Genomic DNA, 56,036 nt, shown 5'->3' with positions numbered 1-56,036 from the left:
GGCCCGGATTTTCCGACCGGCGGCATCTGCATCGATTCCAAGCAGGCGATCGCTGAGGCCTACACCACCGGCCGGGGCTCGTTCCGCGTCCGCTCCAGATGGGAGCAGGAAGAGGGCGCGCGAGGCGTCTGGGTCGTCGTCGTCACCGAGATCCCCTTTCTGGTGCAGAAGTCGCGCCTGATCGAGAAGATCGCCGAGCTGCTTGATCAGAAGAAACTGCCGCTGGTCGGTGACATCAGAGACGAGTCGGCCGAAGACGTCCGCATCGTGATCGAGCCGAAATCGAAGAACGTCGATCCGGCGCTGATGATGGAATCGCTGTTCCGGCTGACCGAGCTCGAAAACAAGATTCCGCTGAACCTGAACGTGCTGATCAAGGGGCGCGTGCCCAAGGTGGTGGGGCTCGCGGAGTGCCTGCGCGAATGGCTCGACCATCTGCGCGACGTCCTGATCCGCCGCAGCAATTATCGCAAGGCGCAGATCGAGAACCGCCTCGAGGTCCTCGGTGGCTATCTGATCGCGTTCCTGAATATCGACGAGGTGATCAGGATCATCCGTACCGAGGATGAGCCGAAGCCGGCGCTGATGAAGGCGTTCAAGCTCACGGAAGTCCAGGCCGAAGCCATCCTCGACATGCGCCTGCGCCGCTTGCGCAAGCTCGAGGAGATGGAAATCCGCACCGAGGACAAGAACCTCCGCGTCGAGCTCAAGGGCATCAACGCGGTGCTCGCGTCCGAGCCCGAGCAGTGGAAGAAGGTCAGCGAGCAGGTCGGCAAGGTCCGCGACATGTTCGGGCCGAAGACGCCGCTCGGCAAGCGCCGCACCACCTTTGCCGATGCGCCCGAGCACGATCTCGCCGCGATCGAGGAAGCCTTGGTCGAGCGCGAGCCGGTGACGGTGGTCGTTTCCGACAAGGGCTGGATCCGCACCCTGAAGGGCCATGTCGAGGATCTCTCGGGGCTCGCTTTCAAGCAGGACGACAAGCTCGGCTTCGCGTTCTTCGCGGAGACGACGTCGAAGCTGCTGCTGTTCGCGACTAACGGCAAGTTCTTCTCGATCGACGTGGCGAAGCTGCCGGGAGGTCGCGGCCACGGCGAGCCGATCCGCCAGTTCATCGATCTCGAGCCTGAGGCCGCGCCGGTCACGCTGTTCGTCAACAAGGGCGGACGCAAATTCCTGGTCGCGAGCCACGAGGGCCAGGGCTTTGTCGTCAACGAGGACGATTGCGTCGGCACCACCAAGAAGGGCAAGCAGGTCCTCAACGTCGACATGCCGAACGAGGCCCGCACGGTCACCGAGGTGATCGGCGACACCGTCGCTGTCATCGGCGAGAACCGCAAGATGCTGATCTTCCCGCTCGACCAGGTCTCCGAGATGGCGCGCGGCCGCGGTACGCGGCTGCAGAAGTACAAGGACGGCGGTCTTTCCGACGTCGCCGTCTTCGAGGCCAAGGCGGGCCTCACCTGGAAGGACTCCGCCGGCCGCGAATTCTCCGCGACCATGAAGGAGCTTGCCGAGTGGCAAGGCAACCGCGGCGATGCCGGCCGCCTGCCGCCAAAGGGTTTCCCGAAGTCGAACAAGTTCGGCAGGGCGATCGGGTAGGGGCGGCTGCGACGAGTGGAGGCGGTGCGCAGCCGCATCCACGACGTCATTGCGAGCGCAGCGAAGCAATCCAGAATCTTTCCGTGGCGGCAGCCTGGATTGCTTCGCTGCGCTCGCAATGACGAGATGCGGGAGTGTCGCTCTCCAACTCAAGGTGCGCATCGCCGCAAACGCGCGGCAGATAGTCGTGAACGCATACGTGTTTCGGCCTTATGGGCACGAACATTGCCTTTTGTCTGACGACTTCAACGTTTCAGTCAAAAGGCAAAAACACACCAATGTTCAAACTGAAGGCTTTCATTCCGGCGTTGCTTGGACTCGCGATTGTCGCGACGCCGGCGCATGCGGCGGGCAATCTCGTCGCGGTGCTCGAGGCGGAGATCGTCACGCTCGATCCGCATTTTTCCACGGCCTATATTTCGCGCACGTTCGGCTACATGGTGTTCGACACGCTGTTCGCGAAGGATTCCAAGGGCGACATCAAGCCGCAGATGGTGCAGGACTGGAAGGTCTCAGCCGACGGATTGACCTACAGCTTCACACTGCGCGACGGCTTGAAATGGCATGACGGCCAGCCGGTCACCGCGGCCGATTGCGTGGCCTCGCTGCGCCGCTGGGGCACCCGCAGCGCACTCGGCCGCCGCATTTTTGCAATCACGGCCTCGCTCGAGCCGACCGATGCGAAAACCTTCGTGCTGACGCTGAAGGAGCCGTCCGGCCTCGTCATCGACGCCCTCGGCAATCCCGTCAGCCCGGTCGCCTTCATGATGCCGGAGCGTATTGCCAAGACGCCCGGCGACCAGCGCATCACGGAGATCATCGGCTCCGGCCCGTTTGTTTACAGCAAGGCCGATCATCGCACCGGCGATCGCATGGTGCTGAAGAAGTTCGCCGATTATGTGCCGCGCCCCGAGCCCGCCGACTTCCTCGCCGGCGGCAAGCGCGTCAACGTCGACACGCTCGAGATCCGCGTCATCCCCGATGGCGCGACCGCGGCGTCCGCCCTCCAGGCCGGCGAGATCGACTTCATGCAATATGCGCCGTTCGATCTGCTGCCGGCGCTCGAGAAGAACTCGCGCGTAAAACTGGTCAACTTCACCGGGGGCAACATGTTCGCCGGCGCCTATCGTCTCAACGCGGCATCGAAGCCGTTCGACGATCCCGCGATCCGGCGCGTGCTGTGGAAGCTGATTGACCAGCGCGAAGTGCTGGATGCGCTCGGCCTCGATGCCAAATATGCCACGCCTTGCGCGACGTACTTCACATGCGGCACCACCTATGACAGCAAGGCCGGCACGGAAGTAGCCGCCAAGCCGTCGATCGAGGCGGCGAAGGCCGCGCTGAAGGCGACCAAATATGCAGGCGAGCCCGTCGTCGTCATGGAAGCCAACGATCTCGAAGCGCCGCGCGTCTCGGCGCAGGTTTTGGCCGAGCGGCTGAAGCAGGCCGGGTTCAATGTCGATTTGCAGGTGATGGACTGGGCAAGCGTGCTGGCGCGCCGCGCCAAGAAGGAGGGCTGGAGCGTGTATGGCGTTCACGCCGGCGGCTTTGATCTGGGCTCGCCGCTGACCAACGTCATGGTCGCCTTCAACTGCGTCGACTTCACGGGATGGCAGTGCGACGCGCGGATCACGCCGCTGATGGAGGCCTTCGCCAAGGCGCCTGCCGAGGAGGATCGCAAGAAGATCGCGGGCGAGATCCAGTCCGTCATGTACGATCAGGCGCCCGCAATCCCGTGGGGCCAGTTCGCCCAGCCGGCGCTTTATCGCGCGACGCTCCGCAATCTGATACCGTCCGCCATCCCGGTGTTCTGGAACGTTGAGAAATAACGCGATGTACGATGTCATTGTTGTCGGCGGCGGCTCCGCCGGCGCCGCTGTTGCGGCCCGGCTTTCCGAGGATCCCGCGCGGCGCGTCCTGCTGCTCGAAGCGGGGCTGGACTGGCGCGCTGATGAAGCGCCCTGGGAAGTGAGGACGCCGAACCCGATCCCGATCATCCACAAGCGCGAATATCAGGAGAAATGGCAGTGGCCTGATCTCATGACGCGCCGCGTGGCGGGCCAGGAGCCGCGCTTCTACTGGCGCGGCAAGGGGCTCGGCGGCTCGTCGATGATGAACGGCCAGATTGCGATCCGCGGCGTCGCCGATGCGTTCGACGAATGGGCCGCCAATGGCTGCACCGGCTGGTCGGCGAAAGAGGTCATGCCGCTGTTCTCGGTGATCGAGGACGATTTTGAGTTCGGCGACGCCGCAGGCCACGGCCGCGGCGGACCGCTGCCGGTCTATCGCGCACCGCCCGAAAAATGGGGGCCGATCGATCGTGGCTTGCGCGATGCCGCGCTGGCGAGCGGCTATCCCTGGTGCGCCGACGTCAACGGTCCTGATGGAGAGGGCGTCGCCTGCTATCCCATCAACAGCCGCGACAGCCGCCGCATCACCACCAATGAGGGCTATCTCGAGCCCGCCCGCGGCCGCGCCAATCTGGAAATCCGCGGGCATGCGCTGGTCGATCGCGTCCTGATCAGCGACGGCCGTGCGACCGGGCTTCTTGTCCACATCGAGGGACAGGGCACCCACGAGATCAGCGCACGCCAGATCGTGCTCTGCGCCGGTGCCATCCATAGCCCGGCGATCCTGCTGCGCTCGGGCATTGGGCCAGCCGAGGAATTGAAAGCGATGGGGATCGCGGTCGAGCGCGATTTGCCGGTCGGCCGGCATTTCTTCGACCACCCGCTGTTTCGCGCCACGATCCAGCTCCACGAAAACCTGCGGCCGACTGATCCCGACACCCGTCACACCAATTGCTGCGTGACATATTCGTCGGGCTTCGCCGATGGCGGCAAGCGCGACATGATCCTGATCGCCTTCAATCACCGCGGCGTCGGCGTGCCCGGCGCGATCGGCGCCGGCCTGTTTAACGCCTATTCTCGTGGAACGCTGAAATTGGCCTCGACCGACCCGGCGGTCGATCCAATCGTCGAGGAGAACATGCTGGCCGATCCCCGCGACATGCTGCGCATGATCGATGCGGTGAAGCGGCTGGCCGTGATCACCTCGCAGCCGGCGCTGGCCGGTATCGCCGACTGGATCAGGCTCATCGACACCGATCTGACACTGCCGCAGGCAGCTAGCCTGCCGGATCACGAGCTCGACGCGCTGCTGCGGCGTGAAACCGGTGACATCCAGCACGCCGCCGGCAGCTGCCGCATGACCGGAATTGGCGACCCCGATGGCGTGGTCAATCCCGATGGTACCGTGAAAGGCATTGCGGGTCTGCGCGTCGCCGACGCCTCGATCATGCCGTCCGACTGCCGCGCCAACACGCACTTCACGACGGTGGTGATTGGCGAAGCGATCGCGCGGATGATGATGCGGTAAGCGTCGGCTTCGCGGGTTGCCTCAGCTTCCGGCGGAGCCCACCAGGCGAGGGCGACGATTTGGGAGCGAAGTCTCAGCCGATACGGCGCGCAGCCATTCGCGGAAGCTGACGATTTCAGGACAATCCGCAGTGCCTTCTGGCGCAATCAGCCAATCGTCGAGACCCGCTCCCTCATTGACCCGGTCGCAGCGATAGCCCGGATGGTGACCGAGACCGCGCGCGATCAGCAAATCGACCTTGCCCTCGACCAGTTCGTGCAGGCCGGCGGGCTGCAGCACCCGCAAACCGATGTCCGCATGCGTGCTGCGAAATTCCGCCAAAGCGAGGCGGCGCAGGTCGAAGGCGCCATGGACCCCCAGCTGGAGCAGCACCGCACCGGCTGGCTTCAGTTGCGAGGTCGCGTCCGCAATAAGGCGGAAACCATCGGAAATCCCCGGTAGATAGGCCTGACCCGCCGCGGTGAGGACGAGCTGCTTATGCAGCCGCTCGAACAGGGGGACGCCGAGGCGCGCCTCCAGCGCTTTCACCTGCTGTCCCACCGCGGCGGGCGTCACGTGCAGCTCGTGTGCGGCGAGCTTGAAGCTGAGATGGCGCGCGGCGGCCTCAAAAGCGCGGAGCGCGTTGAGTGGGGGAAGAGTGTAGGTCATCGTACCGCAAGTTTGACACCGATGGGCCGTGGCCTTGCAATAGATTTTCTTGCGCTGAACCGCAGGAATGATGCTTTGCACCGCGGCGATGTTGCCGGATACGGTCGGTCCGCAATCCGGAGAACCCCCATGCCCCGTCGCCTCGATCATCTCGTCGTTTGCGTCCGCAATCTCGAACAGGCTGCGCTGGATTGGCAGAAGCTCGGCTTCAAGCTCACGCCAACAGGTGTGCACCCGTTTGGAACCAGCAATCGCCTTGCGCAGTTCGCCGACAATTTCGTGGAGCTGCTGGCCGTCACTGACGAGGCGCTGGTGCCCGCAGCAGCGCCCGGCCATTTTAGCTTCGCGGCCCACAATCGGGATTTTCTGAAGAGCGCCGAAGGCATGTCGATGCTGGTCTTGCACAGCACCGACGCCCATGCCGATGCCGCACGCTTCAGAGCCAATCGCATTGGGGCCTACGCGCCGTTCGATTTTGGCCGCGACGCGGCGCTGCCCGATGGAGGCACGGCACGCGTTGCATTTTCCCTGGCCTTTGCCACCGATCCCGCCATGCCCGGGATCGCGTTCTTTACCTGCCAGCAGCGTCACCCACCGGAACTGTTCTGGAAGCCGGAGTATCAGCGGCACGCCAACGGCACCTCACGCGTGATCGAGGTCGTGATGTCGGCCGAGGAGCCGGCGGCACACCGCGATTTCCTCGAGCGCCTCATGGAGTGCCCAGCCGAGCTTGCGCCGGGCCGGCTGACGGTCGGCGACGATCATAACCGGATCAATTTGCTCGGCCACTCCGAGCTGGCGCGCCGGTTGCCGGGCCTGGCAAGCAGCTCCTCGCCGCGCTTTTGCGCTGCGCGTCTCGCGGTCGCCGATCTCGATGCAACGCGGCAGGCATTGGAGAGCAACGGTGTCAGCTTCGCGATGACCGGCGGTGCGCTGCTGATCCCACCCGTCGCCACGCATGGTCTGGTGCTGGAGTTCGTCGAGCAGGGAGCAAACTGACATGGCGCACATCCTCACCCACAATCCCGCAACGGTCTGCCCGCCCGCTGGTGGCTACAGCATGGGCGTTGAGCTCACCCAGCATCGCCGCCTGCTGTTCGTCAGCGGCCAGGTGCCCGAGGAATCCGACGGCGTCGTGCCCGAGGGATTTGAAGCGCATGCGAGCAGGCCTGGCGCAACGTCATCGCAGTGCTTGCCGCTGCCGGCCTCGGCGTCGAGCATCTCGTCAAGGTCACGACGTTCCTGACCGGTCGGACTCAACTCGTGCCCAACCGCATCATTCGTCGCAAGGTGCTCGGCGAGCATTGCCCGACGTTGACGGTCGTGATCGTCGAGACCGTCGACAGTAAATGGTTGCTGGAGATCGAGGCGATTGCTGCGGAATGAGCCCAGGCTAATTGTGTCAGGTATCCAATGGCTGAGATGATCCACCGCTTTTACGAGGCGCATCGCGGCGCCATGGAGGCCGCCATGCGCCATCGGCTCGACCTTGCCGAGGCGATGTTGCGCGAGCGCGCATATCTATCGGCGCTTGACGGTATCCGGCATGAGGTGATGGCCGAATTCGAGATCGTGCTCACCCAGATGCCCTATGTCGGCGGCGCGGCAAGCCGCATGAGCGATTTTTTCATGCGTCTGATCGGCTTCATGGCGATCAGCCGCGTGCTCCGGCGGCACGGCGTGCCGCTGCCGGTGATCGGCGAGATCGAGCGGGAAACCTACAAGGCGCAATTACTCACGGAGCCCGAAGCGGAACGTCTTGCTTCAGGACGTCAGTTCATGTCGCCCGAGAACCAGACCTTGCTGCGCGAGCAGGCTGCGTTGAGCGCGACAAGCAGCCATCAGGACGCGTTTCCGGAAGATTTCGTCTACGATTTCGTCGAGCCCGGCCCGGGTGACGATTTTGAATTCGGCATCGACTACAAGGCTTGCGGCTTCTGTAAATTCGCGGCTCGCCGTGGAGACAAGGAAATCCTGCCGAACATTTGCGGGCTTGATTTCGATGCCTACGCAACGCGAGGCATCCGCCTGGAAAGGACGCAAACGTTGGCCGGTGGCGCGAGCCACTGCAATTTCCGCTTTTCGCGGCTGTCGTCGGGCTAGGGCGACGACAGCGAGGGGCTCCTGCCTCAGATTACCCCCGCCAGTCGCAGCATCACACCCGCCGCGCAGCTGCCCGCCAGCACCGTCAGCATGCCCAGCTTGAACCGGAAGATCGCGGTGGCCGCCGCGATCGCCAGCACCAGCGCCGGCACATCGACGCTGGTCAGCACCGGCATGTCGAAATTCAGCGGGAAGGCGTGCACCGGCACGGTCTCGCCGAACAGCGTGTGCAGCGCGAACCAGATCGAGAGGTTGAGGATTACGCCGACGACGGCGGCGGTGATCGCACTGAGCGCACCGGCGAGGCCCTTGTTGCCGCGCAGCCGCTCGATATAGGGGGCGCCGACGAAGATCCAGAGGAAGCAGGGCGTGAAGGTAACCCAGGTCGCGAGCAGCCCGCCGAGCGTGGCCGCGAGCATCGGCGACAGGCCGCTGGCGTCGCGGTAGGCGGCCATGAAGCCCACGAACTGGAGCACCATGATCAGCGGGCCCGGCGTGGTCTCGGCCATGCCGAGGCCGTCGAGCATCTCGTGCGGCTTCAGCCAGTGATAATGCTCGACCGCCTGCTGGGCGACATAGGCCAGCACGGCGTAAGCGCCGCCGAAGGTGACGAGCGCCATCTTCGAGAAGAACAGCGCGATCTGGCTGAACACGTTGGCTTGGCCAAGGGCGAGCAATATCGCGATCACCGGTACCAGCCACAGCGCTAGCCACAATGCGCCGACGCGGATCGTGCGGCCGGTGTCGGGGCGGACGTGATCGGGCACGGCCTCGCCGAGCATGCTGTCGACCAAGGCGCCGTTGCCGCCGTTGCCGTGACCGGCCGGCGCGAACTCGGGACGGCCCTGTTTGGCGCCGACATAGCCGATCAGGCCGGCTGCGATGATGATGATCGGGAAGGGGACCGCGAAGAAGAAGATCGCGACGAAGGCGATCGCGGCGAGCGCGATCATGATGCGGTTCTTCAGTGCGCGCTTGCCGACGCGAAACACCGCCTCGACGACGACGGCGAGCACGGCGGCCTTCAGCCCGAAGAACAGCGCCTCGACGAAACTGACATTGCCGAAAGCAGCGTAGATGTAGCTCAGGCCCATGATGGCGATGATGCCGGGCAGGATGAACAGCCCGCCCGCCATCAGGCCGCCGGCGGTGCGATGCATCAGCCAGCCGATATAGGTCGCAAGCTGCTGCGCTTCCGGCCCCGGCAGCAGCATGCAGTAGTTCAGCGCGTGCAGGAAGCGGCCCTCGGAAATCCAGTTCTTCTCCTCGACCAGGATGCGGTGCATCACCGCGATCTGGCCCGCGGGCCCGCCAAAGCTCAGACAGGCGACGCGGAGCCAGACACGGAAAGCCTCGTTGAAGCTGATGCCGTGACCGGCATCAGCTCCTTCCATTTGAGTGGCGCGGATATCCATTACGCCTTCACCTTGTTGGTCGGCCAGTTGTGCGTCTCGCCGGTGGCGTCCCGGCACCAGCGATAGAACGCGTCGTAGAGCAGCATGCCGGCCTCGAGTTGTTCGAGGTCGTCGTCATACATCCGCGACAGCCCGAGCGAGGCCGCGAGCAGGCCGGGCGCTTCCGGGGCGAGGTCGGGCCGCGCGGTGTCGGCGCCGCGCACCAGCGTTGCGAGCCTGAGCAAAGCTGGGCTCGCGATGCCGAACTCCTCGATCATCACGTCGAAGGTGCAGAGCTCGCCGCGGTGGCTCCAGAACACGTTCTCGATGTCGAAGGGCGCCGCGTTGAAGCGTTCGCCGACGGCGACCACCTCGGAGGGCGCCACGAACAGGAACACTGCATTTGGATCGACGAAGCGCCGGATCAGCCACGGGCAGGCGATGCGGTCGACCTTGGGCCGCGCCCGCGTCACCCAGACGGTGCGTCCCTTGGTGTCGCGTGGCGGCAGCTTGCGGGTGTCGAGCAGCGGCAGCTTTGCGTCCTTCCAGCCCTCGAAGCCGCCTTCCAGCGTCTCGGCCTGAACCCCGAGCTGCCTGAGCCAGGCCGCCGTGCCCTGCGCGAGCTTTGCGCCGCGCAGGCAGGAGACGATGGCGGAGCGGCCGGCGAATTCGCCGCCCCAGTCGGGAACATTGTCGTGGCTGAGCTTGATGGAGCCCGGGATCAGCCGCCGGTCGGCAGCAAAGTCCTCGTCCGTGCGCACATCGATCAGGACAGGGCTATTCGCCGTGCCGATCAACCGTACCAGTTTGTCAGACGATATTGTGGTGTAGGAAGACATGATGCGCCCTCGTGAAAAACAACGGGACGCGATACTTGGGCATGTCGCCTCGTGGGGAGATCGCTCAAATCCCCATGAGCTTCATTACCACGAAACCGCGCCGGGCTGTCAATCCGCTCGTTTCATTGATTTTGCCCAGAGGCCCCGCGGGCCTATATTGCGGGTCAACGGACCGGACCTTTCGGAGATTTTTCAATGCATTCCCACTCCATTGACCAATGGACCCATGACCACGCCTTCCTGGGCGACGAGCACGACGAGAACGAGCGGCGCACCTGGCTCGTGGTCGTCCTGACGCTGGTCATGATGGTCGGCGAGATCGTCGCGGGCTCGCTGTTCGGCTCGATGGCGCTGCTCGCCGATGGCTGGCACATGGGCACGCATGCGGCGGCGCTCGGCATTGCCGCCTTCGCCTATCGCTTCGCGCGCCGGCATCTGGGCAATTCGCATTTCAGCTTCGGTACCGGCAAGTTCGGCGATCTCGCCGCCTTCTCCAGCGCGATCATCCTGGGACTGATTGCGGTCGAGATTGCCTATGAGAGCGTGCTGCGGCTGTTTACGCCGATACCGATCGTCTATGGCGAGGCCATTGCGGTTGCCGGGTTGGGGCTGTGCGTCAATCTCGCCAGCGCGTGGCTGCTGCGGGACAACCATGATCATCACCACCACGGCCATGCGCATCATGATCACGACGATCATGACCACCACCATGATCACCACCATCATCACGACAACAACCTTCGCGCCGCCTATGTCCACGTCATGGCGGATGCCGCGACGTCGGTGCTGGCAATCGGTGCGCTCGTCGTCGCCATGTATTCGGGGTGGGTCTGGGCTGATCCGGCGGTCGGCCTGATCGGCAGTGCCGTGATCGCGAGCTGGGCGTTCGGCCTGATCAAGACCTCAGGCGCAGTGTTGCTCGACGTGCGCGCCGACGAGAAGCTGGAGCGGGTGATCCGGGCGCGGATGGAAGTCGGCGATGATCGTGTCACCGATCTGCATCTGTGGCAGGTCGGCCCCGGCCATTGCGCGGTGCTGGTGTCGGTGGTGTCGGACGAGCCGAAGCAGCCGGCGGTCTACAAGAGGCGGCTCGCCGGGCTGAAGGGGCTGAGCCACGTCACCGTCGAGGTCGAGACCTGTCCGCACTGATGTGATCCGCGAAGGCGGAATTCTGCGGCGCGGCCGGGGTTGATCCTCGGTCGCAGCCGACCCAAAAGCTCGCCAAGGAGGGACCAATGCCGAGGATCAAGTTCGCTCTCGCCATCGTTGCGCTCACGCTGTCCGGCCAGACGGCGCTCGCGCAATCGGAAAAGACCGGCGTCGAAAGGCTCTACGTCCTCAATTGCGGGGAGGGCACTGCCGGCGACATCTCGCGCTGGACGCCCGGCCTGAACGAGGGCAAGACGATGGACTTCGTCGACAGCTGCTATCTCATCAAGCACAGCAAGGGCTGGTTCCTGTGGGACACGGGCATCGCCGATTCCGTCGCTTCCATGCCCAACGGCCTCGCGCCCGCCGATCCCAAGGCCGTGACCTGGCGCAGGCCGAAGACGCTTGCCGCCCAGCTCGAGCAGCTCGGTGTCAAGCCCGACGACGTCAAGACGATGGCGGTCTCGCACACCCATCCCGACCACACTGGCAATGTCGAGCTGTTCCCGCAGGCCACGCTCTACGTGCAGAAGGCCGAATATGACTGGCCCGGCGCCAACAACGAGCCGCGCTTCAAGCCCTCGCATCCGGTCGAGCAACTCGCGGGCGACAAGGACGTGTTCGGCGACGGCAGCGTGACCATTCTGTCGACGCCCGGCCATACGCCGGGACACCAGTCGCTGCTGGTGAAGCTGCCGAAGACCGGCGCGGTGATCCTGTCCGGCGATGCCGTGCACTTCAAGGACAATTGGGATAATCGCCGCGTCCCCAGCATGAATGCCAACAAGGAGATGAGTGCGGCCTCGATGCAGAAGATCGCTGATACGCTCGCCAAGGAGAAGGCGCAGCTCTGGATCAATCACGACAAGGCCCAGCGCGACAGCCAGAAGATGGCGCCGGAGTTTTACGACTGACGCTCGCAATGGTGCTGCTGCCATGAGGCTGGCAGCAGCACCGTGCTAGGGCCCGCCAAACCGCCGCGACAGGAGATGATCGTGGGAGAGTGGGCCGGGGTCGCGATCGCGCTGGTGTCGAGCAGCCTCGGTGGCACCGCCGCGGCGATCACCCGCTATCTCGTCGGCGGCGCCGATCCGATTTTACTCGCGATCCTGCGCTGGGGGATCGGGTTTCTCTGCCTGCTGCCGTGTGCGTTGTTGCTCCGGGTACGCTGGCCGCAGCGATCGGACTGGCCGGCGGTGGCGCTGCTCGGCATCTGCTTCTTCGGCCTGTTCTTCATCCTCTACAACATTGCCGTATCCTACACGACCGCGGCGCGCGCCAGCCTGGCGCTGGCGACGCTGCCGCTCCACACCATGGTGGTCGGAGCGATCCTCGGCGTGGAACGGCTGACGGCGCGCAAGATCATGGGCGTCGGCATCGCCGTGCTCGGCGTGGCGGCAGCACTCGCGGCAGGCCTCGCGCAGAGCCCGCCGGGAGCCTGGCGCGGCGAGCTGATCATGACCGGTGCGGTGTTCTGCATGGCGTTCTACAACGTGCTGTCGCGTCCGCTGATGCAGCGCTCGAGCGCGCTCGGTTTTCTCACGGTCGGCATGGGGGCGGGCGCCGCCGTGCTGGTGCTGGCGGGGCTGGCGAAGGGCAGCTTTGCGGCGCTCGATCACTTCACGAGCGCGCAGTGGATCGCCGGGATTTATCTCGGCATCGGCGGCGGCGCGCTCGCCTTCATCCTCTGGGTCATGGCGCTGGCGCGCGCGACGCCGACCCGTGTCGCCAATACCATGACCGTCAATCCGATCGCCGCGACCTTGCTGGCGGCGCTGCTGATCGGGGAGCCGATCACGCCGAATCTTCTGATCGGGCTGATTGCCGTCTTCGCCGGCATCTGGATTGCGACCGGCGAGGCGAAGACGGCGTAATCAGCTCCGTATGACGGCTCAAAGTGTCGCCGGAGTTTTACGGATAGTCGCACGCGCCCGAGTACACCGTGCCGCCCAATGCAGGCGAAAGCAGAATGGGGCTATCGTCATGCTCATCGTTTCAGCAGCGGTATCGTCGACGCTCTAGCAGGCATGCCGTTCGCAGAGTCGGGCCATGCATTTCTGAAATCCCGATCAGGCTTCCACTTAAGCGTGCTTTAAAGATTCGGCCGATATGCATGCAAGCGTGCATCACTCAACAGGACGACAGGGACATGCGGAATTCGATCGGACGGCGTCAGTTCTTGTGCGGCTGTTGCGCGGTGCTCGGAGCGACCGCCCTGCCGGGACGAGCGAGCGCCGCGGGCGATCCCGACATCGTTCCGATCGAGTTTGCGAGCTTTCACGATCAGACGTTCAGCAACGAATATCTGCAGTTCATGAATGTCACGATCCCGCCCGGACAGATTGCCGCATATCACCGGCACATCAGGGACTTTGCCCAGGTGTACATGGCCGTCTCGGATGCGGAGGGGACGCCGCTCGGAGGCAAGCCTGTCATCACGCCGCGCAAGGTCGGTGAAGTGCTGTTCACCAACTACACGAACAAGCCGGCGGTGCATCAGGTCGCCAATGTCGGCTCCAGCGAATTCCGGATCATGGGGTTCGAAATATTCGACTCTCAGCCCGGCCGCTTTTCGCCGCTGGCTCGCCCCGAGCCCTACGTCTCGGTCATGGACAACCACCGTGTTCAGGCGTGGCGGTTGATCCTGCCGCCGGGCGCGGTTGCGCCGCCGATGCAGCAGGCTGCGCCTGGCGTGCGTATCGTGGTGCAGGGTGGCGTGCTGGTCGAGGGCGTGCAGGGGAAGCCGGACCACAAGCTCAACCTGAAGTACGGCGATTTCGCGTGGCAAAATGCGGGCCCCGTGCGGACGATGCGAAATGCAGGGACATCGACTGTCGAGCTCGTCGAGTTCGAGCTGAAATAGGGGCACGTGTGGGGCGCGAGGGCTGGCGGGGGCCGGCCCTGACGTCGCGGGCTTTGATGCGAATGAGGAGCGGGGCATGTCTATCAAGCGGTCGGGTATTGCGATTGCGGCACTGATGTCGGGCGTCGTCGTTCTGACGTCAGGCCTGCAACTGAGCGAGCGCTGGGGCGCCTACCAGAACGCCATCGCGGCGCACGCCCTGGAGACCCGTCTGACCGCCGGCTTCGATGCCGTTGGCAGCCTGACCATCGAGCGGGGTCCCGTCAATCGGGCGCTGCTCGGGAAATCCGCAGCGGATGATGCGGTGCTCAAGGAGTTTGCCGACAATCGCCGCACCAGCGACGAGGCGCTGGCAAAGCTGGAGGCGCTTGGCAGCGGCGATGCTGACCTGACGCAGCGGGTGAAGGCCGCCGCCGCGAAGATCGCTGCCGCGCGCGCGGAGGCCGCTTCCTACTGGCAGAAGCCGCTGGCTGAGCGTCCCGGCGGCATCGCTGGCAAGGCCATGCGCGATTATGCCGAGGCCATGGCGAGCCTGAATGAACTGCTGGAGTCCGGCATCAAGGCGACCATGCGGCTGAGCACTACGGCGGGAAACCTGCTCGATGTCGCGCAGAAGGGCTGGGTGATCAGGCAGACGGCAGGCCAGGTCTCGCTGTTGATTTCGGGGCTCGTGACGTCCGGCCGTCCGGCGACGCTGGCTGAGCGGGACGAATTGAACGCCGCGAACGGCCAGATGACGCGGCTCTGGGCCGAGATCCTCGATCGCGGCGATGACGTTCATGCGCCCAAGAACACGCGGGCCAGCGTCGGCGCCGCCAGGGATCGCTACTTCGGTTCGGACAAGCCGCTGCGCGACGGGCTGACGAAGGCCGCATTCAACGGCACCCCTTACGAGGTATCGGTGGATGACTGGCGCAAGTCCGCCACGAGCGCGAACGCCTCGCTGCTGGGCATCCGCGATGCCGCCTTGCGCGACGCGCAGGCCGTGGCCGAACAGGACGAGGCCAACGGGCTGGGAGGCATCTTGTTCGCTGGCGCAGCCATTCTGGTCGTTCTGGGATTATCAGCTGCTTCGTCGGTGCTGCTCGTGCGTCATTTGCTGACGCCGATCTCGAAGCTTTCGGAGGTGATGACCCGGCTTGCCCGCAACGAGGAGGCCGAGGTGCCCTTCGCCGCCCGCAAGGACGAGATCGGCGGCATGGCTCTCGCAGTGCAGGTCTTCAAAGAGGCCATGGCCACCACCAATCGACTGGCTGGAGAACAGGCCGCCGAGCGGATCGTCAAAGAGAAGCGCGCGGCGCGTCTCGAAGGCCTGGTGCGCGATTTCGAGGCCAAGGCCGGGGCAATGGTGGCGCTGCTGGCGTCGGGAGCTACCGAGCTCGAGACGACAGCGCGATCCATGTCCTCGACCGCGACGCAGACCAAGGGGCAGGCGACAACCGTCGCGGCGGCCGCCGAGGAAGCCAGCGTGGGTGCGAGCACGGTTGCCTCTGCGGCGGAGGAACTGACGGCATCGATCAGCGAGATCAGCCGCCAGGTCGCACAATCCTCGACGATCACCGGCCGGGCGGTGGCCGATGCGCAGCGGACCGACAAGATCGTGCAGACATTGGCTGAGGGTGCCGAGAAGATCGGCGCGGTGGTCACCTTGATCCAGGCCATCGCCGCTCAAACAAACCTGCTGGCCTTGAACGCGACGATCGAAGCGGCGCGGGCCGGTGATGCCGGGAGAGGCTTTGCCGTGGTCGCCTCCGAGGTGAAGATGCTGGCGACCCAGACGGGGACGGCGACGGCAGAGATCGGGGCCCAGATCGCGCAAATTCAGGCTGCCACCAAGGAGGCTGTCGACGCGATCCGCGGAATTACCGGGACGATCGAAGAGGTCAGCTCGATCTCGCATGCGATCGCGACGGCAGTGGAGGCGCAAGGCGTGGCGACGGCGGAAATCGCCCGCAACGTTCAGCAGACGTCGCAATCGGTGAAGGACGTGACCGCGACCATCGGTGGTGTGAGCAAGGCGGCAACGGAAACGGGCGTCGCGGCGACCGAGGTGCTGAGCGCGGCGGACGGTCTGTCGCGACAGGCCGTGCAGCTGACAAGCGAAGTCGGCAGCTTTGTTGAGGACGTTCGGGCCGCCTGAGAAAACCGCTGCTGACTTTGCGCTAACGCGGCCCTAGCGCGGTGCCGTGACCGCGGGCGGGCTAGCGTCCGGCGTCTTCTTCGGCTTCAGCATGCCGGCATAGAACGACAGCAGCCACACCAGGATGATGGCGAGGAGATAGACGCCCCAGGCCTGCGGCGGCGTCATTGCCCAGCGCAGGAGTCCTTTGAAGGTGCGGGGCGGGCTGTTGTTGTCGGTCATGGCCCGCTTGTGCGCGAAAGCCGCCGTGCGGTCAATCCGGCCGCTTCTCGGCGCGGATCAGGAACAGCGCAATCAGCGCCGAGAGGCTGAGCGCGGAGGAGACCATCAGCACCTTGGCGCCCATGACATCGATCAGCAGGCCGAAGGCCAGCGGTGCCACCGCCTGCGCCATCCGCGCCGGCGCGCCGATGACGCCGAGGCGGTAGCCAAAATCCTTCGGGCCGAAGATCGACAATGGCAGCGTGCCGCGGGCAATCGTCAGGATGCCGTTGCCGGAACCGTGGAGCAGCGCAAAGGCAGTCGCTGCAGCGCCGCCGAAGATGGCGACGACGGCCGCTCCAATCGGATGGGTCAGGCAGGCAAGGCGTGTCGACCACAGCGGATGAAAGCGGCTGAGCACGCTCGCTTCGAGGATGCGCGCGGCGACTTGTGCCGGGCCGATCAGCGCGCCGGCCGCGATCGCCTCGACATGCGTCGCGCCCGTTGCCTCCACGATGCGCGGGAAATGCACGGCCATTGCACCGGTCACCGTCCACGCCGCGGCGAAGACGAAGGCGAGCAGGATCATGGTGCGGTCGAGCGGCACATGAGGCTTCTCGGCCGTCGCCGCCGCCTGTTTGGCGCCCTTGATCGTCGGCAGCATGAAGAAGTTGAGGGGCAGGCCGATCAGGATATTGGCGGCGGCCCAGGCAAAGCAGGTCTCGCGCCAGCCGATATGGGCGAGCCCCCAGGCGGTGAGCGGCCAGCCGACGGTCGAGGCAAAGCCCGCCATCAGCGTGATGCCGGTGATGGGCCGGCGCGCCTCGGTGCCGTAGATGCGGCCGAGCGCGGCGAAGGCGGCGTCGTAGAGTCCCATCGCCATGCCGATGCCGAGCACGAGCCAGGCGATGGCCATGACCGCCACGGCTTGCGAGAAGCCGAGCAGGACGAGGCCGGCGGCCATGATCAAATTGGAGGCGGACAGCACCTGCCGTCCGCCGACGAGGTCGATCTGCCGCCCGATCCGCGGGCCGAGCATCGCCGAGATCACCAGCGAGGCCGAGAACGCGCCAAAGATCCAGTTGGAGGAGATGCCGAGGTCGTGTGCCATGGGATCGGCAAGCAGCGCCGGCAGATAATAGCTGGACGCCCAGGCCAGGGTCTGCGTGGTGCCGAGCGCCAGGATAATCGGAAGCTGGCGCTGGCTCATGGTCCAGGGTTTCTGGTCGGCGGTGTCATCGGTTCCATTTGCAGCCACGGCTCACGCGCGTCAACAGCGCCTGCGGCATGTTCGACCTGCTGCAGGCGGGAGCCTTGCTTGCGCAGTGTTTGCGCGCGGCCTTCCGCTCGTCACGAATGCACGCCATAATGGCGCATGCAATTGACCTCCCGCCTTGCGTTGATGAACTGGTTGGCCGGCCAGGGGCTCACCGGCCTGCCCGAACCCGAGCTGCTGCGCGGCTTCTGCGAGCGCTGCCGCGCCGAGGGGCTGGAACTCTCGCGCGGACTCGTCGTCATCGACACGCTGCATCCGATCTACGAGGGCCGCGCCTTCCGCTGGAGCGATACGCCGACCAACGAGAGCGACGTTGTCGAATACGGCTCGACGGCGGAGGGCGATGCGGCCAAGAACTGGCGGCGCTCGGTGTTCTATCGTCTCCTCGAGCATGGCGAGGACGAAATGGTGATCGATCTCGCCGACGCGCCCTCGCTCGATTTCTCGCAGATCGGCGAGCTCGCCGAAAACGGCCACCGGCACTATCTCGCCTTCGTGCACCGCTTCGGCGAGACCGGCGCGCTCGGGCAGATGGATTGCCTCTATTCCTGCTGGACCACGCGCCGCGACAGCGGCTTCTCCGAGCCGGAGCTCGTGGCACTACGCGATCTCGTGCCGGTGCTGGGGCTCGCGATCAAGTCGGCGCAGCAGGTCGACATCGCGCGCACGCTGGGGCGGGTCTATCTCGGCCGCGGCGCCTCCGAGCAGGTGCTGGGCGGCCGCATCTCGCGCGGCGTCACCGAGCGCATCAACGCCGTGCTCTGGTACTCGGATTTGCGCGGCTCGACCGGAATCAGCGAAAGCATCGGCCCCGACGAGATCATCCCGTTCCTCAACGACTATGCCCAAGCCGTGATCGACGCGATCCACGATGCCGGCGGCGACGTGCTGAAGCTGATCGGTGACGGCGTGCTCGCGATGTTCACCGGTGAGGACATGGCGCATGCGCGACGTGCGGCGTTGCGTGCCGAGCATCTGTTGCGCCAGAACGTCGCAGCGCTGAACAAGCGGCGGGAAGCTAACGGCCGTCCCACCACGTCGGCTTATATCGGCCTGCATGTCGGCGAGGTCTTTTACGGCAATATCGGCAGCGAGGACCGGCTCGATTTCACCGTGGTGGGACCGACCGTCAACGAGGTCAGCCGCATCGCCTCGATGAGCCGTTCGGTCGATCGCGAGCTGCTGGCGTCAGCCGAGTTCTACAAGGGCCTGGACGCCGCCGGCCGCCGCTATCTCGTCTCCACCGGCCGCTATGCGCTGCGCGGCATCGGCCGCGCGCAGGATCTCTACACGCTCGATCCCGAGGTCGATGCGAGCGAGCCGGTGACGGGGAGTTACGAGCGGTACCTGGCGAATTAGGCCCGGCTGCCCCAACACAGTCCGTCACTGCGATCGCAATGGCGACGCGGCTAGCACCGCGCCGCCGCTTCATCCCCCACCATGGCTGGCTGCCGGTCCAGCGCCACCGCGGGCGACAGCCAGATCACCAGCGCCTGCACGCCGAACACTGCAGCGGCGAGATAGAGGCACGCTTCCGCGCTCCAGAGGCCGCCGACGATCGCGCCCAGCGCCGACCCGAGCGGACGCGCGCCATAGCTCATGATGTTGATGGCGGAGACGCGCCCCAACAGGCGCGGCGGCGTCACGGACTGGCGCAGGGTCGTGGTCGAGATCACCCACAGGATCGGCCCGACGCCGAGCAGGAAGAAGCTGAGGCCCGCGAGCCAGGGCGAGGGGACCATCACCGTCAGCGCCATCACGACCGCGGCAACGAAGCCGGTGACCGGGCCTAGGCCGACCACGGTGCCGAAGGCGATGCGCTGCATCACACGCGTGGCGAACAGCGCGCCGATCACCATGCCGATTCCGTACATCGTCAGCACGGTGCCGACGCCGGCCGCGGTCAGGCCGAGATGGCGCACGGCGTAGGGCACGAACACCGCGATCTGGAGGAACCAGCCGGTGTTGAAGATGAACTGGGTGACGAACACCGGCCGCAGCAGCGGATGACGCAACACGAAGGCTGCGCCTTCGCGGATGTCCTGGAACGGATGGCGTCGCGGGACGGGTGCACGCGAAGGCTCGTAGATGCCGGAGAGCAATACCACGGCGATGGCCGAGAGCGCCGCGGCAAAGCCGAAGGCGAGACTCGCACCCCACCATCCCACCAGCGCGCCGCCGAGCGCAGGGCCGCTCGCAAAGGCGATGGTGCGCGCAAGTTCGATCCGGGCATTGGCCGCCGGCAATTGCTCCGCGCTCACCAGCGAGGGCACCAGCGCCGGCGCGGCCACGCCGTAGACGACGGTGCCGCACACGGCAGTGAAGCCGAGCAGCGCGAGCAGCGACAGATTGAGCGCGCCGAGTGCGAGTAGCAGCACGATGGCCGCGAGCGCTACGGCCCGCAGCGCCTCTGCGCCCGCCATCAGCGAGCGGCGCGAGATGCGGTCGGCGAGCAAGCCTGCCGGGATCGCGAATAGGACGAAGGGCAAAGTGAGGGCGGTCTGCAACATTCCGGTCTGGCCTTCAGCGACCCCGAGCGTCAGCACGGCGACGATGGGGGCGGCGGCCAGCGCGATCTGTTCGGCCGATTGTGCGGCAAGGTTGGACCAGGCGAGGCGGCTGAAGGTGTCGGGGAGGCGCGGGGGATTTGACATGGCTCATTTCCTGCAAAGTCGGATTGGCGCCAGTATTCACCCCTGGGGACGGCCAAACCCACCCGGTTCCCGATTGGACGGGCAAAAACGCAGCCGCACCGGGAACCGATGCGGCTACATGCAGTTGCAAATGAGTTGCAATAAGGTTCGACTTCGGTATTCTCGCCTCATGGATGCTCGCTCGCCCGACTTGACCCAGAACCGGACCCGAGACGCCGCCGGCTGGCGCACTGACGTGCCGACCACCAAAAGCCTCGCCGAGGTGAATGCCACGGTTGCCATCCCCATGGCGGGGGTATGGTGGCGGCGGCTGCTCGCCTTCGTCGGTCCAGGCTATCTGGTCTCGGTCGGCTATATGGACCCCGGCAACTGGGCGACCGACCTCGCTGGCGGCTCGAAGTTCGGCTACACGCTGCTCTCGGTCATCCTGCTCTCGAATTTGATGGCGATCCTGCTCCAGTCGCTGGCGGCACGGCTCGGCATCGTCACCGACCGCGACCTCGCGCAGGCCTGCCGCGCGACCTATTCGCCGGCGGTGAATTTCCTGCTGTGGCTCGCCTGCGAGGCGGCAATCATCGCCTGCGATCTCGCCGAGGTCATCGGCACCGCGATCGCGCTCAAACTGCTGTTCGGCATCCCCCTGATCGGCGGCGCGCTGATCGCCGCGCTCGACGCCTTCCTGCTGCTGGTTTTGATGAATCGCGGCTTCCGCTTCCTGGAGGCTTTCGTCATCGCGCTGCTCGTCGTGATCGCAGTTTGCTTCACGGTCCAGCTTGCCGCGGCAGCGCCGCCGGTTGCCGAAATGCTCAGGGGTTTTGTGCCGACGACCGAGATCTTCACCAACCCCGAGATGCTCTACATCGCGATCGGCATCATCGGCGCGACCGTGATGCCGCATAATCTCTATCTGCACTCTTCGATCGTGCAGACGCGCGCCTATGAGCGCAACGACGAAGGCCGGCGCGAGGCGATCAAATGGGCAACGACGGACTCGACCATTGCCCTGATGCTGGCGCTGTTCATCAACGCCGCGATCCTCGTGGTCGCTGCGGCAACGTTCCACAAGAGCGGCCATTCGGACGTCGCCGAGATCGGCCAGGCGTTCGAGCTGCTCTCGCCCTTGCTGGGGCTGGGCATCGCCTCGACATTGTTCGCAGTGGCGCTGCTCGCCTCCGGCCTCAACTCGACGGTGACGGCGACGCTCGCCGGCCAGATCGTCATGGAGGGCTTTCTCGACCTGCGGCTGCCGAGCTGGGCGCGGCGCCTGCTCACGCGCGGCATCGCGATCATTCCGGTGATCGTTGTTACCGCGATCTATGGCGAGCGCGGCACAGCGGATTTGCTGGTGTTTAGCCAGGTCGTGCTATCGATGCAGCTGCCCTTTGCGGTCATCCCGCTGGTCCGCTTCGTCTCCGACCGTCGCAAGATGGGCCAGTTCGCGATTTCCCCATACGTCGCTGCGATCGCGTGGATCGTCGCGGGCGTGATCGTGGTTTTGAATCTGAAGCTGCTGGCGGATACGCTGTTCGGGTGAAGATCTTTACCGAGCGTTCGCCTCGTCTCGATCAAACTTGAAATCGGAAGGGAGCCGGCCGCGGAGAGCCCGCAGGCGCTCTAGTCTAATAGCTCACCTCGATCGCGCGTGTCGGTCTTCGGTGGAACGCTCTTTTCCGATTCTTCATTCATCGGCGTACCTTTGAGGAGCTCGATGTTAATCCTGCGGCTCGGACGCCGCATCCCCCTGCGCGTCGATGCGCAGCCAGCCCGACGGTGCCAGCCGCTGCTGCGGCAGGAAGCGCGCCTTGTAGTCCATCTTCTTGGAGCCCTCGATCCAGTAGCCGAGATAGACGTAGGGCAGCCCCTGGCGGCGGGCGCGGGCGATGTGGTCGAGGATCATGAAGGTGCCCATCGAGCGGCTTTCCTGGCCCGGCTCGAAGAATGAATAGACCATCGACAGGCCGTCGCTGAGCACGTCGGTGAGCGCGACCGCGATCAGCTCCTCGCCGCGGCCGGTGATGCCGCTGTCGGGGCCGCGCTTGCGATACTCGATGATGCGGGTCTCGACATGGCTGTCCTCGACCATCATGGCGTAGTCGAGCACGGTCATGTCGGCCATGCCGCCATGGCGGTGGCGGGAGTCGAGATAGGCCCGAAACACCGAATATTGCTCGGAGGTCGGTACCGCGCTGCGCTGCTCGCCGATGATGTCGGCGTTGCGGGCGATCACCTTGCGGAAGTTGCGGGAGGGGCGGAACTCGTTGGCGACCACCCGGACCGAGACGCAGGCGCGGCACTGGTCGCAGGCCGGCCGGTAGGCGATTGACTGGCTGCGGCGGAACCCGCCATGGGTCAGGAGATCGTTGAGGTCGCCCGCGCGCTCCCCCACGAGGTGCGTAAACACCTTGCGCTCATGCCGGCCCGGTAAATACGGGCAGGGGGAGGGCGCCGTGAGGTAAAATTGGGGGGTGTCGCGCGAGTGCTGGGTCAAGGGACGTCGTGGGCCTCCGAAGTGGGTGTCAGCATCGCGCTACGAAAGCTCCTGGTCAATTGGCCTGCGTGGCAGAGCAGATCAGTCAGCTTAGGTGATCCTGGTTGACAGGTCCTTGATCAGTACGTCCTTGCTGCCTGGGGCACGGGCGCGCGGACGGAATTGTTGATGACGATCGTGCCCAGCACGAAATCGTGCAGCAGGCGCCGGCGCCCGTTGAACAGGCCGACCAGCACCACGAAGGGCGTCAGGAACGAGACGGTCACCCAGAACAGCACGGCATGGGTGGCTCCGAGCACGAAGTAGCCGGGCGCGCCGTACCAGGTGCGCAGCTCCAGATCCATCAGGCGCATGCCGATCGTCGCGGACGAGGGACCGCCGATGCAGGCACCGTAATAGACGATGGCCCAGACCACGGAGGCCGGCCAGGCGATCCCGAACAGCAGAAAGCCGACGCCGAGCGTGACCACGCCGAATACGAAAATGAAGACATAGCCGAGGATGACAGGGACCGAGATGATGACAAGGTCGATCAGGAAGGCGAACGCTCGCCGTGTCGCGACACCGCGGAACAGTTCCGGATGCAGGTCAGGGTCGTAGGCGTGCGGCTGCACCGCGCCGCTATTGCGCCAGGCGCCTGAACTACCCGAGTCATACGACATGGTCCGTCCTCCCAAGAGGGAAACCCTCAAGGCACGACATGGGAGCAGGCCATCCCCGTGCCAAGAGCGCAGGGACGGTAGCAAGCCGAAATATTCCGGCGATTCGGGGGCGGTTCTATTGCGCCCGTAACTTCTCGGCGACCTTCGGGGCGAAATAGCTGAGCACGCCATCGGCGCCGGCGCGCTTGAACGCCAACAGGCTTTCCATCATCGCGCGCTCGCCGTCGAGCCAGCCGTTGTTCGCGGCGGCTGCGATCATCGCGTACTCGCCGGAGACCTGGTAGGCGAAGGTCGGCATCGCAAAGGTGTCCTTCACGCGGCGAACCACGTCGAGATAGGGCATGCCGGGCTTCACCATCACCATGTCGGCGCCTTCGGAGATGTCGAGCTCGACCTCGCGCAGCGCTTCATCCGTGTTGGCGCTGTCCATCTGGTAGGTGCGCTTGTCGCCGGTGAGCGTCTTGGCCGAGCCGATGGCGTCGCGGAACGGGCCGTAGAAGGCGGAGGCATATTTCGCGGCATAGGCCATGATCTGCACGTCGAGCAGGCCGGTGCGGTCCAGCCCTTCGCGGATCGCGGCGACGCGGCCGTCCATCATGTCGGAGGGCGCGATGATGTCGCAGCCGGCTTCGGCCTGCACCAGCGCCTGGCGCACCAGCACGGCGACCGTCTCGTCGTTCAAAATCTTACCGTCGGAGATCAGCCCGTCATGGCCGTGGCTGGTGAAGGGATCGAGCGCGACGTCACAGAGAATGCCGATCTCCGGAAACTCCTTCTTGATCGCGCGCACCGCCTGGCAGACCAGATTGTTCGGGTTGGTGGCTTCCGAGCCCTCTTCGTCGCGCAAGGAGGGGTCGGTGTAGGGAAACAGCGCGAGGCAGGGGATCGTGAGCTTCATGGCGCGCTCGGCGTCGCGGACGGCCTGGTCGACACTGAGCCGTTCGACGCCGGGCATCGAGGCGATCTGCTCGCGCTTGTTGTTGCCGTCGATCAGGAACAACGGCCAGATCAGATCGTCGGTGGTGAGCACGTTCTCGCGCACCATGCGGCGGGCCCATTCGGCCTTGCGGTTGCGGCGCGGGCGGATGGTCAGATCGAGAGCAGGGGAGGCGGCAGTGCCATCCCGGCGCGAAACCTCGCGCAATTCGATCGGACGTCCGTATTTGATCGCCATCACTCTTCCTCCGGCTGGAATTATTCTTATACCAGCTCGCATGGTTCCCGTCACCGCGGCTTGACCTGCCGCAAAAGATGGCAGCCGATTGATTTTGCGGGGCGAACCAGCCAGAAGGGGCCATGTCCGAGATTTCCACCCGCGATGCGGCCCGCGACGGCGGCAATGCCAGGGACGCCGCCCGCGACAATGCCAGAGACAATGCCATGTCGGTGGCGGCGATCTCGTCGGAGCGGCCGGAGTCCGACGACAACGTCTGGACGCGCCGCCTGGTGCTGTTCCTCCGGGTGATGGCGCTGCTCTCGATCCTGAAGGGTCTCTATCACTGGGCGCAGGTCACGGGTTTTGTCGGCGGCGAGGACGAGGCGTTCGAGAACCAGTCGATGGCCTGGCAGGCCTCGACCATCTACTTCGCCGTCATCGAGCTCGTCGCTGCGGTTGGTCTGTGGCTGGCTACGCCCTGGGGCGCGGTGGTGTGGCTGACGACCGTGGTGTCGATGGCGGTGATCGAATTGATGTTCCCGGGAATCTACGGCGGCAGCCTGGTCGTGGTCGGCGTCGAGGTGTTCATGCTCGCCGCCTATCTCGCGCTCGCCTGGATGGCCGCACGCGAACGGCCGCCATAGCGGAAATCTCTCGTGCCCCGGACGCAATGCAGCGCGCCGCACTTGCGGCGCGATGCGTTGCAGAGCCGGGGCCCATCTCTCCGCGATCTCATTTGCGGCCCCTGGGTCCCGGATCTTCGCTGCGCTCGTCCGGGACACGAGAGCGGTTGTGGCCACTTGGTTGACCACTCGTTGCGTAAAATTCGACGTAACTTTTCGCTAACCAGCGCGCTCCGCCACAGCTCTTACGCGTGCGTTTCGAAACGGGGCGGGGCTGTTCTGGAATGCGACATCAGGTGCGGACGGAGGGTGAACAGGACCTTGCCAGGGTCAACAGAGGGTTGCGAAAAGCCCTTGTGGGACAGGCTTAATCCGCAATTCACTGTCTTAAATTCATGATCTCTTTATTCTCTTATTTAAGCCGATCTTCAAACGCCTCCCCTTAAGTTGCACCTATCAGACGGAGCACAAGTTTCGTCGAATGAGTGTCGATAAAAACGACAACAGGGGAAGTGTCATGATGAAAGCCGTCGCAACTGCGGCAGATACCGCAGAGCGCGTCTCCGGCCAGCAGGGTTCGGTGCAGTCGCTCTATCTGGAAGCTTTGACTCTGGTGGAGCGGCTGCATCGCCGGCTCCTCGACGTGATCAAGGACGAGTTCGATCGTCGTGGCCGCGCCGACATCAATTCCGTGCAGGCACTCCTGCTCTACAACATCGGCGACAAGGAGCTGACCGCGGGCGAACTGCGCACGCGCGGTTACTATCTCGGCTCCAACGTCTCGTACAATCTGAAGAAGCTCGTCGAGCTCGGCTTCCTCGACCATCAGCGTTCGCGCGTTGATCGCCGCTCAGTGCGCATCCGCCTGACGCCGCAGGGCCAGGAAATCCGCCGCATCGTCGATTCGCTCTACCAGAAGCACGTCAAGACGGTGGAGCAGGTCGGTGGCATCTCGGGCGAGGAGTTCTCCACGCTCAACAAGTCCCTGCACCGCCTCGAGCGGTTCTGGACCGACCAGATCCTGTATCGCCTCTGAGTTTTTTAGAGGGATAAGGCCAAGCCGGCCCGCAACAAGACCGGCAAGCCTCCCGAACGTGCCTCACTTCCCCAAGCGCGCCGGCCCGGAGTTGCCCCCGGACCGGTGCGTTTTGTCGTCTTCGCACCTGCGAAATAATTACCCAGGAGGGCGGAACCAGTTCCCCGCAGCGCAGTTGTCTCTCCGGATCGGAGGATGCGATGCTGGTCGAGCGCGGGCTTCAGGCAGGGAACGTCGAACTCGTGAGCGATGCGTATGCGATCGCCGCGAATTACCTCCGCCGCTCCGGCGCGATCCCCGACACGCTCGTCACCAACGAACGCCTGCTCGAGATCATCATAAAACTGCTCCAGCACGGCGAATTCAACAAGATCAGGCTCGCCAACAAGGCCATCGCCCGCTTCGAGGCGCAGTCCGAGGCTCGCGCGGTTGCCTGATCAGAACTCCGCAAATCCGGAAAAACCAGAGGGTGCCATGGAAGCCGCCATCGACCGCATCATGCAGACCTATGACCTGCTCGCCAACCGCACATCCGCGGCGAGCGCAGAGGCGCGGGCCAAGGTGACGAACTACCTTAATACCTTGATGGAAGCTGGCGAAAAGGACACCCACAGGTTGACGGTGTGCGGCCTGACCTATCTGCGTCAACTGGACGGCAGCGTCGATCCCGTGAAGGCGGGGTATACCGGGCTGTAAGGGATATCGGCTGCCTCGGGGCGGCCGTTTAGGGTCCAAAGCGGACCCTTTAGCGACAATCTGATCGGGGCGGTTCCTGAGAACCGTCCTCAAGCCAATTCCGCCAATCCCCCACCATATCTTGCATAAATATCAGGCCCGACCCGCAAACCCTTGGCCGGGGACGGGTGATGTGGTAGATCGCGCGTGCTTCCGATCGCCACACCAGACCCGCCCGTAGCCCGCCACAAGGCTGCGGCGGTGGAGATATTCGCAAGATGACATCAGCCAAAACCGCCTCCGCGCCCGATTCGTTTTTCAGCGCTTCGCTCGAGCAGGCCGACCCGGAAATCGCCGCCGCCATCAAGGGCGAGCTCGGCCGGCAGCGCCATGAGGTCGAGCTGATCGCCTCCGAGAACATCGTCAGCCGGGCCGTGCTGGAAGCGCAGGGTTCGGTGATGACGAATAAGTACGCAGAGGGTTATCCGGGCGCGCGCTATTACGGCGGTTGTGAGTGGGTCGACGTCGCCGAGAACCTCGCGATCGATCGCGCCAAGAAGCTGTTCGGCGCCAAATTCGCCAACGTGCAGCCGAACTCCGGCAGCCAGATGAACCAGGCGGTGTTTCTGGCGCTGCTCCAGCCCGGCGACACCTTCATGGGCCTCGACCTTGCGGCCGGCGGCCATCTCACCCACGGCTCGCCCGTCAACATGAGCGGCAAGTGGTTCAAGGCCGCGCACTACACCGTGCGCCGCGAGGACCAGATCATCGACATGGACGCGGTCGCCAAGCAGGCCGAGGAGGTCAAGCCGAAGCTGATCGTCGCCGGCGGCTCGGCCTATTCGCGCGCCTGGGATTTCAAGCGTTTTCGCGAGATTGCGGACAGCGTTGGTGCGTATCTTCTGGTCGACATGGCGCACTTTGCGGGCCTCGTTGCCGGCGGCGTGCATGCTTCGCCCGTACCGCATGCCCACATCACCACGACCACGACCCACAAGTCGCTGCGCGGTCCGCGCGGTGGCCTGATGCTGTGGAATGACGAGGCGCTGACCAAGAAGTTCAACTCGGCGATCTTCCCGGGCCTGCAGGGTGGCCCCCTGATGCATGTGATCGCGGCGAAGGCGGTCGCCTTCGGCGAGGCGCTGCGGCCGGACTTCAAGGTCTATGCCAGGAACGTGGTCGAGAACGCCAAGGCGCTGGCTGAGGCGATGAAGAGCCACGGGTTCGACATTGTCTCCAGCGGCACCGATAACCATCTGATGCTGGTTGACCTCCGGCCGAAGGGCCTGAAGGGGAACGCCTCGGAGAAGGCGCTGGTCCGCGCCGCCATCACCTGTAACAAGAACGGCATTCCCTTCGACCCCGAGTCGCCGTTCGTCACCTCCGGTATTCGTCTGGGCACGCCGGCGGCGACCACCCGCGGCTTCGGCGTGGCTGAATTCCAGCAGGTCGGCGGCATGATCGCCGAGGTCCTGAACGCGATCGCGCAATCCGACGACGGCAAGGCGCCGCTGGTGGAAGCCGCGATCAAGGAACGGGTCAAGGCGCTCACCGATCGGTTCCCGATCTATCAGTAAGGCCCAGCAAAACTGGTCAAGGTAAACGGATGCGCTGCCCGAACTGCAACAGTCTCGATACGCAGGTAAAGGACTCGCGTCCGACCGAGGATTCTGCCGTCATCCGCAGGCGGCGCGTGTGCGTCGCCTGCAATTTCCGCTTCACCACTTTCGAGCGCGTGCAGCTGCGCGAGCTCACCGTGATTAAGCGCAACGGCCGCCGCGTGCCGTTCGACCGCGACAAGCTGATGCGCTCGGTGTCGATCTCCTTGCGCAAGCGCCAGGTCGAGCCGGAGCGGGTGGAGAAGATGGTCTCCACCATCGTGCGTGAGCTCGAGACCGGCGGCGAAGCCGAGATCTCCTCCGAGGTGATCGGCGAGACCGTGATGGAGCATCTGCGCACGCTCGACGACGTCGCCTATGTGCGCTTCGCCTCGGTCTACCGCAATTTCCGCGAGGCCAAGGATTTCGCCGACGTGCTCGGCGAGCTCTCCGGTGAGGAGGAAGCGCGGCTTACAACGGTACGCAAATGATCTTCCGCATCCTGGAAGATCAGTTCGCCCAGAAAATCCGCGAGACCAAGGATTCCGATCGCCGCTTCATGCAGCTGGCGCTTGCGCTTGGCCGGCGCGGACAGGGGCGGACCTGGCCCAATCCGTCGGTGGGCGCAGTCATCGTCAAGGATGGCGTGATCGTCGGCCGCGGCTGGACGCAGCCCGGCGGGCGCCCGCATGGTGAGCCTGAAGCGCTGCGGCGGGCAGGCGAGGCGGCGCGCGGCGCGACGCTCTACGTCACGCTCGAGCCTTGCTCGCATTTCGGCAAGTCGCCGCCTTGCGCCGACGCGGTGATCGCTGCCGGCATCACGCGCGTGGTCGCCGCGATAGAGGATCCCAATCCGGACGTCGCAGGCCAGGGCCTTGCGCGTCTGCGCGCCGCCGGCATCACGGTGGATGTGGGTCTGTGCGCAGCAGAAGCCGCCTTCGACCATGCCGGGCATTTTCGCCGCATCAGGGACAAGCGTCCGCATGTGATCCTGAAACTCGCGGTCTCGCCCGACGGCAAGATCGGCGCTGCCGGAGGCAAGCCACTCGCGATCACCGGCGAGGCCGTGCGCAATCGCGTGCATCTCCTGCGCGCCTCGATCGATGCCATCATGGTCGGGATCGGCACGGTGCTGGCGGACGATCCGCAACTGAACTGCCGCCTGCCGGGCATGGAAGCGCGTTCTCCCGTGCGCGTCGTGCTCGACCAGAGCCTGCGCATCCCCGCATCGAGCCAACTCGTCCGCACCGCGCGCGAGACTCCGCTTTGGGTGGTGAGTTCTGAGCTCGCCGAGGCCGCGACCGCCACGCGGCTTGGTGCCGCCGGTGCGCAAATGTTGCGCATGCCGCCGGGAAGTGCATCCGGGCTCGATCTTCCAGCCGTGCTGCATGCACTGGCTGGGAAGGGCATCTCACGGCTGATGGTCGAGGGCGGCAGCCGCGTTGCGGCTTCGTTCGTGGCGGCCGACCTCGCCGACGAGATCTGGCTGTTCCGCGGCGCGGAAGAGGTGGGCGCCGGTGGCGTCGATGCGCTCGATGCAATACCCCTGTCGAAAATCACGCAGTCGCAGGCCTATAAGGTTCATGCTAGCGAGACATTCGACAGGGATACTCTCACCATATACGAGCGCGCTTAACATGTTCACCGGCATTGTCACCGATATCGGCGAGATCGTCGGCTTCACGCCGACGGCGCAGGGCCAGTTGCACCGGCTGCGCATCGCCTGCCGCTATGACCAGACCACCATCGCCGATGGCGCCTCGATCGCCTGCAACGGCGTCTGCCTGACAGTGGTCGCGTCCGGCGTCGCGGGCAGCAAAACCTGGTTCGATGTCGATGCCGCGGCCGAAACGCTCGCGCTGACGACGGCAAAGCACTGGAAGCTTGGCACGAAGCTCAACCTCGAGCGTGCGCTGAAGATCGGCGATGAGCTCGGCGGCCATATCGTCGCCGGCCATGCCGACGGTATCGCCACTATCGTCAGCCGCGAGGACCTGCCTGACATGGCGCGGTTCGAACTCTCGACCACGCGGGAGCTGGCGCGTTTCATCGCCACCAAGGGCTCGATCACGCTCGACGGCGTCTCATTGACGGTTAATACGGTGACGGACGTGATCTTTTCGGTCCTGATCATCCCGCATACGCTTGATGTCACGACGATCGGCGGCTGGAAGACGGGCGCCGAGGTTAATATCGAGGTCGATCTGATGGCCCGCTACGCGGCGCGGCTGACGGAAATGAAGTGACGGCCTCTTTGAACTTGGCTTGCCGGCTCGCGGCGACTACATAACGGCCGACCCAGAATAGACGGATTTAGACGATGGCAGACGCGCGGCGCGCACCCCTGAAGGACCAGACCGACATTTCCGGCGCGCGGGCGCTGATTGTCGAGGCGCGGTTCTATGACGACCTCCAGGACGCGCTTCTGGACGGCGCGGTGACTGAGCTGAAGGCGGCCGGCCTGGCGCATGACGTCATCACGGTTCCCGGCGCGCTGGAAATCCCGGCGGCGGTCGCCATCGCGATCGATGCCGCGGCGGCCAACGGCAAGCCCTATGACGCGGCGATTGCGCTCGGTTGCGTGATCCGCGGCGACACCATCCATTTCGAGATCGTCTCGCAGGAATCCTCGCGCGCGCTGATGGACCTCGCGGTGGCGCGAAAGCTGCCGCTCGGCAACGGCATCCTCACCGTCAACAACGAAGATCAGGCCTGGGCGCGGGCGCGCGCCAGCGAGCTGAACAAGGGCGGCGACGCCGCGCGTGCCGCGATCGCTATGCTGCGCATCAAACGCCGCCTGGCGCGGGCCTGAGCCATGGCTGACACCAAGAAACCGGCGGGACCTGCGGAGAAGAAAGCGAACCGGCGCGGTGCGGCGCGGCTCGCAGCTGTGCAGGCGCTGTACCAGATGGACATCGCCGGTGCCGGCATCAACGACATCTTTGCTGAGTTCGAGAGCCATTGGCTCGGCAACGAGGTCGAGGGCGACACGTATCTGCCGGCGGAAGCGGCGTTCTTCCGCGACGTCGTCTCCGGCGTCGTGCGCGACCAGAAGAAGCTCGATCCGCTGATCGACGAGGCGCTGTCGAAGGGCTGGCCGTTGAAGCGGATCGAGGCGATCCTGCGCGCCGTGCTGCGGGCAGGGGCCTACGAGTTGGAGCATCGCAAGGACGTGCCGGGCCGCGTGGTGGTCTCCGAATATGTCGACGTCGCCAATGCCTTCGTCGATCGCGAGGAGACCGGCATGGTCAACGCCGTGCTCGACCAGATCGGCCGCCAGTTTCGCGGTGACGAGTTCGGGCGGGGGTAGATGTCCGCGAGGGCGGTGAAGTGATGCGATGCGGCTGCCTCATATTCCGCCGTCATCACCCGCGAAGGCGGGTGATCCAGTACGCCGCGGCGGTTGTGCTTGAGCAGGGGCGGCGCGGCGTACTGGATCGCCCGGTCAAGCCGGGCGATGACAGCGGTGGGTGTGGCTGAATGGCAAACCCGCACAGTCCCTCCGCCGAAGACTCCCTCATCGCGCGCTATTTCAAGCCGCTGGCGACCGATCCCGGTGCGTTCGGGCTGGTCGATGACGCCGCGGTGCTGTCCTCGTCCGGCGACGACATTGTCGTCACCACCGACGCCGTCGTCGAGGGCGTGCATTATCTTGCCACCGACCCGCCCGACACCATCGCGCGAAAAGCGCTGCGGGTGAACCTGTCCGATCTCGCCGCCAAGGGCGCCGTGCCGGCCGGCTTCGTGCTGACGCTGGCACTGCGCAGCAAGGAGGATGCCTGGCTCAGGCCGTTCGCCGATGCGCTGGGCGAGGACGCAAAAACCTTCGGATGCCCGCTGCTCGGCGGCGACACGGTGTCGACGCCGGGACCGCAGATGATCTCGATCACCGCCTTCGGCCGCGTGCCGAAGGGGCGGATGGTTGGCCGCACCGGCGCGCGGCCGGGCGACCTTATCCTGGTGACGGGGACGATCGGCGATGCCGCGCTCGGCCTCGATGTGCTCACCGGCGGGACGGCCGCCGCGGCGCTCGCGTCCGATCCCGCTGCCAGGGACACTCTGGTCTCGCGTTATCGCATCCCGCAGCCGCGCAATGTGCTGGCGCAGGCCGTGCGCGAGCAAGCGACGGCCGCGATGGACGTCTCCGACGGGCTCGCCGGCGACCTGACGAAACTCTGTGCGGCGTCCGGCGTCTCGGCCACCGTCAATGCGGCGGGCATACCCCTCTCGGCCGTAGCGGTAGGCCTGATTGCGCGCAACGCCGTTTGCGTTGAGACGCTGCTTGCCGGCGGCGACGATTACGAGGTGCTGTGCACGGTGCCGCCCGCGCAAAGCGATGCGCTGATTGCTGCGGGGCAGGCGGCAGGTGTGGCCGTCACGGTCATCGGCACGATCGTCGCGGGCCATGAGCGGCCGCGCTTCCTGGATGGGCAGGGCCAGGAACTGGTCTTGAAGCGGCTGTCCTACAGCCATTTCTAGGAATTGCTCCAAACCGGCGGCCGAGCTCGCCGGATTGGCCTAAATACCTGCCGAGATCGGCTTTTTCGGCCTTATCCGGCGTTGCACCCTCAATTTGATTTTGGCAAGCTTGTGACCGACTAGGGCCGCCCCTTCGGGCAAGGGGCGGCCCTGTTCAACATAAAGGCGCCGCACCGCACGACGGAAAAACAAAAGGCGCCGGGGATACGTTCATCAAGGATCTGAGGCAAAAAATCACATGACAGCATTATGGTTGATTGTGCTCTGCGGAGTGCTTTCTATTGTCTACGCGATCTGGGCGACGTCTTCGGTATTGAGCGCGGATGCAGGGTCGCCGCGCATGCAGGAGATTGCAGCCGCGGTCGCTGAAGGCGCACAGGCTTATCTGCGGCGCCAGTACACCACGATCGGTATCGTCGGCATCGTCATCTTCGTCCTGCTCGTCTACTTCCTTGGTCTCTACGTCGCCATCGGCTTCTTGATCGGCGCCATCCTGTCGGGGGCGGCCGGCTTCATCGGCATGAACGTCTCGGTTCGCGCCAATGTGCGGACCGCCCAGGCTGCGACGACGTCGCTCGCCGGCGGCCTTGAGCTCGCCTTCAAGGCGGGCGCCATCACCGGCATGCTGGTGGCGGGTCTCGCGCTGTTAGGTGTGACCCTCTATTTCGGCTTCCTGGTCCACTCGCTGAAGCTCGCACCCGACAGCCGCACCGTCATCGACGCCATGGTGGCGCTCGGCTTCGGCGCCTCGCTGATCTCGATCTTCGCCCGTCTTGGCGGCGGCATCTTCACCAAGGGTGCGGATGTCGGCGGCGATCTCGTCGGCAAGGTCGAGGCGGGTATCCCGGAAGACGATCCGCGCAACCCCGCGACCATCGCAGACAACGTCGGTGACAACGTCGGCGACTGCGCCGGCATGGCCGCCGATCTGTTCGAGACCTACGCGGTGACCGCGGTCGCCACCATGGTGCTCGCGGCGATCTTCTTCGCCAAGACGCCGATCCTCTCCAACATGATGACGCTGCCGCTCGCGATCGGCGGCATCTGCATCATCACCTCGATCATCGGCACCTTCTTCGTCAAGCTCGGGCCGAGCCAGTCGATCATGGGCGCGCTCTACAAGGGACTGATCGCAACCGGCATCCTGTCGCTGGTCGGCATTGCCGGCGTGATCTACTCCCTGATCGGCTTCGGCAAGCTTGAGGGCGTCGAGTACACCGGCATGGCGCTGTTCGAATGCGGCGTGGTTGGTCTCGTCGTCACGGCGCTGATCATCTGGATCACCGAATACTACACCGGCACCGACTATCGCCCGGTGAAATCGATTGCGGCAGCGTCGGTGACCGGCCACGGCACCAACGTGATCCAGGGTCTGGCGATCTCGATGGAATCGACCGCGCTGCCTGCGATCGTGATCATCGCCGGCATCCTGGTCACCTACAGCCTGGCCGGCCTGTTCGGCATCGCGATCGCGACCGCCACCATGCTGGCGCTGGCCGGCATGGTCGTCGCGCTCGATGCCTTCGGTCCGGTGACGGACAACGCCGGCGGCATCGCCGAGATGGCGGGCCTGCCGAAGGAGGTGCGCAAATCGACCGACGCGCTCGACGCGGTCGGCAACACCACCAAGGCGGTGACCAAAGGCTACGCGATCGGCTCCGCCGGTCTCGGTGCCCTGGTGCTGTTCGCGGCCTACAACCAGGACCTCAAGTTCTTCGTTGCGGACGCCGCACACCATCCATACTTCGCCGGTGTCAATCCGGACTTCTCGCTCAACAACCCCTATGTGGTTGTTGGCCTGCTGTTCGGCGGTCTCTTGCCCTATCTGTTCGGTGCGATGGGCATGACGGCGGTGGGGCGTGCTGCCAGTGCGATCGTCGAAGAGGTGCGTCGTCAGTTCCGCGAGAAGCCGGGCATCATGCAGGGCACCGACAAGCCGGACTACGGCAAGGCGGTTGACCTGCTGACCAAGGCGGCGATCAAGGAGATGATCATCCCGTCGCTGCTTCCGGTGCTGTCGCCGATCGTCGTTTACTTCCTGATCTACGCGATCGCGGGCGGCGGCGTGGCCGGCAAGTCGGCGGCGTTCTCCGCCGTGGGGGCGATGTTGCTCGGCGTGATCGTGACGGGCTTGTTCGTCGCGATCTCCATGACCTCAGGCGGCGGCGCCTGGGACAACGCCAAGAAGTACATCGAGGATGGCCATTACGGCGGCAAGGGCAGTGATGCCCACAAGGCGGCGGTGACCGGCGACACCGTCGGTGATCCCTACAAGGACACGGCGGGCCCCGCGGTGAATCCGATGATCAAGATCACGAACATCGTGGCTCTGCTGCTGCTGGCGGTCCTCGCGCACTGAGTTGCGAGCAGAGGCTCAAGATAACCCCGCGGCGAAAGCCGCGGGCTTTTTTTGTCAGGGGCAGCGCCCGCCACCTTAGGTACCGCAGCAATCGGCGGATTACGCTGCGCTAATCCGCCGTACGAATCGTGGCCGTGCCGCTACTGCACATCCATCTGCAGCCCTTCCTTCTGGATGATGCCGGCGAACTTCTTCGTCTCGGCGTCCACGAAGTCGGCAAACTGCTGCGGGGTACCGTAGTCGGCGCGGGCGCCCATGGCGACGATCTGTTTTTTCATGTCGTCGCGCTCCAGCATCGCCTTGACCTGGAGATTGAGCGCCTCGAGCACGCCGTCGGGGGCGCCCTTGGGAAGGAACACGGAGAACCATGACGAGACGTCGAAGTTCGCCAGCTCCGGCGCGCTCTCGCGCATGGTCGGCAGGTCCTTCGCGAGGTCGCTGCGTTCGGTCGTGGTGACGCAGAGGCCGGTGAGGGTACCGTTCTGAACCTGCGGCAGGCTCGGATAGAGATTGTCGAACAGGATCTGGATGTCGCCGGCGAGCGCGGCCTGGAGCGCAGGCCCGGCGCCGCGGAACGGGATGTGCGTCATCTTCAGACCGGTGAGCTGCAGGAACCAGGCGCCGGTGAGGTGAGGGCTCTGGCCGACGCCGGACGAGGCATAGCTGAGCTTGTCCGGATTGGCCTTCAGATAGGCGATCAGCTCGGCGATCGATTTGATGCCGGTCTTCGGATGCGCCGACACGATGTTCGGGATCCGGATCATGTTGGTGACAGGCTGGAGCTGGTCCGGCTTGTAGGTGAGGTTCTTGAAGATGCTGTAGGCGATCGCGTTCGGCCCGGGATTGCCGATCAGGATGGTGTGTCCGTCAGGCTTTGAGCGGACGACCTCCGCCGTGCCGATCGTGCCGCCGCCGCCGGAGCGGTTTTCCACGACGGCCGACTGGCCCCAGGCGGTTTGCAGGTGAGCGGCGAGCAGCCGGCCCATGACGTCGGTCGAGCCGCCGGCGGCTGCCGGCACGATGACGCGGACGTTTTCGGTGGGCTTCCAGTCGGCGAGGCTCGATCGCGGCAGGATCGCTGCGGCGGAGAGGCCGGCAGCACCGGTGAGCACGCGGCGGCGGGACAACAAAGTTTTGGGCACGAATCCACTCCCTGCTTCTTGTTTTGCAGAGAGCGTATGGAACCCGGCGCGCAACGGCAAGTCGTACGCGACGGGAAGTGCAGCGCGGAGAGCGGCACGACGCCGCAGGCTGAAGGCTTAGTTAAAGCTGAGCAGCTTGAACAACGGCGCGAGGTAGCTCATCTCCTGACCCGACGTCGCCGTGGTCCGGCTGATGAAGTCGAAGATCTTGCCGTCCTGGAGGCCGTAATTCGCAAGCCGGCGCACGCGCCGGTTCTTGTCGAAGTAGACCGCGATGACGCGCTGATCGACCACCTTTTGATTCATGAAGGCGACCACGCGCTCCGAGCGCTGCGAGATGTAGTAAAACACTTCACCGTCGAGGGTCGCGACCGTGGAGGGCGTGCCCATCACGATCAGCACCTGGTCCTGGCTCGCGCCGATCGGAATCTGCTCCAGCGCGCCGGGCGGCAGGATGTAGCCCTTCTGGAATTGCTCGCCGGTGCAGCCCGCAAGGGCGCCGCCGACCAGAGCCACGGCCGCGAGCATGCGCAGGCCGCGCCAGCGTGCAGAAAGGCCGCGCTGCTTGTTGGCGCGCAGGCTGGTCCTAATCGTTATCGTCATAGCGGAACTGATTCCGTCCCCTTGCGTCGCGCGAGGCGCTGAAGTACCGGGCGGAGGCTCTGAATGCAAATCGCGCGCGCCCGCTTGCGGAAACCACAATGCTTTGGCCGTTCAATCACTTCAGGAAACCCCGGCTCGCCCCGGGCGGCACCATTGAAGCCATCTATGGCATGATCGTGACGCAGGCGCGAGAACCCATATTTTACCGCGACTTGGGCGTCCCGGATACGGTTAACGGGCGTTTCGACCTGTTGCTGCTGCATCTCTGGCTGCTGCTGCGCCGCCTGCGCACGGTTCAGGGCGCCACGGAGCTGTCGCAGGCGCTGTTCGACCGCTTCTGCGAGGACATGGACGACAATCTGCGCGAGATGGGGATCGGCGACCAGACAGTGCCGAAGCGGATGCGGGCCTTCGGCGAAGCCTTTTACGGCCGGGTCCAAGCCTACGACCAAGCCTACGACCAGGCCACGGAAGCCGGCGGCGAGGCGCTGGCGTCGGCGATCTGCAAGAATATCTTGAATGGGGCCGGGATGGACCAGGCACACCGGCTCGCGGCTTACGCCCGAGCCACGCAGGCCGATCTCGACCGGACCGATGAGGTTGCGCTGCTGTGCGCATCCTTCAAATTTCCCCCGGCGCTTCCCGAGGATGTCACGCCATGAGCCGACCAAACGCCGAAACCAAGCCCGATCCCTGGCGGGTCCCTGTGATCGTTGCGCAAATTCCCGACACCGGCCTGCATCGCAAGCTCGAGGCATCGGCCGCTGAGCGGCAGGCGATGGCCGAGCTCGCCGGCTTGCGCGAGGTCCTTTCCGCCCAGGCCGACTTCGAAATCGTGCCGAAAAGGGGCAACCGGCTCCAGGTCACGGGGCGGGTCCGTGCCCGGATCGGCCAGACCTGCGTGGTCACGCTCGATCCGATCGAGAATGAGATCGAGGAGGAGGTGGACCTGATATTCGCCCCCGAGGCCGAGGTGCGGCGCCTGGCCGACCTGATCGAGCAAGGCCGGGACGGCGAGGAGCCGCCGGAGGTCGCCGACCCGCCGGAGGCCATTATCAATGGCATCATCGACCTCGGCCGGCTCGCAACCGATGCCCTGTTCCTGGCGATCGATCCCTACCCGCGGAAGCCGGGGACTGTGTTCGAGGCGGAGGTTATAGCCCCCGACCCGGAGGACCATCCTTTCGCGGTGCTGAAGGCGCTTCAGGACAAGAAGAAAGGCGAGTAGCCGCCGATTCCCCGTGGCACCGCTTTGCTACGGGGCGCGAGGCGTCTGCGGGAGTGGTTTGAGAGCCCGATTTATCTATTTGATTTCTATGTATTTCCTGCTAGGTCCGCGCGTCCGTCGCCGGATCGCCCCGAATGCAAAAGGCTGGGGGCAAGAGGTTGTTTCGGGGTAGCAAAACGCTATTGTCGCGCCGGTCAGGGCGCGGCGTGGCGCCAGGCCGGTCGCCATGTGTCCATGGCGAAGCCATTCTGCGGCCCCGCTCGTTCAAGACCGCACCAGACCAGGTTTTCCAGGACTTTTATGCCAAGCAAGGTTCGCATTGCGCTTGACGCCATGGGGGGCGACGCCGGCGCCGCCGTGGTCATTCCGGGCGCCGCCATTTCGCTTGGCAGGCATCGCGACACCGAATTCCTGCTGGTCGGGGACCGCGCCAAGATCGAGCCCGAGCTCGATCGGTACCCCCAGCTCAAGGCAGCTTCGACGATCATCCATACGGACGTTGCCGTCAGCGGCTCGGACAAGCCGAGCCAAGCGCTGCGGCGTGGCCGCAAGACCTCCTCGATGTGGCTCGCCATTGATGCGGTGAAGCAGGGCGAGGCGCATGTTGCGGTCTCCGCCGGCAATACCGGTGCGCTGATGGCGATGTCGCGTTTCCACCTGCGCACGCTGCCGGGGATCGACCGCCCGGCGATCACAGGGATGTGGCCGACCAAGCGGGGCGAGTCCGTCGTGCTGGACCTTGGCGCCACCATCGGCGGCGATGCGCACCATCTGGTGTCGCTCGCGCTCATGGGCGCAGCGATGGCGAGCGTGCTGCTCGACAAGAAGCGACCCACGGTCGGCCTGCTCAATATCGGGACCGAGGAGATCAAGGGCCACGAGGAGATCCGCGACGCCGGTGAGATCCTGCGCGCGAGAAACCTGCCGGAGCTCGACTATATCGGCTTCGTAGAGGGCGACGGCATCGGCAAGGGTCTCGCCGACGTCATCGTCACCGAAGGTTATGCCGGCAACATCGCGCTCAAGGCTGCCGAGGGAACCGCGCGCCAGATGGCGGAGTTGCTCCGCGAGGGGATGCAGCGGAGCTGGCTCTCCAGGCTCGGCTATTTGTTCGCGCGCGGTGCCTTCCAGGCCCTGCGCAACAAGATGGACCCGAACAAGTCCAATGGCGGCGTATTCCTTGGATTGAACGGGATCGTGGTCAAGAGCCATGGCGGAACCGGCGCCGAAGGCTTTGCCTATGCGATCGATGTTGGTTATGAGATGGCTCACTACGATCTCCTGAACAAGATCAATCAGATGCTCAAGCGCGAGGGTGGTGCGCTCAATTCAGTGCAGCCCGCGCCGGAGGATGTTTCGTGACTCAAATTCGTTCGGTCGTGCTCGGCTGCGGCTCTTATCTGCCGGAGCAGGTGGTGACCAACGCCCAGTTGGCGGCACGTATCGATACGTCCGACGAGTGGATCGTGCAGCGCACCGGGATTCGCGAGCGGCATATCGCCGCCGAGGGCGAGTTCACCTCGCATTTGGCGATCAAGGCGGCGCAGGCAGCGCTCACCGATGCCGGCCTAGACGCGCAGTCGATCGAGCTGATCGTGCTGGCGACCTCGACACCTGACAACACCTTCCCCGCGACGGCTGTTGCCGTCCAGCACGCGCTTGGCATCAACCACGGCGCGGCCTTCGACCTGCAGGCGGTGTGCTCGGGCTTCGTGTTCGCGCTTGCCACGGCGGACAATTTCCTGCGCACCGGCGCCTACAAGCGCGCACTGGTGATCGGTGCGGAGACCTTCTCGCGCATCCTCGACTGGAACGACCGTGGCACCTGTGTGCTGTTCGGCGACGGTGCCGGCGCGGTGGTGCTGGAGGCGCAGGAGCAGCTGGGCAATGCCGCGACCGACCGCGGCATCGTCACCACGCACTTGCGTTCCGACGGCCGCCACAAGGCAAAACTGTTCGTCGACGGCGGGCCGTCCTCGACCCAAACCGTTGGCCATCTGCGCATGGAGGGTCGCGAGGTCTTCAAGCACGCGGTCGGCATGATCACCGACGTGATCGTCGATGCCTTCGAGGCCACCGGGCTCAATGCCGACAGCATCAACTGGTTCGTGCCGCACCAGGCCAACAAGCGAATCATCGACGCCTCCGCCCACAAGCTCCACATCGCGCCGGAGAAGGTCGTGCTGACGGTCGACCGTCACGGCAACACCTCGGCGGCCTCGATCCCGCTGGCGCTGTCGGTGGCGCGCAGGGACGGCCGCATCAAGCGCGGCGACATGGTTTTGCTGGAGGCGATGGGCGGCGGCTTCACCTGGGGCTCCGCGCTCGTGCGCTGGTAAGGCCACAGTCGATAAAATTTTGCCCGAATCAGCGCGGATTATCGATGCGTCTGCATTGATGAGCGCTGTTGACCATCGTATCGTAACCTCATAATTTCAGACAACAATTGTTCGCCGTGATGTGGGGCAGGGCGATGACCGATCAAAGTAAAACCGTAACGCGTGTTGATCTCTGCGAAGCCGTCTACCAGAAGGTGGGGCTGTCGCGGACGGAATCGTCTGCGTTCGTGGAACTCGTGCTGAAGGAGATCACCGACTGCCTTGAAAAGGGCGAGACGGTGAAATTGTCCTCGTTCGGCTCCTTCATGGTGCGCAAGAAGGGTCAGCGAATCGGCCGTAATCCGAAGACCGGCACCGAGGTGCCGATCTCGCCGCGCCGGGTGATGGTGTTCAAGCCGTCGGCGATCCTGAAGCAGCGGATCAACACCCAGCATCGCGGCAATGGCGACGCCAGCAAGGCGCAACCCGAGGCGTAACCGCCTTTCGGAAAGGACTGGCATTTGGACAAGGCGCCGGATGCGTTCCGAACCATCAGCGAAGTAGCGCAGGAACTCGATATCCCGCAGCACGTGCTGCGGTTCTGGGAGACGCGATTCTCCCAGATCAAGCCGATGAAGCGCAGCGGCGGCCGCCGCTATTACCGCCCCGACGACGTCGACCTGCTCAAGGGCATCCGCCGTCTCCTCTACGGGGAGGGCTACACCATCCGCGGGGTGCAGCGGATCCTGAAAGAGCACGGCGTCAAATCGGTGCAGGGCCTCGCCGACGGCGCAGCCGCGGTCTCCTTCGGCGCCATCGAGGACGCCATCGGCGCGAGCCTGATGGAGCCCGGCGACGAGGCGCCCATCAAGGGCATCACGGATGCCGACGAGGACGACTACCAGGGCGACGAAGAGGAAGGCATCGACTTCCGCTTCACGGAGGTCGACGACGAGGACATCCTCACCACCTTCCGCAAGGGCGGCACCCAAGCCGCGCCCGCCGGCCCCAGCGCGCTCGACCGGGAACGGTTAGGGCGGGCACTAGCCGACCTCGTGGCCTGCCGGGAGATGCTCGACCAGGCGCTGAACGAGGGGTAGGGGCGACCGTCGCACATGGGTCAGCGCCTTCAGGAGGCTCTATCCCGTCCGTCCATCCACCCGACCGATGCTTTGAGAAAAATGGTCGGAGCGAGAGGATTTGAACCTCCGACCCCTAGTCTCCCAGACTAGTGCGCTAACCGGGCTGCGCCACGCTCCGAACGTCGTTCCATTAGCTAGGATCGGCGCGATGCGCAAGGCGAGGTCGCAGCATTTTGGTGTCCCCGCCCACAGCCCCGGAACTGCCACGAAGGTAGCGAAAAGCGTGGCGTATGGCTGCTGTGGTGGCCAGCAGACCAAAATGCGGAAAACAACCCCATGCACAGTAGCGATGCCTTTGCTGGATAATGCTTTTCCGATGTTGAATGATGTTTTTCCGAAATTGGCTTGACCCGTCGGGCAAAACAGGCGCATGATGTCATCATGCAGCGTGGGTCAGGACGCCACCGCCTCGACCGCGCTGACGCACATGAAGGCTGCCGGTCCCGAAGGTCTACGCATCCACTTGTGGCAACCGTCGCCCCCGGCCACGACCGGCGGCGCTCTCCGTCAGCCCAACTCCGACCCCAGCGCCTGCTCCAGCAACTTCCGGCTCGGCTCGTAGCGATTGACGAACTGACCGATCAGCAGCGGCGTCAGGCCGGTGCGGCAGGCTTCGATGGTGTCGGTGATGTCGGCGAGCTTCATCTGGATTGCGGCACGGTTGCCGGAGGCGCAGAGTTTTCTGACATAGTCGAGATAGATCGCGCATTCGGCAGGACCCACATCCTGGAAACGACGATAGTAGTCCGCATTCGGCGGCGGGGTCGTGACGTCGATGATCTCGCACGCTTCCTGGCTGATGCCGAGAGAATTGAGCATCTCGCGTCCGCCGCCACGCTCCATCATCGCGTCGTGCAGAAGCGCCGATTCGATATGAGCGCGGGTCGCGTCCGGTTTGCGGAAGATCAGGCGCAGCGCCACGCGCTCGAAGTGCTGCGCCCAGGGACGACCGAGATGATCCTTGATGCCGGCCTGTTGCTGGTCCACGGCCGTGATGATGTCAGTGTACCAGGATGCACTTGGAACGAGCGTCATGCGTTGGTCCCTTCTTGTCCGGCGTGTTTGCGATCCGAATCCTCGGACGAGAGCTCGACGAGCCGCTGCTCGGACGGGCGAACGGCGCGACTGAGGCTGCGTTGGCTGGCGACGTCTTCGACCCGGCGCTGCCACCCTTCGACCATCGGGCGCATCGCGACTTCCCAGTCGCCAAGCGCGGCATCGATGTCGTCAGCGTGGGCAACGGCCTCCGCGAGCGCGACGGCGTTGACGATGCTGACGCCGGCACCTTGCCCCAAGCTCGAGGGCATCGCATGGGCCGCATCGCCGACGATCGCCGCGCGTCCGCTCGACCAAGTCGAGAGCGTCGTCGTTGCGTAGCGGTCGTGGCGGCCTGCGCTGCCAACCCGCCGCAATGCCGGCGCGAGATCAGGAAATCGCGCGGTCCAAAGCGTGCTGGCGATCGGAACGGACGTTGCTTTGAGATCGGTGATGGGCGCCATCAGGCAGAAATAAAATGCGTCCGGGCCGCACGGCGTGTAGAGCACCCGCAACGGACGCCCCCGATAGTCATAGTAGTCGTGAATGCTATTCCATGTGTCGTCGCGCAGTCCGTCGCGATCGAGAAGGATTCGCGTGATGCCGTCCTGGTGCGCGACGCGCGTGATCGGAATGTCCAGCGCTTGCGCGATGGTCGACCTCACGCCGTCGGCGGCGATGACCAGATCGGCCGCGAGCCGGGCGCCGTCTGCGAGGATCAACGCGCCACGCGGATCCGCCGCAACGGACCGCGATCCGCCAACGATACTGACGCCGGCGCGCCTTGCCGCATCGATCAGCGCGACATGAAGAGCCGCCCGGGTCGTGGTGGTGATGTTTCCGTCGGTGGATGCATTCGATTGCCGTACGCCGTCGATGTAGACGCAGTGCGCGGCAGGTTTGAATGCTCCACGCATGAACTCATCGTAGGCACCGGTCTTGCGAAGGGCATCATGGACGAAACCGTGGACATAGAGGCCGGCGCCGACGCTTCTTGGCTCGGGATCGGCCTCGTGCACGGAGACGCGCCATCCCGCACGTGCGAGCACCGCCGCCGCGGCGAGGCCGGCATAGCCGGCCCCGGCAATCATCGCTGTCCGCGTCATTCGGCCGGCGCCTCGACGGCGTTTGCCGGCGCTGGAACGTCGCGCGCCGCTGACGTCGCCTCAAGCGTTTTGCCCTTGGTGTTGGGTCCGACCAGCGCCACCACGATGATGCTCGCGATCAGCAGGCCGTCACTCACGAGGAAGAGCGCGAGCCGCCCGTGCAGCACGGCGAAGATGCCGAACGCCAACAGCAGGAGAATGCCGCCGACGCGGCCCCAGGCCGATGCCATCCCCATCGCCGTCGTCCGAATCTCGGTCGGATAGAGTTCAGGCGTGTAGGTGTAGATGCAGGTCGAACCGTTGCCGAGGAAGAACGCGGTGAACCACGCACAGGCCATGATCGTCATGGGCGTATTCGCGAGGCCAAACAGCGTGCTGGAGATCCCGATCCCGGCAAAGCAGATCATCAGCCAATATTTCCGGCCGACCAGATCGAGAAAGTAGCCCGCACCGATGTAGCCGGGGATGAAGCCCGAAAAGATCACGACCGTGAATTGGGTCGATCGCACGATGGAGAAACCGTCCATCGCGAGCAATGTCGGAAGCACGGATTGGAAGGTGTAAAGGACTCCGTACTCGGTGAACCACACGAGCCAAAGCATGATGGTCACGGGCAGGATGGCGGGTGCGATAATTTCGCGCCGGCTGACCGGGCGGGTGGCGATGGGCGCTGCGATCGGAACGATAGGTGGAAGAACTCCGCCGTTTGATCTGGTCACGTGCGCTTCGATTGACGCGACAATCCGCTCGGCTTCCTCGGTGCGGCCCTGGCTCACCAGCCACCGCGGGCTCTCCGGAAGGAAGGTCCGCATCAGGCCGATCAGAAGTGCAAACGGGAAGGTGAGCGCGAGCGTCCAGCGCCAGCCGACTGTCGGAATCAGCAGCAGCGCCCAAACGGGCGACAGGGCGATGCCGATCGCGAAGAAGGACATCATCCAGCCGTTGAAGCGGCCGCGAAGCCGCGAGGGCCACAGCTCCGCCAGATAGGGCGGCACCACGCAGCTCTCCATCCCGACGAAGATCCATGTGAAGAAGTTGAGCAGGCAGAAGACCTCGATGCCGCCGGAAAGCGCGCGGGACGCCGAGAACAGTGAGTAGAGGCCGAGGCTCCAGGTCATGACGGCTTTGCGCCCGAACCGGTCGGCGACGAAGCCGACAAGAACGGATCCGAGCAGATAGCCGCTGAGCCCGATCGCCGATGTCACGCCGAGAGCGAGCGGGCCGAGGTTCCACTCGGTCCGAAAAGCTGCGAAGGCAAAGCCGGTGACGGCCGTGTCCAGCGTATCGAAGAACAGTGAAAGCCCAGCAACGATAAGAACTTGAAAGTGGAAACGGGAGGGAGGTAGCCGGTCGATTCGGGCAACGAGCCCTTGGGCAGTGATGCTCATGGACGATATCCTTTGCTTGCGCGAAAACGGCCCGGCAGTCGCCCTCGCATTGCGCGGCCCCCGTGATAGGATTGGCAGTGCATGCACAGTTTATGCACGATGAATAAAGCAAGGCAAGATATTTCATGATGGCCAGCAGACCACCTCCGCCGCCGGGCAAAGGGAAGGGCGTCGAGTTCGCCTATACGGCGCTCCGGCGCGAGATCGTGTCGCTCACCCTGCGACCCGGGACCCCGCTTGATGAGGCTGTCCTTGCCGCAAGGTTGGGGCTCTCGCGAACACCCGTGCACGAAGCGCTCGTCAGGCTCGCCTCGGAATCGCTGGTGGTGCTGCTGCCGAACCGCGGCGCCAGCGTCGCAAGTCTCAACTGGGATGATGTCCGCGAGATGCTCGAGGCGCTCGATATCACCCAGCGGCTCGTCACCAGGTGGGCGGCGCTACGCCGAACCGATGCGCAGCTCGCCGAGATCGATGCCGAGCGGGTCGCATTCGAGCAGCATGAAGCCGCAGGCCGCACGGAGGAGATGAACGACAGCAATTGGCGGTTTCACGCGCTGATCGCCGCCGCCTGCGGCAACAAGCTGATCGAACGCAACTATCTCCACCTGCTCACGCTCGCGCTGCGGATTGCTTATCTGGCCTACAATGTGGAGCATTTTGCTTCGAGGGCTGCGTATCAGAAGCACATGAATACGATCCTGACCGAGCACATCGCGATGGTCGCTGCGATCAGGGACAGGGATGCGGACAAGGCGGATGCCCTGGGGCGCTCGCACGCCGATCTTGGGCGGCAACGGATACAGGATGTGATGACGAGAGGGGTTAGCAGTGAGCTGGATATTGCGCTCGATTATCCGATTGGGGTGTTGAAGGAATGATGGTGGGCCGCACAGGAAGGGAGGAGCGGAGCTTCCCGCCCTGTTTCCACGACCTTGCGGGCCTTTCAGCGGCCCGCGGGCCTGCGGAAAGGGTATCTGACGGCGGTTCTTGACGGCTCAGATGAATGCGGAGGAAGCTACCTCAAATACCCCACCACCATCCGCGTCGTCTCGTCCACCAGTGTCCGCACCATCCTCTCCGACAGCACCTCCGTCTCGTTCAGCACCGTGTTGTGCGCGACGGCCTCGATCGCGCTGACGCAGATGAACGTCGCGACGTCGACGTCCACCTTGCGCATCTCCTTGCGGCGGCTTTCGAGATAGGCGCGCACCAGGGTGTGGATTTCGCGGTTGAAGGCTTCGACGTCGGCGAGTTGTCCGGTGCGCGGGATCTGCTCGGCGAGGACGCGATGCAGTTTCGGGTTGATGCGATGGGCTTCGATCGCGACGGTGACGAGTTTTCGCACGGCCTTGTCGATCGGGAGGTCGGCGACCTCGGTGAGCGCCGTGCGGACGAGGCCCATGATCTCCTCGTTGTGACGGTCGATCACGGCGGCGACGAGGGCCTCCTTGCTGGGAAAATACTGGTAGAGCGAGCCGACGCTGACGCCGGCGATGTCGGCGATGCGGTTGGTGCTGGTTTTCTCAAAGCCTTCGCGCACCAGAATGCGAGCAGTTGCCTCGACCAGCGCGTCGACGGTGGCGCGGGATCGCGCTTGCAGTGCATTTTTCCGGGGCTTTGTCGGCGGCGTGCGCGCCATGGGTTTGCGATCCCGAATGCGAGTAGAAAAAGCGAGTGATCGCTCGCATTATAGTCGCAAATCGGGTCCTGTCGGCAAGCCTCTTTGTCGCCATATGAAGTGCCGGGCCAGGCGGAGAACTGACCATGAGCGTTGCAAGACTTGTATCGGCTTTGCAGTTTTGCCCCGGCGGCTGCGTGTTCGGTGCACGGGCGCCGCGCGACCCCGCGCCGAGCTTGCAAAGCCGTGCCCTCAACCTGCTGCTCGGGCTGCTCCCCTACAAGCAGCAGCTCGCCTCGGCAGAGGCCGTGCAGGCGCATGTGCAGAAGCTGGCGCTGGAGCCTGTTACGTTCGAGCCGACGGGGCTCGGGCGCGGCGTCGAGGCGATCCTGACCAAGATGGGGGGATGGCCGGTCTACTACACCGCGCCGTCGTCGGGCCATGAGGGCTGCAATCACGTCATGTTCCTGCATGGCGGCGGCTACATCAACGAGATCGCGCCGGCGCATTGGCGTTTTGTCGGACAGATGACGCGGAAGGCGGGCGTCGTGTGCGTGGTGCCGATCTATCCGCTCGCGCCGCGCGCCACCGCGAAGGACGTCGTGCCGGCGACGGCCGAGCTGTTGCGCATGCTGCTCGAAGATGCGGGGCCCGCAAAGGTCACGGTGGTCGGCAATTCCGCCGGCGCGGGCCTCGCGCTCGCCGCATGCCAGTGGCTGCGCGATCGCGGGCATCGGCAGCCGAACCGGCTGGTATTGATCTCGCCTGCGGCCGATGCGTCGGTGAGCCGTCCGGAGCAAATGGAGATCGCAGGCCGCGATCCGATCCAGGACATTCCGGGGATCATCGAGGCGGGGCGGTTGTATGCCGGCGAGCTCGATGTCGGCCATCCCTTCGTCAGCCCGCTCAACGGTGCCTTCCGCGCACTGCCGCCGATGACGATTTTCTCGGGCACGCGCGATCTGCTCTATCCCGACAGCGTCGATCTCGCGGAGCGGGCGAGGGCGGTGGGCGTCCCGGTCGATCTGCATCTGCTTCGCGACCAGCCGCACAATTATGCGCTGATGCCGACGCCGGAGGGGCGGCAGGCGCGTGCGCTGATTCTGCGTGCGATAGCTTGAAGAGGGGAGGTGTGACTGATGTCACAGGGCGCGCAGCCTCGGTGGGCCCGCCTGGCGTTGCAAACTCGCGCGGGGAAAAGGCTGCCCCGGGCGTTTCCTCGATAGACGTAATTTTACGGGCCTTAGGCGTGGCCCTTGATCTCGTAGTGACCCGGCACGCATTTGTAGCGGTCGAGGCGCCAGTTGGTGTGATAGATCGGATGCTCGCCCATCCATTTCGCCAAGGGCGCCTGTGCGCCGACCGCACACGCCATCATCGACATTTCGGGCGTCATGTTGCTGTCGGTCACGATTTCCTCCACGCAACTGCCTGAGCTAGCTGCGGTAAGCCGGCAGAGCACGGCTACGACGGTCACGAACATTCCAGTCACCTCATCGGTAGTTTCAGACCACGAAGAGGATGCAAGCGGAGTGCCAGAGCCTGTGACACAAACAACACGCCGACTCGACGCAAGCATCCACCCCCATTTGACGATTCGGATTGTAAAAAAAATGCCCCAAAACCGAAGCCGGACAAATACGGAGATCGGGAGAAGGGGCGGAATGCGCGAAGTGCGGAGTAATGAGTGATTGTAGGGGCAGCGCCGCGCCAGCCACCCTTCACAAGGCCAACTTGGCCGATAGGCTCGGAAGTGTGCGGATGACCGTCAAAAAGAGCGGGACCGCCAGAGGACCCAAGGAAACGCGAGGGCAGACCATGAAGGCACGACCGACCGGCGTGATCCCGCCGATGACGACGCCGTTCCGGAAAGACGGCGAGATCGACTACACTCTCGTGGCGCCCCAGGTCGACTGGATGATCGGTGCCGGCGCCCACGGCGTTGCGGCCGGCGGCTCCACCGGCGAGGGCCACACGCTCGATCACGCGGAATATCGCGACCTGATCGCCGCGACCGTTGAAGCGGTGAGGGGGCGCATCCCTGTCATCGCCGGCATCATCGTCGACTCCACGCGCGATGCGATCCGGCGCGGCAAGCTGGTGCGCGACATGAATGTCGCAGCGCTCCAGGTCACGCCGGTGCACTATCTGTTCAAGCCTGACGACGAGGCGATGGTGGCGCATTTCCGCGCCATGGCTGATGAGACCGGCATGCCCATCATCATCTACAACGTGGTGCCGTGGTCGTACCTGTCGCCGGCGCTGCTGACGCGGATCATGACCGAGGTGCCGCTGGTGGTCGGCGTCAAGCAGAGCGCGGGCGATCTGAAACTGTTCGCGGACCTCATGATGATGGCGCCGGACAAGCTGATCTACAGCGCAGTCGATGCCCTGATGTACCCGTCCTACACGCTCGGGGCCCATGGCTCGATCGCCGCGATCCTGACCGCGGCGCCGCACGCCTCCGTCGCGCTGTGGGATGCGGTGAAGGCGGGCGACCATCCGCGCGCGCTGGACCTGCACAAGAAGCTGCTGACGCTGTGGAACGCGATCATTGCCGACAATCTGCCGGCCTGCACGCGCTACGCCCAGACGCTCCAGGGCCTGCCGAAGACCTATCCGCGGGCGCCGATGCCGGAGGCATCGCCTGCGCAGCAAGCGGCGATCCGCAAGGCGCTGGAGGGTCTTGCCGCGTTGGGCGGGCAGCGTGTCGAGGCGGCCGAATAGTCCGCGCGTCGAAATAATGGATGTCGAACGGCAGCGCCGATCCGCTTTTACCTGCGGATGCGGCGCTGCTACATTTTGCGCGCGCCCCGACGAACGGGCAGCGATGAAGAAACAAACCGGTAAGGGGAGGGGCCGAAAGTCCCATGAAGGATTTTGCAGGAAAGATCGCCGTGATCACCGGCGGCGGAACGGGAATGGGGCGCGAGCTCGCACGGCAGCTCGTTGCCGAGGGCTGCAACGTCGCGATGTGCGACGTCTCGGAGGCCGCGATGGCCGAGACCAGGCGGCTGTGCGAGGTCGAGAAGCTGCCGCAGGGGCTGCGCGTCACGACGCACGTCGCCGACGTCTCGATCGAGGATCACCTCAAGCGTTTTCGCGACGAGCTCGCCGAGCAGCAGAAGACCGACAAAATCCATCTGTTGTTCAACAACGCCGGCATCGGCGGCGGCGGCAGCCTGTTCACCAACACGCGCGAGCAGTGGGAGCGCACCTTCAACATCTGCTGGGGTGGGGTCTATCTCGGCGTGCGCACCTTCCTGCCGATGCTGGTCGCGGCCGACGAAGCCCACATCGTCAACACCGCGAGCGTCAACGGCTTTTGGGCCTCGATCGGCATGGGACAGGCGCACACTGCCTACAGCTCGGCGAAGTTCGCGGTGAAGGGATTTACCGAAGCGCTGATCAACGACCTCCGCCTGCACGCGCCGCATGTCAAATGCTCGGTGGTGATGCCCGGCCATATCGGCACCTCGATCGTCTCCAACTCGCGCAAGGTGCAGAGCGCCGATGGCTCGGAGCGCCTCAACGCCGACGAGGTGGTACTGACCCGCAAGCGCATGGTCGCGGCCGGCGTGCCGGATGCCGACAAGATGTCGGACGACGACATCCAGGCGGTGTTCGCCGAGCGCGCCCGCAGCTTCCTCGAGGATGCGCCGACGACGGCTGCGCAGGCCGCGAAGATCATCCTCGACGGGGTCAAGGCGGAGCGCTGGCGCATTCTTGTGGGTGAGGACGCAAAGCGTCTTGACGAGCGCGTTCGTGCTGCGCCGGAGCAGGCCTATGAAAGATCCTTCTACGAAAGTTTTACGCAGGAGGTCGGCTGGAAACTCGGCTGAATCTGTTTGGCTGAGATCGTCAACGATCGTGCGCGCATAGGTATGATGATCATCATAACAAGAGAGGGCAGGTCATATTACGCCGGTAATTTTACGTGCCACCTCTTGCCAATTTTTGGCGCTATGACGAAACGGAATGTTACGCATGCAACATATTCCCGCGTTCAACCGATGTTCAAGCGATGGTGATGTCAAACGGCTCTCATTCGGCGCACGGCGGCTTGGTCAGGGAACCAAAATAGTTTAGTGAATCAGGGGTAACGCGATGACAGAGCGTAGCTCCCGATGATGCCCGCATGCCTCTCCGACGACTTGACCCTTTGCCCGGAGAGAGAGGACATCTCCGCTGAATTCGCGCGGCTCCTCACCGCAGCCCAGGAGGGCGGCGCCACCATCGCGGAATGTCTGATGATCGCGCGGCAGCTCAAGCGCGGCGACGAACAATCCTGGCATCGCGAGTGGAAGAAGCTTGCACGGGCCAACCGCCACCGTGCCGAGGCGGCGTTCGCGGAGGGCCACATGGCGACCGCGCAGCGCAACTGGCTGCGGGCTCTGAACTACTACGGTGCTGCGGCGATGCCGCTCGACCAGGCCGACGAGCGCCGCTGGGTCGCGGTGCTGGCGATGCAGGAATGCGCCCGCCGCTATCTCACGGCGCGCGCGCCGGCCGGCGAAGTCGTGACCATACCCTGGGTCGAGGACCATTCGTTGCAAGGCTACTTCCTGCCCGCGTCGTCGGCGGGCGGGCGGGCTCCGGCCGTGATCTGTATCGGCGAGCCCGGCCACCGCAAGGAGGAGTTCCTGTTCAAGCTGGCGCCGCATGCGCGCGAGCGCGGATTGTCGATGCTGGCGCTGGATCTGCTCGGCGACCAGCGCGACGATTATACCGACACGCTTCTGCAGCGCCGCGATCTCGAGACCTCGATTGCCAGCGTCATGGACTATCTGGAAACGCGCGGCGACGTCGATTTCGATCGCGTCGCCATCGTTGCGGACGGGTGGGGCTCTTCCTTTGTCGCGCGGGCGGTGACGCAGGAGCCGCGGCTGGCCGCGGCCGTCTGCGACGGCGGGCTGTGGGATCTGCACGAACGTTCCTTCTTCGCCAGCCGCTTTGCGATGAGCGATCTCACCATCGTCCCGGTGCCGTCTGCACCGCTGATGGCCTCCAGCGCTGACTGCCCTGTGCTGATCACGCTTGGCGAAGACGGCTGGCTCAAGGCCGACCGGGCGCGCCAGATCGTGCAGAAATCGCGGCTCGGCAGCTCCGATATCGTGCTGAAGGTGTTCACCGCGGCGGAGACCGGCGCGGCGCAGGCTCACGCGGACAATCCGAGCCTTGCCAACGAATACATCTTCGACTGGCTGGAATCGCAGCTCGGCGCCGTCGGCCGGCGGATCTGAACGCGGGCTCTCAGAGGTCGAGGGAGATTCTGACGCAGGCCTTTTCGAGCCGGGTCTTCAGCGTCGCGAGCTTGGTGGTGAATTCGGTGAGTTCGTTCTCGTCGAACTCCTGGAAGACGAATTCGCGGATCGTCTTGTACTGATCGTTGAGGCTCGCGATGTGCTTCTGCGTCTTGTCGACCAGCGAGAGCCTGACAACGCGGGCGTCGGTCGGCGAGGGCCGCCGGCGCAGCAGGCCCTTCTTCTCCAGCAGCTTGGACTGGGTGGTGACGAAGGACGGGTCGACGTGAAGCAGCTTGGAGACCACGTTGACGGGAACGCCGTCGTCCTTGTCGAGGTCGGAGATCGCCATCAGGATGAGCCATTGCGGGCCGCTGATGCCGAGCGTTCTCGCCCAGAACTGACGCAACTCCTCCAGATGCATGTTGATCGACGATATCTCCCAGGTGAAACGCCTGATGATATCCAGATTGCCGATCGGGCGGAGGCGCGCTCCTTCTTTCCTCGTCGCGGACACAGCGTGACTCCCGTGAACTGATTCTTCAGGCCGGTGTTCGTGGAGGGCCATAGTCCACGCAAGCCTGCTCTGACGCAAGTGCAGAGCAGGGTAATTTTGTCACTAAAATTACAAACATGAGCAGATCAGTATTTTTTTCCCGGCCGCGGTGTTGCCCGGGGGGCACAGGTTTAGTGAAACCACAAAGCTGAGCTAATAAACTATTTTGATTAGCGGAACGGCGCAGGCATATTGGCCCGTGACGGTGGGGGGTACTCGATCGTCCCGTTGCAGTTGGTTCGCTCACGTCCCTCGCGTCGAATGCGGGTGTGTCCGAAAGCGCGAAGCGGCCGAGCGGATTTGTAGAGCCGGGGATCTGGGGGGCCGTGACGGTCCGGTCTCCGTAAAATGAGCAACTTGGAGGTTTTATAATGAAAATGGTGAAGAGCCTTTTGCTCGGCACTGCGGCGGGTCTGATCGCCGTGGGTGGTGCCCAGGCGGCCGATCTTCCGGTCAAGGCCAAGGCCGTCGAGTACGTGAAGATCTGCACGCTCTATGGTGCGGGTTTCTACTACATCCCGGGCAGCGACACCTGCATCAAGCTGGGTGGCTACCTGCGTGCTGAAGTCGCGCTCAATGCCGGCGGCAACTACAGCGCCCAGTACAACGGTGTGTTCGCGGCCAACAACCGCCTCACCAACTACTACTCGATGCGCGCTCGTGAAGATCTGAACATCGACACCCGCACCGCGACCGAGTACGGCGTGGTCCGCACCTACTTCGACGCGGTCTTCACCTGGACGACCGGAAACTATGTCGGCGCCGGTTCGGGCACGGGCGCGACCCAGTACAGCGGCACGCTCGGCCTCAACGCGGCCGGCACCGGCCTCATCGGTTCGGGCAGCGGCAACGTCAACGGCACCGACGGCAACCTCTCGGGCGGCGCCCTCGGCGTCTACTACGCCTTCATCCAGTTCGCCGGCTTCACCATGGGTAAGGCCGTGTCGCAGTTCGACGCGCCCTGGATCAACTATCCCGGCAACAACTTCGACCAGCTCGTCGGCGGCAGCGGCACCACCAACGGTGTTGCCCAGTTCACCTACACGGCCGATTTCGGCCAGGGCATCACGGCGATCTTCTCGGCGCAGGACCAGACGCAGGTGTTCCAGACCGCGATCTACAACACGGCCGGCATGAGCACGACGGGCGTCCTCGGCGGTGCTTACGGTTCGAACGATCTCGGCGGCAGCAGGGCTCCCGACCTCGTCGGCGCCCTTCGCGTCGACCAGGCCTGGGGCTTGTTCCAGGCGTCGGTTGCTGCGCACGACAACCATGTCGGCTACTACGGTGCGAGCGAAGTCACCGGTCACCCCGAAGACAAGTGGGGCTGGGCCGTTCAGCTCGCTCTGCAGATCAAGAACATCCCGACCGGCGCCGGCGACGTGATCAACATCTCGGGCGTCTACACCGACGGCGCGAGCCGCTACAACTTCCAGGAGCTGGCTGCGACCAGCTACTCGATGTTCGGCGGTTCAAGCGGCGCGTATCAGAGCATCGGCTTTGCCGGCGTGTCTGACGCGGTGTTCGGTCCCGGCGGCGGCCTCGAGCTGACCAAGACCTACGGCTTCCGTGGTGCCTACACCCACAACTGGAGCCCGTACTGGAACACGGCGCTCTACGGCGCGTGGGCCGCGGTCAACTACAGCGGCACGGCCAAGGGTCTGATCTGCGGCAGCGCCTCGTTCGCGACCCTGACCGGCACCTGCAACCCGGACTTCAACATCGGCCAGGTGGGTGTCATCACCCGCTGGACCCCGGTCAAGAACCTGACCTTCTCGGCTGACTTCACCTACAGCCATCTCGACCAGAAGTACTCGGGCGTGATCACGACCCCGGCGCTGACGTCGGTTGCGAAGCCCGCGGCCACGTACGAGCTGAAGGACCAGGACACCTACAGCATGCTGATCCGCGCCCAGCGCAACTGGTAAGCTGACAGGTCTTTGGAGTTGACGAAGCCCCGGCGGGAAACCGCCGGGGCTTTTTCATGAGAATTGAGTTCTGAAAATCAGATGGGCCGTGCGGGGCGCGAAGACGAGCTATGCGGCTCGATGGCCTCAAACTTATTTACTTACCTGAGTTGATCAGCTATATAACTTGCAGCCGATTATGAAAGTGACGGCTCTTAGCTTCACGCTAAGCCTCCAGAAACCTCCGGTGATGCCCCGCCGGAGGTTTTTCGTTGTGGGGATATGATCTCCAAAGCGTTTTCGAGCGAAGTGGATACCGGTTCGCGTCAAGAAAACGCGTCAAACAAGACTTTACCCGCGCATCATGCGGGCGCGCGAGTTCGGCCGGTAGGCGAGGCGGCTGTGGCCGGCGCAGTAGGACTGGCCGTCGGCCGCGTTATTGCCGCAGAAGCAGAAATCGTCCGCCCCCGGCGTCGAGATCGGCCAGCGGCAGCGGTTCTCGGCAAGCTCCAGCAGCGAGCAGCGGTTGGCGTCGTCGATGGGACCTGCGACCACGGGCGCGCCGGTCTCGCCATAGATCGTGGCGAGCATTTCATATTGCAGCCGCGGCACGGCTCTGGGTGCGCGGGCCGGTGCAAAGCTCCTGTCCACGACTTTGCGGTCGTCGACCGTCCGTCCGCGCGTGAGATTGAGCCGGGACAATTTGCCGATTACGGCGTTGCGGCTGACGCCGATGTCGGCGGCGATCTCGCGGCAGGAGAGGCCGGCCTCGAAATGCCGCTTCAGAAGTTCAATTCGTTCGTTGGTCCAGGTCGGTGAAGACGTCGGTGAGAGAACAGGCATTGTAGCGGTCCCAGGTTGCAGATGTCGGCCATCCGCCTCTCGAGATCCGTCCGCCTCACGTCCGGCGCGCGCTCACGTTCTGCCGTTGTCGCGAATCGACAAAAGCCCGTCCTTGATGGCGAGACGGATGCCTTCCTCGATCAGTGTTCGTGCGACGCCGGGAACGCTGGTGCCGTGGGTGCCCTGTCTCACCAACTTCTCCAAATAGGTGATAGTCGAGAGCGCCAAGGTTACGGGAATGCGGTCAGTCTCGGCTTTTTCGGTGGCCATGCCTAAACGCTAGCCTCTTACGCAGGTACATAAAAGTAACGATTAAGACTCTATTTAGGTTCGGGGGTAGAAGTCAAATCCGGACTCATGCGGTGGTCCAGCCAATTGGAATCGCTGGCGAAAATTGACGCAAGGCCGCGGCCCGCGCGGGACTGCGGGCGGCGGCGCGGCGTCAACGGTTGAGGGGATGCGGGCCGGCTCAGCCGTGCACGATCGCCTTTTCGATCATGCAATGGATGCCCTTGGAGCCGTTGACGGTCTGGGTCACCCTGAGATCGGCGGCCAGGCTGCACAGCGTGTAGGCGTCCTCGCGC

Annotated in this window: 56 protein-coding genes, 1 tRNA gene and 1 pseudogene (2 of these 58 only partly in view); 37 read left to right on the top strand and 21 right to left on the bottom strand. The window is 64.6% G+C overall.

Annotation, left to right across the window (positions count from 1 at the left end; translation table 11 throughout):
- From parC to IVB29_RS10220, 3 genes are all read left to right on the top strand, one after another.
- Positions 1-1,602: the 3' portion of a DNA topoisomerase IV subunit A gene (gene parC / locus IVB29_RS10230; RefSeq protein WP_247503264.1), read on the top strand. 657 nt of this gene lie to the left of the window's left edge; 1,602 of the gene's 2,259 nt are visible here — the last part of the coding sequence; its start codon lies off the left edge, out of view; the stop codon is at positions 1,600-1,602.
- A 278-nt stretch (positions 1,603-1,880) separates the two neighbouring features.
- Positions 1,881-3,431, top strand: coding sequence for an ABC transporter substrate-binding protein (locus tag IVB29_RS10225; RefSeq protein ID WP_247503263.1), 1,551 nt, complete (start codon positions 1,881-1,883; stop codon positions 3,429-3,431).
- 4 nt (positions 3,432-3,435) lie between these two features.
- On the top strand, positions 3,436-4,980 hold the full coding sequence (locus IVB29_RS10220; RefSeq protein ID WP_247503262.1) for a GMC family oxidoreductase N-terminal domain-containing protein: 1,545 nt from the start codon (positions 3,436-3,438) through the stop codon (positions 4,978-4,980).
- A gap of 21 nt (positions 4,981-5,001) precedes the next feature.
- Here IVB29_RS10220 and IVB29_RS10215 read toward each other — a convergent pair whose 3' ends face one another.
- Positions 5,002-5,628, bottom strand: coding sequence for a LysR family transcriptional regulator (locus IVB29_RS10215; protein ID WP_247503527.1), 627 nt, complete (start codon positions 5,626-5,628; stop codon positions 5,002-5,004).
- Here IVB29_RS10215 and IVB29_RS10210 point away from each other — a divergent pair.
- The 3 genes and pseudogenes from IVB29_RS10210 to IVB29_RS10200 all read left to right on the top strand — a co-directional run bounded on the left by IVB29_RS10210 (position 5,569) and on the right by IVB29_RS10200 (position 7,731).
- Positions 5,569-6,627 carry a VOC family protein gene (locus IVB29_RS10210; protein ID WP_346731275.1) on the top strand — a complete coding sequence of 353 codons (1,059 nt, stop codon included), beginning with the start codon at positions 5,569-5,571 and terminating at the stop codon, positions 6,625-6,627. The genes IVB29_RS10215 and IVB29_RS10210 overlap by 60 nt on opposite strands.
- A 1-nt stretch (position 6,628) precedes the next feature.
- Positions 6,629-7,014, top strand: a pseudogene (locus tag IVB29_RS10205) (RidA family protein).
- Positions 7,015-7,041: 27 nt separating this feature from the next.
- On the top strand, positions 7,042-7,731 hold the full coding sequence (locus IVB29_RS10200; RefSeq protein ID WP_247503260.1) for an L-2-amino-thiazoline-4-carboxylic acid hydrolase: 690 nt from the start codon (positions 7,042-7,044) through the stop codon (positions 7,729-7,731).
- 26 nt (positions 7,732-7,757) lie between these two features.
- Here IVB29_RS10200 and chrA read toward each other — a convergent pair whose 3' ends face one another.
- Both chrA and IVB29_RS10190 read right to left on the bottom strand, forming a co-directional pair.
- Complete coding sequence (gene chrA, locus IVB29_RS10195) at positions 7,758-9,146, bottom strand: chromate efflux transporter (RefSeq protein WP_247503259.1); 1,389 nt, start codon at positions 9,144-9,146, stop codon at positions 7,758-7,760.
- On the bottom strand, positions 9,146-9,964 hold the full coding sequence (locus IVB29_RS10190) for a chromate resistance protein ChrB domain-containing protein (RefSeq protein ID WP_247503258.1): 819 nt from the start codon (positions 9,962-9,964) through the stop codon (positions 9,146-9,148). The genes chrA and IVB29_RS10190 overlap by 1 nt, the downstream gene beginning before the upstream one ends.
- A 195-nt stretch (positions 9,965-10,159) precedes the next feature.
- Between IVB29_RS10190 and dmeF the strand changes: the two genes are divergently transcribed.
- From dmeF to IVB29_RS10165, 5 genes are all read left to right on the top strand, one after another.
- Positions 10,160-11,113, top strand: coding sequence for a CDF family Co(II)/Ni(II) efflux transporter DmeF (dmeF, locus tag IVB29_RS10185; RefSeq protein WP_247503257.1), 954 nt, complete (start codon positions 10,160-10,162; stop codon positions 11,111-11,113).
- Positions 11,114-11,199: 86 nt separating this feature from the next.
- Positions 11,200-12,027, top strand: coding sequence for an N-acyl homoserine lactonase family protein (locus IVB29_RS10180; protein WP_247503256.1), 828 nt, complete (start codon positions 11,200-11,202; stop codon positions 12,025-12,027).
- Between the two features lie 81 nt (positions 12,028-12,108).
- Entirely contained in the window at positions 12,109-12,987 is an 879-nt protein-coding gene (locus IVB29_RS10175; protein ID WP_247503255.1) for a DMT family transporter, read from the top strand.
- 275 nt (positions 12,988-13,262) lie between these two features.
- Positions 13,263-13,976, top strand: a complete 714-nt coding sequence (locus IVB29_RS10170; RefSeq protein ID WP_247503254.1) for a hypothetical protein — start codon at positions 13,263-13,265, stop codon at positions 13,974-13,976.
- Positions 13,977-14,052: 76 nt separating this feature from the next.
- The gene (locus IVB29_RS10165; RefSeq protein ID WP_247503253.1) at positions 14,053-16,116 is read left to right on the top strand and encodes a methyl-accepting chemotaxis protein; all 2,064 of its coding nucleotides are present in this window, start codon (positions 14,053-14,055) and stop codon (positions 16,114-16,116) included.
- A 33-nt stretch (positions 16,117-16,149) separates the two neighbouring features.
- Here the strand turns inward: IVB29_RS10165 and IVB29_RS10160 are convergent, their stop codons facing one another.
- Both IVB29_RS10160 and IVB29_RS10155 read right to left on the bottom strand, forming a co-directional pair.
- Positions 16,150-16,338: a hypothetical protein gene (locus IVB29_RS10160; protein WP_247503252.1), complete on the bottom strand. Its 189-nt coding sequence runs from the start codon at positions 16,336-16,338 to the stop codon at positions 16,150-16,152.
- A gap of 31 nt (positions 16,339-16,369) precedes the next feature.
- Positions 16,370-17,527, bottom strand: coding sequence for an MFS transporter (locus IVB29_RS10155; RefSeq protein WP_247503526.1), 1,158 nt, complete (start codon positions 17,525-17,527; stop codon positions 16,370-16,372).
- A gap of 165 nt (positions 17,528-17,692) precedes the next feature.
- Between IVB29_RS10155 and IVB29_RS10150 the strand changes: the two genes are divergently transcribed.
- Positions 17,693-18,952 carry an adenylate/guanylate cyclase domain-containing protein gene (locus IVB29_RS10150; protein WP_247503251.1) on the top strand — a complete coding sequence of 420 codons (1,260 nt, stop codon included), beginning with the start codon at positions 17,693-17,695 and terminating at the stop codon, positions 18,950-18,952.
- A 50-nt stretch (positions 18,953-19,002) separates the two neighbouring features.
- Here the strand turns inward: IVB29_RS10150 and IVB29_RS10145 are convergent, their stop codons facing one another.
- On the bottom strand, positions 19,003-20,247 hold the full coding sequence (locus IVB29_RS10145) for an MFS transporter (protein ID WP_247503250.1): 1,245 nt from the start codon (positions 20,245-20,247) through the stop codon (positions 19,003-19,005).
- Positions 20,248-20,416: 169 nt separating this feature from the next.
- On the opposite strand from IVB29_RS10145, the gene IVB29_RS10140 reads away from it, so the two are divergent.
- A complete protein-coding gene (locus IVB29_RS10140; RefSeq protein ID WP_247503249.1) occupies positions 20,417-21,781 on the top strand; it encodes an Nramp family divalent metal transporter in 1,365 nt (454 codons plus the stop codon).
- Positions 21,782-21,958: 177 nt separating this feature from the next.
- Here IVB29_RS10140 and IVB29_RS10135 read toward each other — a convergent pair whose 3' ends face one another.
- The 3 genes from IVB29_RS10135 to hemB form a co-directional block, all read right to left on the bottom strand.
- Positions 21,959-22,735 (bottom strand): arginyltransferase, encoded by a 777-nt coding sequence (locus IVB29_RS10135; protein WP_247503248.1) that lies wholly within the window; start codon positions 22,733-22,735, stop codon positions 21,959-21,961.
- 119 nt (positions 22,736-22,854) lie between these two features.
- Positions 22,855-23,397 (bottom strand): RDD family protein, encoded by a 543-nt coding sequence (locus tag IVB29_RS10130; protein ID WP_247503247.1) that lies wholly within the window; start codon positions 23,395-23,397, stop codon positions 22,855-22,857.
- A gap of 115 nt (positions 23,398-23,512) precedes the next feature.
- Positions 23,513-24,571: a porphobilinogen synthase gene (gene hemB / locus IVB29_RS10125; protein ID WP_247503246.1), complete on the bottom strand. Its 1,059-nt coding sequence runs from the start codon at positions 24,569-24,571 to the stop codon at positions 23,513-23,515.
- 122 nt (positions 24,572-24,693) lie between these two features.
- Between hemB and IVB29_RS10120 the strand changes: the two genes are divergently transcribed.
- From IVB29_RS10120 to IVB29_RS10065, 12 genes are all read left to right on the top strand, one after another.
- Complete coding sequence (locus IVB29_RS10120; protein WP_247503245.1) at positions 24,694-25,197, top strand: DUF6163 family protein; 504 nt, start codon at positions 24,694-24,696, stop codon at positions 25,195-25,197.
- A 496-nt stretch (positions 25,198-25,693) separates the two neighbouring features.
- Positions 25,694-26,212, top strand: coding sequence for a MarR family winged helix-turn-helix transcriptional regulator (locus tag IVB29_RS10115; protein WP_092029981.1), 519 nt, complete (start codon positions 25,694-25,696; stop codon positions 26,210-26,212).
- Between the two features lie 200 nt (positions 26,213-26,412).
- Complete coding sequence (locus IVB29_RS10110) at positions 26,413-26,649, top strand: hypothetical protein (RefSeq protein WP_247503244.1); 237 nt, start codon at positions 26,413-26,415, stop codon at positions 26,647-26,649.
- A gap of 37 nt (positions 26,650-26,686) precedes the next feature.
- Positions 26,687-26,908: a hypothetical protein gene (locus tag IVB29_RS10105; protein WP_008131709.1), complete on the top strand. Its 222-nt coding sequence runs from the start codon at positions 26,687-26,689 to the stop codon at positions 26,906-26,908.
- A gap of 257 nt (positions 26,909-27,165) precedes the next feature.
- Positions 27,166-28,464: a serine hydroxymethyltransferase gene (gene glyA / locus IVB29_RS10100; RefSeq protein ID WP_247503243.1), complete on the top strand. Its 1,299-nt coding sequence runs from the start codon at positions 27,166-27,168 to the stop codon at positions 28,462-28,464.
- Positions 28,465-28,493: 29 nt separating this feature from the next.
- Positions 28,494-28,976: a transcriptional regulator NrdR gene (nrdR, locus tag IVB29_RS10095; RefSeq protein ID WP_247503242.1), complete on the top strand. Its 483-nt coding sequence runs from the start codon at positions 28,494-28,496 to the stop codon at positions 28,974-28,976.
- Positions 28,973-30,121 (top strand): bifunctional diaminohydroxyphosphoribosylaminopyrimidine deaminase/5-amino-6-(5-phosphoribosylamino)uracil reductase RibD, encoded by a 1,149-nt coding sequence (gene ribD / locus IVB29_RS10090; protein ID WP_247503241.1) that lies wholly within the window; start codon positions 28,973-28,975, stop codon positions 30,119-30,121. Before nrdR ends, ribD begins: the two co-directional genes overlap by 4 nt.
- Position 30,122: 1 nt before the next feature.
- Entirely contained in the window at positions 30,123-30,731 is a 609-nt protein-coding gene (locus tag IVB29_RS10085) for a riboflavin synthase (RefSeq protein WP_247503240.1), read from the top strand.
- 74 nt (positions 30,732-30,805) lie between these two features.
- Positions 30,806-31,297, top strand: a complete 492-nt coding sequence (gene ribH, locus IVB29_RS10080; RefSeq protein ID WP_247503239.1) for a 6,7-dimethyl-8-ribityllumazine synthase — start codon at positions 30,806-30,808, stop codon at positions 31,295-31,297.
- A gap of 3 nt (positions 31,298-31,300) precedes the next feature.
- Positions 31,301-31,795 (top strand): transcription antitermination factor NusB, encoded by a 495-nt coding sequence (gene nusB / locus IVB29_RS10075; protein ID WP_247503238.1) that lies wholly within the window; start codon positions 31,301-31,303, stop codon positions 31,793-31,795.
- Between the two features lie 170 nt (positions 31,796-31,965).
- Positions 31,966-32,964 (top strand): thiamine-phosphate kinase, encoded by a 999-nt coding sequence (thiL, locus tag IVB29_RS10070; protein WP_247503237.1) that lies wholly within the window; start codon positions 31,966-31,968, stop codon positions 32,962-32,964.
- 238 nt (positions 32,965-33,202) lie between these two features.
- Positions 33,203-35,323 carry a sodium-translocating pyrophosphatase gene (locus IVB29_RS10065; RefSeq protein WP_247503236.1) on the top strand — a complete coding sequence of 707 codons (2,121 nt, stop codon included), beginning with the start codon at positions 33,203-33,205 and terminating at the stop codon, positions 35,321-35,323.
- Between the two features lie 140 nt (positions 35,324-35,463).
- On the opposite strand, the gene IVB29_RS10060 is transcribed toward IVB29_RS10065, so the two are convergent.
- Entirely contained in the window at positions 35,464-36,465 is a 1,002-nt protein-coding gene (locus IVB29_RS10060; RefSeq protein ID WP_247503235.1) for a tripartite tricarboxylate transporter substrate binding protein, read from the bottom strand.
- Positions 36,466-36,582: 117 nt separating this feature from the next.
- On the bottom strand, positions 36,583-37,068 hold the full coding sequence (locus IVB29_RS10055) for an outer membrane protein assembly factor BamE (protein ID WP_129272159.1): 486 nt from the start codon (positions 37,066-37,068) through the stop codon (positions 36,583-36,585).
- Positions 37,069-37,166: 98 nt separating this feature from the next.
- On the opposite strand from IVB29_RS10055, the gene IVB29_RS10050 reads away from it, so the two are divergent.
- From IVB29_RS10050 to IVB29_RS10025, 6 genes are all read left to right on the top strand, one after another.
- Entirely contained in the window at positions 37,167-37,730 is a 564-nt protein-coding gene (locus IVB29_RS10050) for a ubiquinol-cytochrome C chaperone family protein (RefSeq protein ID WP_247503234.1), read from the top strand.
- The gene (locus IVB29_RS10045; RefSeq protein ID WP_247503233.1) at positions 37,727-38,296 is read left to right on the top strand and encodes a DUF177 domain-containing protein; all 570 of its coding nucleotides are present in this window, start codon (positions 37,727-37,729) and stop codon (positions 38,294-38,296) included. Before IVB29_RS10050 ends, IVB29_RS10045 begins: the two co-directional genes overlap by 4 nt.
- A gap of 300 nt (positions 38,297-38,596) precedes the next feature.
- Positions 38,597-39,658: a phosphate acyltransferase PlsX gene (plsX, locus tag IVB29_RS10040; RefSeq protein ID WP_247503232.1), complete on the top strand. Its 1,062-nt coding sequence runs from the start codon at positions 38,597-38,599 to the stop codon at positions 39,656-39,658.
- A complete protein-coding gene (locus IVB29_RS10035; RefSeq protein WP_247503231.1) occupies positions 39,655-40,635 on the top strand; it encodes a beta-ketoacyl-ACP synthase III in 981 nt (326 codons plus the stop codon). The genes plsX and IVB29_RS10035 overlap by 4 nt, the downstream gene beginning before the upstream one ends.
- A 134-nt stretch (positions 40,636-40,769) precedes the next feature.
- A complete protein-coding gene (locus IVB29_RS10030; protein ID WP_028152484.1) occupies positions 40,770-41,111 on the top strand; it encodes an integration host factor subunit alpha in 342 nt (113 codons plus the stop codon).
- A 24-nt stretch (positions 41,112-41,135) separates the two neighbouring features.
- Complete coding sequence (locus tag IVB29_RS10025; protein WP_247503230.1) at positions 41,136-41,714, top strand: MerR family transcriptional regulator; 579 nt, start codon at positions 41,136-41,138, stop codon at positions 41,712-41,714.
- Between the two features lie 82 nt (positions 41,715-41,796).
- Here the strand turns inward: IVB29_RS10025 and IVB29_RS10020 are convergent.
- The 4 genes from IVB29_RS10020 to IVB29_RS10005 form a co-directional block, all read right to left on the bottom strand.
- Positions 41,797-41,874, bottom strand: a tRNA-Pro gene (locus IVB29_RS10020).
- A 389-nt stretch (positions 41,875-42,263) separates the two neighbouring features.
- Entirely contained in the window at positions 42,264-42,791 is a 528-nt protein-coding gene (locus tag IVB29_RS10015; RefSeq protein WP_247503229.1) for a hypothetical protein, read from the bottom strand.
- Positions 42,788-43,897 (bottom strand): FAD-dependent monooxygenase, encoded by a 1,110-nt coding sequence (locus IVB29_RS10010; protein WP_247503228.1) that lies wholly within the window; start codon positions 43,895-43,897, stop codon positions 42,788-42,790. Before IVB29_RS10010 ends, IVB29_RS10015 begins: the two co-directional genes overlap by 4 nt.
- On the bottom strand, positions 43,894-45,285 hold the full coding sequence (locus IVB29_RS10005) for an MFS transporter (protein ID WP_247503227.1): 1,392 nt from the start codon (positions 45,283-45,285) through the stop codon (positions 43,894-43,896). The genes IVB29_RS10010 and IVB29_RS10005 overlap by 4 nt, the downstream gene beginning before the upstream one ends.
- Before the next feature lie 125 nt (positions 45,286-45,410).
- Between IVB29_RS10005 and IVB29_RS10000 the strand changes: the two genes are divergently transcribed.
- Positions 45,411-46,163: a GntR family transcriptional regulator gene (locus IVB29_RS10000; protein WP_346731274.1), complete on the top strand. Its 753-nt coding sequence runs from the start codon at positions 45,411-45,413 to the stop codon at positions 46,161-46,163.
- Between the two features lie 137 nt (positions 46,164-46,300).
- On the opposite strand, the gene IVB29_RS09995 is transcribed toward IVB29_RS10000, so the two are convergent.
- A complete protein-coding gene (locus tag IVB29_RS09995; RefSeq protein WP_247503225.1) occupies positions 46,301-46,924 on the bottom strand; it encodes a TetR/AcrR family transcriptional regulator in 624 nt (207 codons plus the stop codon).
- 125 nt (positions 46,925-47,049) lie between these two features.
- Between IVB29_RS09995 and IVB29_RS09990 the strand changes: the two genes are divergently transcribed.
- The gene (locus IVB29_RS09990) at positions 47,050-48,024 is read left to right on the top strand and encodes an alpha/beta fold hydrolase (RefSeq protein WP_247503224.1); all 975 of its coding nucleotides are present in this window, start codon (positions 47,050-47,052) and stop codon (positions 48,022-48,024) included.
- Positions 48,025-48,146: 122 nt separating this feature from the next.
- On the opposite strand, the gene IVB29_RS09985 is transcribed toward IVB29_RS09990, so the two are convergent.
- Positions 48,147-48,314: a hypothetical protein gene (locus tag IVB29_RS09985; protein ID WP_244547641.1), complete on the bottom strand. Its 168-nt coding sequence runs from the start codon at positions 48,312-48,314 to the stop codon at positions 48,147-48,149.
- 407 nt (positions 48,315-48,721) lie between these two features.
- Between IVB29_RS09985 and IVB29_RS09980 the strand changes: the two genes are divergently transcribed.
- From IVB29_RS09980 to IVB29_RS09970, 3 genes are all read left to right on the top strand, one after another.
- The gene (locus IVB29_RS09980; RefSeq protein WP_247503223.1) at positions 48,722-49,630 is read left to right on the top strand and encodes a dihydrodipicolinate synthase family protein; all 909 of its coding nucleotides are present in this window, start codon (positions 48,722-48,724) and stop codon (positions 49,628-49,630) included.
- A 143-nt stretch (positions 49,631-49,773) separates the two neighbouring features.
- Positions 49,774-50,745, top strand: a complete 972-nt coding sequence (locus tag IVB29_RS09975) for an SDR family NAD(P)-dependent oxidoreductase (RefSeq protein ID WP_247503222.1) — start codon at positions 49,774-49,776, stop codon at positions 50,743-50,745.
- A 285-nt stretch (positions 50,746-51,030) separates the two neighbouring features.
- Positions 51,031-52,146, top strand: coding sequence for a dienelactone hydrolase (locus tag IVB29_RS09970; protein ID WP_247503221.1), 1,116 nt, complete (start codon positions 51,031-51,033; stop codon positions 52,144-52,146).
- Positions 52,147-52,156: 10 nt separating this feature from the next.
- On the opposite strand, the gene IVB29_RS09965 is transcribed toward IVB29_RS09970, so the two are convergent.
- A complete protein-coding gene (locus IVB29_RS09965; protein ID WP_247503220.1) occupies positions 52,157-52,663 on the bottom strand; it encodes a MarR family transcriptional regulator in 507 nt (168 codons plus the stop codon).
- A 410-nt stretch (positions 52,664-53,073) separates the two neighbouring features.
- On the opposite strand from IVB29_RS09965, the gene IVB29_RS09960 reads away from it, so the two are divergent.
- Positions 53,074-54,630, top strand: a complete 1,557-nt coding sequence (locus tag IVB29_RS09960; protein WP_247503219.1) for a porin — start codon at positions 53,074-53,076, stop codon at positions 54,628-54,630.
- Between the two features lie 330 nt (positions 54,631-54,960).
- Here the strand turns inward: IVB29_RS09960 and IVB29_RS09955 are convergent, their stop codons facing one another.
- The 3 genes from IVB29_RS09955 to IVB29_RS09945 form a co-directional block, all read right to left on the bottom strand.
- The gene (locus tag IVB29_RS09955) at positions 54,961-55,452 is read right to left on the bottom strand and encodes a GcrA family cell cycle regulator (protein WP_247503218.1); all 492 of its coding nucleotides are present in this window, start codon (positions 55,450-55,452) and stop codon (positions 54,961-54,963) included.
- A gap of 72 nt (positions 55,453-55,524) precedes the next feature.
- Entirely contained in the window at positions 55,525-55,722 is a 198-nt protein-coding gene (locus IVB29_RS09950; protein ID WP_007603456.1) for a hypothetical protein, read from the bottom strand.
- 199 nt (positions 55,723-55,921) lie between these two features.
- Positions 55,922-56,036: the end of an acetamidase/formamidase family protein gene (locus tag IVB29_RS09945; RefSeq protein ID WP_247503217.1), read on the bottom strand. It continues 827 nt past the right edge of the window; the window shows 115 of its 942 coding nt (coding positions 828-942); its start codon lies beyond the right edge, outside the window — the gene reads right to left on this strand; its stop codon occupies positions 55,922-55,924.

The organism is Bradyrhizobium sp. 1, assembly GCF_023073315.1.
Taxonomy (GTDB): domain Bacteria; phylum Pseudomonadota; class Alphaproteobacteria; order Rhizobiales; family Xanthobacteraceae; genus Bradyrhizobium.
Note: the sequence above shows the minus strand (reverse complement) of the source record. Positions and strands in the feature narration are given on the sequence as shown.

Bases quoted from the DNA above. Each gene is read 5' to 3' on its own strand.
- IVB29_RS09990 (WP_247503224.1), top strand. From the start codon at position 47,050: ATGAGCGTTGCAAGACTTGTATCGGCTTTGCAGTTTTGCCCCGGCGGC.
- IVB29_RS10145 (WP_247503250.1), bottom strand. From the start codon at position 20,247: ATGTCAAATCCCCCGCGCCTCCCCGACACCTTCAGCCGCCTCGCCTGG.
- IVB29_RS10140 (WP_247503249.1), top strand. From the start codon at position 20,417: ATGGATGCTCGCTCGCCCGACTTGACCCAGAACCGGACCCGAGACGCC.
- IVB29_RS10215 (WP_247503527.1), bottom strand. From the start codon at position 5,628: ATGACCTACACTCTTCCCCCACTCAACGCGCTCCGCGCTTTTGAGGCC.
- chrA (WP_247503259.1), bottom strand. From the start codon at position 9,146: ATGGATATCCGCGCCACTCAAATGGAAGGAGCTGATGCCGGTCACGGC.
- IVB29_RS09950 (WP_007603456.1), bottom strand. From the start codon at position 55,722: ATGGCCACCGAAAAAGCCGAGACTGACCGCATTCCCGTAACCTTGGCG.
- IVB29_RS10000 (WP_346731274.1), top strand. From the start codon at position 45,411: ATGATGGCCAGCAGACCACCTCCGCCGCCGGGCAAAGGGAAGGGCGTC.
- IVB29_RS10105 (WP_008131709.1), top strand. From the start codon at position 26,687: ATGGAAGCCGCCATCGACCGCATCATGCAGACCTATGACCTGCTCGCC.
- IVB29_RS10115 (WP_092029981.1), top strand. From the start codon at position 25,694: ATGATGAAAGCCGTCGCAACTGCGGCAGATACCGCAGAGCGCGTCTCC.
- IVB29_RS10110 (WP_247503244.1), top strand. From the start codon at position 26,413: ATGCTGGTCGAGCGCGGGCTTCAGGCAGGGAACGTCGAACTCGTGAGC.
- IVB29_RS10050 (WP_247503234.1), top strand. From the start codon at position 37,167: ATGCTTTGGCCGTTCAATCACTTCAGGAAACCCCGGCTCGCCCCGGGC.
- IVB29_RS10150 (WP_247503251.1), top strand. From the start codon at position 17,693: ATGCAATTGACCTCCCGCCTTGCGTTGATGAACTGGTTGGCCGGCCAG.
- IVB29_RS10065 (WP_247503236.1), top strand. From the start codon at position 33,203: ATGACAGCATTATGGTTGATTGTGCTCTGCGGAGTGCTTTCTATTGTC.
- glyA (WP_247503243.1), top strand. From the start codon at position 27,166: ATGACATCAGCCAAAACCGCCTCCGCGCCCGATTCGTTTTTCAGCGCT.
- IVB29_RS10010 (WP_247503228.1), bottom strand. From the start codon at position 43,897: ATGACGCGGACAGCGATGATTGCCGGGGCCGGCTATGCCGGCCTCGCC.
- dmeF (WP_247503257.1), top strand. From the start codon at position 10,160: ATGCATTCCCACTCCATTGACCAATGGACCCATGACCACGCCTTCCTG.
- IVB29_RS10030 (WP_028152484.1), top strand. From the start codon at position 40,770: ATGACCGATCAAAGTAAAACCGTAACGCGTGTTGATCTCTGCGAAGCC.
- thiL (WP_247503237.1), top strand. From the start codon at position 31,966: ATGGCAAACCCGCACAGTCCCTCCGCCGAAGACTCCCTCATCGCGCGC.
- IVB29_RS10210 (WP_346731275.1), top strand. From the start codon at position 5,569: ATGGCGCGCGGCGGCCTCAAAAGCGCGGAGCGCGTTGAGTGGGGGAAG.
- IVB29_RS10005 (WP_247503227.1), bottom strand. From the start codon at position 45,285: ATGAGCATCACTGCCCAAGGGCTCGTTGCCCGAATCGACCGGCTACCT.
- IVB29_RS10085 (WP_247503240.1), top strand. From the start codon at position 30,123: ATGTTCACCGGCATTGTCACCGATATCGGCGAGATCGTCGGCTTCACG.
- IVB29_RS09970 (WP_247503221.1), top strand. From the start codon at position 51,031: ATGATGCCCGCATGCCTCTCCGACGACTTGACCCTTTGCCCGGAGAGA.
- ribD (WP_247503241.1), top strand. From the start codon at position 28,973: ATGATCTTCCGCATCCTGGAAGATCAGTTCGCCCAGAAAATCCGCGAG.
- IVB29_RS10225 (WP_247503263.1), top strand. From the start codon at position 1,881: ATGTTCAAACTGAAGGCTTTCATTCCGGCGTTGCTTGGACTCGCGATT.
- IVB29_RS10045 (WP_247503233.1), top strand. From the start codon at position 37,727: ATGAGCCGACCAAACGCCGAAACCAAGCCCGATCCCTGGCGGGTCCCT.
- IVB29_RS10015 (WP_247503229.1), bottom strand. From the start codon at position 42,791: ATGACGCTCGTTCCAAGTGCATCCTGGTACACTGACATCATCACGGCC.
- IVB29_RS09975 (WP_247503222.1), top strand. From the start codon at position 49,774: ATGAAGGATTTTGCAGGAAAGATCGCCGTGATCACCGGCGGCGGAACG.
- IVB29_RS09980 (WP_247503223.1), top strand. From the start codon at position 48,722: ATGAAGGCACGACCGACCGGCGTGATCCCGCCGATGACGACGCCGTTC.
- IVB29_RS10180 (WP_247503256.1), top strand. From the start codon at position 11,200: ATGCCGAGGATCAAGTTCGCTCTCGCCATCGTTGCGCTCACGCTGTCC.
- hemB (WP_247503246.1), bottom strand. From the start codon at position 24,571: ATGGCGATCAAATACGGACGTCCGATCGAATTGCGCGAGGTTTCGCGC.
- IVB29_RS10155 (WP_247503526.1), bottom strand. From the start codon at position 17,527: ATGAGCCAGCGCCAGCTTCCGATTATCCTGGCGCTCGGCACCACGCAG.
- IVB29_RS10130 (WP_247503247.1), bottom strand. From the start codon at position 23,397: ATGTCGTATGACTCGGGTAGTTCAGGCGCCTGGCGCAATAGCGGCGCG.
- IVB29_RS09995 (WP_247503225.1), bottom strand. From the start codon at position 46,924: ATGGCGCGCACGCCGCCGACAAAGCCCCGGAAAAATGCACTGCAAGCG.
- IVB29_RS10200 (WP_247503260.1), top strand. From the start codon at position 7,042: ATGGCTGAGATGATCCACCGCTTTTACGAGGCGCATCGCGGCGCCATG.
- IVB29_RS10160 (WP_247503252.1), bottom strand. From the start codon at position 16,338: ATGACCGACAACAACAGCCCGCCCCGCACCTTCAAAGGACTCCTGCGC.
- IVB29_RS10120 (WP_247503245.1), top strand. From the start codon at position 24,694: ATGTCCGAGATTTCCACCCGCGATGCGGCCCGCGACGGCGGCAATGCC.
- IVB29_RS10220 (WP_247503262.1), top strand. From the start codon at position 3,436: ATGTACGATGTCATTGTTGTCGGCGGCGGCTCCGCCGGCGCCGCTGTT.
- plsX (WP_247503232.1), top strand. From the start codon at position 38,597: ATGCCAAGCAAGGTTCGCATTGCGCTTGACGCCATGGGGGGCGACGCC.
- IVB29_RS10165 (WP_247503253.1), top strand. From the start codon at position 14,053: ATGTCTATCAAGCGGTCGGGTATTGCGATTGCGGCACTGATGTCGGGC.
- IVB29_RS09960 (WP_247503219.1), top strand. From the start codon at position 53,074: ATGAAAATGGTGAAGAGCCTTTTGCTCGGCACTGCGGCGGGTCTGATC.
- nrdR (WP_247503242.1), top strand. From the start codon at position 28,494: ATGCGCTGCCCGAACTGCAACAGTCTCGATACGCAGGTAAAGGACTCG.
- nusB (WP_247503238.1), top strand. From the start codon at position 31,301: ATGGCTGACACCAAGAAACCGGCGGGACCTGCGGAGAAGAAAGCGAAC.
- IVB29_RS09955 (WP_247503218.1), bottom strand. From the start codon at position 55,452: ATGCCTGTTCTCTCACCGACGTCTTCACCGACCTGGACCAACGAACGA.
- IVB29_RS10055 (WP_129272159.1), bottom strand. From the start codon at position 37,068: ATGACGATAACGATTAGGACCAGCCTGCGCGCCAACAAGCAGCGCGGC.
- IVB29_RS10170 (WP_247503254.1), top strand. From the start codon at position 13,263: ATGCGGAATTCGATCGGACGGCGTCAGTTCTTGTGCGGCTGTTGCGCG.
- ribH (WP_247503239.1), top strand. From the start codon at position 30,806: ATGGCAGACGCGCGGCGCGCACCCCTGAAGGACCAGACCGACATTTCC.
- IVB29_RS10190 (WP_247503258.1), bottom strand. From the start codon at position 9,964: ATGTCTTCCTACACCACAATATCGTCTGACAAACTGGTACGGTTGATC.